Below are 42,804 nucleotides of genomic sequence, written 5' to 3' on the forward strand. Positions count from 1 at the left end.
TGCAGGATTTTGCTACAAGTTGTCGAATTAATATTAGATAGATATTTATTAGACCAAGTACATAATTATTACTACTGAATTTGGGAGGTGGCCAAGATGCCATTAACACCGTTAGATATTCATAATAAAGAATTCAGCAAAGGATTCCGAGGTTATGATGAAGATGAAGTAAATGAATTTCTTGACCAAGTGATTAAAGACTATGAAATTCTAATTAGAGAAAAGAAGGAATTAGAGGAAAGACTAAATGACCAAAACGAACGGATTGGCCATTTTACCACAATTGAAGAAACGTTAAATAAATCAATTATTGTAGCCCAAGAGGCTGCAGAAGAAGTAAGAAGAAACGCACAAAAGGAAGCAAAGCTTATCATTAAAGAGGCTGAGAAAAATGCGGACAGAATTGTCAATGAATCATTATCAAAGGCAAGAAAAATTGCCCTTGAAATTGAGGAATTAAAAAAGCAATCGAAGGTATTCCGAACTCGCTTTAAAATGCTAATCGAAGCTCAGCTTGATTTGTTAAATAACGATGACTGGGATCATTTACTGGAATATAAGCTTGACGCTACCGAATTAAAATCCGCTCAAGAAGAGGATTCATTAGCTTGACGAAAGCAGAATATATCGCATATAATCTTAAAAAGAATGTAAATTATGAACATTAACTATGAGAGGGACAGTACAAATTTCATAGCTTAGATCATTGCTTAGCAGGCATTGTCAGCGAACCAGGGAAGGTGAAAGCCTGGAGTAAGCGGAGATTTGGAAGATCACCCTTGAGTTCCTTTGTTGAACATCCTTTAAGGATCAGTAGATAAAGGCGAGTCATTCACGTTAAGAATTTTTAAAGCGGATAGAAGTTTATTTATTATTCTATCTACAAGGGTGGTACCGCGGGAAATAATACCTTCTCGTCCCTTTTTGGGATGAGGGGGTTTTTTTATTTTTAGAAGCTCTAGCCACATCAATAATTGGTTTAATGTTGTTAAAAATGGTAATCATGAAGCTAGTGAAAGCTACGGGAGGAAAAGGAAATGGAATACAAAGATACTTTATTAATGCCAAAAACAGAATTTCCTATGCGTGGAAATTTACCAAACCGTGAGCCCGAAATTCAGGCTAAATGGAAAGAAATGAATATTTATGAGAAAGTTCAAGAACGTACAAAAGGCCGTCCAATGTTTGTTTTGCATGATGGGCCTCCATATGCAAATGGTGATATTCACATTGGCCATGCTTTAAATAAAATCCTCAAAGATATGATTGTCCGCCATAAGTCAATGAGCGGTTACCATGCTCCATATGTTCCTGGCTGGGATACACATGGTCTTCCGATTGAGCAGGCACTGACGAATAAAGGGGTCAAGCGTAAGGAAATGACTGTTGCAGAATTCAGGAAGCTCTGCGAACAATATGCATATGAACAAATTGACAGCCAGCGTACTCAGTTCAAACGCTTAGGAGTAAGAGGGGATTGGGAAAATCCTTACATTACCTTAAAGCCTGAATATGAAGCACAGCAAATTAAAGTGTTTGGGGAAATGGCGAAAAAAGGCTATATTTACAAAGGCTTAAAGCCAGTATATTGGTCTCCATCTTCTGAATCAGCATTAGCAGAAGCAGAAATTGAATATAAAGATAAGCGCTCTCCATCCATCTATGTAGGCTTTAAAGTAGCTGATGGCAAGGGTGTATTAGATGAGGACACGCAAATCGTCATTTGGACAACAACACCTTGGACAATTCCTGCTAACCTAGGGATCGCTGTTCATCCTGAGCTTAACTATGTTGTTGTGGAAGAAAAAGGTCAAAAGTATGTTGTTGCAGCTGACCTTTTAGAAGCAGTTACGAAGGAAGTAGAATGGCAGGACCCTCAAGTAGTTAAAACAGTTCAAGGTTCAGAACTTGAAAATATTGTTGCTGTCCATCCATTATATGGACGGGATTCTCTTGTCATATTAGGAGAACACGTAACGATTGATGCCGGTACTGGATGTGTTCATACCGCACCTGGTCACGGGGAAGACGACTTCTATGTTGGTCAGAAATATGGACTTGATGTATTATGTCCAGTTGATGACCGCGGATATATGACGAAGGAAGCTGAGGGTTTTGAAGGGTTATTCTATGATGAAGCCAATAAATCAATTACCGAAAAACTTGATGAGGCTGGGGCGTTATTAAAGCTTTCATTCATTACCCACTCTTATCCACATGATTGGAGAACAAAAAAGCCAGTTATTTATCGTGCAACAGCACAATGGTTTGCTTCCATTAAAGATTTCCGTAAAGAGCTTTTGGATGCTATAAATGAAACAAAGTTTGTACCTGCATGGGGCGAGACTCGTTTATTTAATATGGTTCGTGATCGTGGAGATTGGTGTATTTCACGTCAGCGTGCTTGGGGTGTGCCTATTCCTGTATTTTATGCAGAAAATGGAGATCCGATTATTACGGATGAAACCATTAATCATGTTTCCAACCTATTCCGTGAGCATGGATCAAACATTTGGTTTGAAAAAGAAGCAAAAGATTTACTTCCAGAGGGCTTTACACATCCTGAAAGTCCAAATGGGGAATTTACGAAAGAAACAGACATTATGGATGTATGGTTCGATTCAGGCTCGTCACACCAGGCTGTATTATTGGAGCGAGATGACCTGCAAAGACCAGCTGATCTTTATTTAGAAGGATCTGACCAGTACCGAGGATGGTTTAACTCATCTCTATCCACAGCTGTTGCTGTTACTGGAAAGGCTCCTTACAAAGGGATTCTCAGCCATGGATTTGTTTTAGATGGTGAAGGAAGAAAGATGAGCAAGTCATTGGGCAATGTTGTCATTCCAGCCAAAGTAATGAATCAATTAGGCGCAGATATTTTAAGGCTTTGGGTGTCTTCAGTAGATTATCAGGCCGATGTTCGTGTTTCTGATGCGATTTTAAAGCAAGTTACTGAGGTATACCGCAAGATTAGAAATACTTTCCGTTTCTTACTAGGAAATCTTGCTGACTTTGATCCAAACACAAATGCTGTTTCCTTTGAAAACTTGCGAGAAGTAGACCAGTTTATGCTTGTAAAATTAAATAAATTAGTTAAGACTGTTCGAGAAGCCTATGAACATTACGAGTATGCCGGCATTTATCATGCTGTTAATAATTTCTGTACACTTGATTTGAGTGCGTTCTATCTCGATTTTGCAAAGGATATTCTCTATATTGAAGGGAAGGATCATCCTGATCGTCGTGCTATTCAAACCGTTCTGTATGAGTGCTTGATTTCCTTAACAAAATTAGTTGCACCTGTTCTTTCCCATACGGCAGATGAGGTTTGGAGCTTTATCCCTTCAGTTAAAGAAGAAAGTGTTCAGCTAACTGATATGCCAGAGTATAAAGAACTGCCTAACGCTAAGGGACTAGAAGAGAAATGGACATCATTTATGAAACTTCGTGATGATGTTTTGAAGGCTCTTGAAGAAGCGCGCAATGAAAAGGTAATTGGTAAATCACTTACAGCGAAAGTAACAATGTTTGTAGATGAAAAGGCGAAGAGCTTACTTGATTCCATTGATGAGAATGTTAAACAACTATTCATTGTTTCTGGTTTTGAGGTAGCAGGAAATTATGAGGATGCTCCTGAAGATGCTCTTAAGTTTGAAAATACAGCGATCGTTGTTTCTAAAGCTGAAGGAGAAACATGTGAACGCTGCTGGATTGTTACACCAGAAGTGGGTCTGGTTGAAGAATTTAATACATTATGCCCTAGATGTGCAGATGTTGTTAAAACGCAATACAGCCACTTAGCATAATATTTTTATGAGGAGGGTCAGACTCCGCAAGGTATATCTTGTGGAATCTGGCCCTTTGTTAATTGTTGTACTCACTGTAAAAACTTACACCGACTTTTAAATATGCAAGCGGATATAATAGGTAGAAATAAATAGAACGGAGGAGCATAAATGGATGCCAAAGCAGAACCACTTTATTCGGAACTCCGTAAAACACGAATGGAACTTATGGAAAGGTTAGAGGACAATAATTCTTCATCCCTTATTAAACCAATCATTAAAGCAGAACTATTAGATGTGGAAGATACATTAAATAAAATTGAATTAGGTCTTTTTGGCAGATGTGAAATTTCAGGTGAATTGATTCCTGAAGAGCTGCTAACTATGGTACCAACAATAAAATCCTTGGATGACTATGAAAAAATCGACTGTTACTTTAGAAAGGGGATATTTCATTAACAACAGGATTACTGTGTTTTTTATAAAGAATGTGCTAAAATGCAAAGGTAATACTATGAAAATGTGGGGGTTGCCTTTGTGTTTTATTACATAATTGCTTTACTAATTATTGCACTGGATCAGTTCACAAAATGGCTTATAGTCAAAAACTTCCAATTGGGAGAAAGTGTGGAAGTAATCAAAAATTTCCTCTATATAACCTCTCATCGAAACAAAGGTGCGGCTTGGGGAATTTTGCAAGGCCAAATGTGGTTTTTTTATGTAATAACGGTCATTGTTATCATCGGAATTATTTATTACATTCAAAAAGCTGCAAAAGGCAAACTGCTGCTAGGTGTATCTTTAGGCTTTATGCTAGGGGGAGCGATCGGTAATTTTATTGATCGTGTTTACCGGAAAGAAGTTGTTGATTTTATTAACACTTATATTTTTGGCTATGATTTCCCTGTCTTTAATGTTGCTGACTCCGCATTAGTAATCGGTGTTGCTTTGCTTATGATACAAATGCTGCTAGAAGAGAGAGCGTTGAAAAAGGAGAAATCTCATGGAGAAAATGGAACACATCATTCCTGAGGAACAGGCGGGTGAAAGAATCGATAAGGTTCTTACATCATTAAATAAGGAATGGTCTAGGACACAGGTTCAGCTGTGGATTAAGGATGAGCATGTTCTCGTCAACGGACAAAAAATAAAGACAAATTATAAATGCAGTCTGAATGATCAAATAGTGATTCAAATTCCTGAACCAGAGGAATTAGACGTTGTACCGGAAGAAATGGATTTAGATATTTATTATGAAGATCAGGATGTTTTAGTTGTCAATAAACCTAAAGGAATGGTTGTACATCCTGCACCTGGGCATTTAACAGGTACACTTGTTAATGGGCTTATGGCGCATTGTAAAGATTTGTCTGGGATCAATGGGGTCATGAGACCAGGGATTGTTCATCGAATTGATAAAGATACATCAGGTTTATTAATGGTGGCAAAAAATGATCTTGCCCATGAAAGTCTTGTGAATCAGCTAGTTGAAAAAACTGTAACTAGAAAATATAAGGCGATCGTTCATGGTGTAATCCCTCATGATTACGGAACAATTGATGCCCCTATTGCACGTGATCAGAAAGACCGGCAAAGTATGGCTGTTGTTGATAATGGAAAAAAAGCCGTTACACATTTTCATGTTCTCGATCGGTTTAACGATTATACGTTCATTGAATGCCAGCTGGAAACAGGCAGAACACATCAAATTAGGGTACATATGAAGTATATAGGCTACCCGCTTGTTGGAGATCCAAAATATGGCCCGAGAAAAACTCTTGATATAGGCGGACAGGCATTACATGCAGGTATTTTAGGCTTTGTCCATCCTAGATCAGGTGAATATATGGAATTTGAAGCCCCATTACCGGATTATTTCGAGCAATTAATGGAACAGCTCCAAAAATAATGATTGACATATGAGTGTATGTAAAATAAAATTACTATAGTTAAATAAGTCCTTTAATCACAGTCCCGTGAGGCTGAGAAGGAAGCGGATAAGATATCAAGTCATCTATTGTATGACTTGATCCTTAATGAACGCCTATATCCTCTCGCCATAGCGGCGAGAGTTTTTTTGTAAAGGGGTGGTTAACATTTCAGAGAAAGCAATCGTTCTTGATGAACAAGCAATAAGGAGAGCATTAACGAGGATTGCCCATGAGATCATAGAAAGAAACAAAGGTATTGAAGGCTGTGTTTTTGTCGGAATTCGAACTCGGGGAATATATCTTGCAACTCGGCTTGCTGAAAGAATCGAGCAAATTGAAGGAACAAAGATTGCTGTTGGGGAACTAGATATAACGCTATATAGAGATGATTTAACAAAAATTACAGCGAGTCAGGAACCACTAGTCAAAGGGTCGGATATACCTAAAGATATTAATGACCAGAAGGTTATACTGATTGATGATGTTCTTTATACAGGCAGGACAGTAAGAGCTGCTCTTGATGCATTGATGGATATCGGCAGACCTTCTACGATTCAACTAGCAGTCCTTGTTGATCGTGGACATAGGGAATTGCCAATCAGGGCAGATTTTGTTGGAAAAAACATTCCGACTTCAAGTTCAGAGAAAATTGTTGTGGCATTAAAGGAAGTCGATCAAGTCGATCAAGTAAGTATATATGAAAACTAAATAACCCTTTTTAAAAGCAGTCCTGTGAGACTGACAAAGGGGGAATTACACATACAGAATGTCCTTTTCTGTATACCTGTACCCTCTTTGCGCAAATTTGGCAAATGAGGGTTTTTTTATGGCTACTGGGAAAATCAAAAGAAATAGATATGAACATCAACTAGTAGGAGAGGTATATGATGAACAAACCAGTATTAGACATTAAAGATGTTCCATCACCAATGCAATGGTTAACATTAAGTTTACAGCATTTATTCGCCATGTTCGGCGCAACAGTATTAGTTCCGTATCTTGTTGATTTAGATCCTGCCATAGCCTTAATTTCAAGCGGCTTCGGCACACTGGCCTTTCTTATGATCACTAAATGGAAGGTTCCGGCCTATCTGGGCTCATCATTCGCCTATATCATTCCGCTGCAAATGGCAGGAAAAGCAGGCGGAATTGGGGCGATGATGATCGGAAGCTTTATGGTAGGTCTCTTGTATGGGGTTGTCGCTCTTATTATCAAAAAAGGCGGCTATCGTTGGCTAATGAATCTTCTGCCGCCAATAGTTGTCGGTCCAGTCATCATGGTTATCGGATTGGCTTTATCGGGAACAGCAGTAGGAATGGCGATGAATAACCCGGTAACAAGCGAATATAGTATGCTTCACTTCTCTGTAGCGCTTGTCACATTAGCTGTAACGATTATTTTCTCGGTTTACTTTAAAGGGATGCTAAGCATGATCCCAATCTTAGCTGGAATCATTATAGGGTATGTATATGCTCTTGCAGTAGGAATTGTTGATTTTACAGGTGTTCGGGAGGCAGACTGGATTGAAGTTCCTGATTTTGTTTTCCCATTCGCCGACTACAATATAAGCTTTACATTAGATCTCATGCTCTTAATGCTGCCTGTTGCAATCGTTACAATTTCTGAGCACATCGGACACCAGCTCGTCCTAGGAAAGGTAGTTAACAAAGATTATATTAAAGACCCTGGTCTACATCGTTCGCTTCTTGGAGATGGGACAGCAACGATGATCTCAGCGATCATGGGCGGACCGCCAAAGACTACGTATGGTGAAAACATCGGTGTACTCGCGATCACTAGAATATATAGTGTGTATGTATTAGGCGGTGCAGCCGTTTTAGCGATTATCTTCGGGTTTATCGGGAAAGTTTCAGCTCTCATCAGCTCTATTCCTACACCTGTTATGGGCGGAGTATCAATCCTTTTGTTTGGAATAATCGCCTCATCTGGATTGAGAATGTTAGTGGACAGCAAAGTAGACTTTGGTGACAAAAGAAATCTAGTGATTGCTTCGGTCATCCTAGTCATCGGCATTGGCGGAGCACATGTCGATATCGGACCATTGCAGATCCAGGGAATGGCTCTTGCAGCGATTTGCGGAGTGGTTTTAAACTTGATTTTACCTGGCCGAGAGCCGGTAAAGGATAATATGTTTGAAACAGAATTAGAATAAGGTTAATCAGTATAACGCCTTTTAAGTAAGTCCAGAGAGATTTGAAAGGGTGTTGAAGTGATTGGGTAAAAGGAAATCATTGCTTCCTTTTGCCAACTTGTCTCTTCAACTCTTCAGCACCCTGACAAAATGTCAGGGTGTTTTTTTTAGAAGATAAGGGAGGGTTTATGAATGAAACATTTACTAACGACAACTGAATTAACTATTAATGAAATTAACGAAATTCTTGAAGATGCTCAATACTTTTTAGATGGTGGTACATGGTCAGCTGGGAAAAATATGTTTGTAGCGAATTTATTCTATGAAAATAGCACGAGGACGAAATGCAGCTTTGAAGTTGCTGAAAGAAGATTAGGAATTAATACGATCCCATTTGAAGTGAGTACATCAAGTGTGCAAAAGGGTGAAACTCTTTATGATACGGTTAAAACGCTTGAAGCAATAGGAGCAAATGCAGTTATTATTCGCCATAGCGAAGATCGATATTTTGACAGTTTAGATGGAAAAACAGATGCTGCAATCATTAATGCTGGTGACGGATGTGGGCATCATCCTACACAATCGCTTCTAGATTTATTAACCATCAAACAGGAATTTGGCTGCTTTCATGGATTAAAGGTTGCGATTATCGGTGATATCAGACATAGCCGAGTAGCAAGGTCGAATGCTGATACTTTAGTAAGATTAGGTGCTGAAGTTGTTTTTTCAGGACCTGAAGAGTGGTTTGATGATGAAATTCTTGAAAATGGGGTCAATTTTGAAAATATTGATACAGCTGTAGCTACTTCCGATGTTGTCATGCTGTTAAGAATTCAGCATGAACGCCATGAAGTTAAAGGGGATCGAACAGCTGAAGAATACCATCAAGCCTACGGATTGACTGTGGAAAGGGAAAGAAAAATGAAGCCAGGAAGCATCATTATGCATCCAGCTCCTATCAATCGTGATGTTGAAATAGCTGATTGCTTAGTAGAATGTGAACGGTCAAGAATATTTAAGCAAATGACGAATGGTGTTTTTGTAAGAATGGCGGTATTAAAAAGAGCACTTGAACAATCTGAAAGGGGCGGTAAAGATGTCAACACTTATAAAGAATGGGCAGTTGCTAACTAATGAAGGGGAGTTCATTAGAAGAGATATCTTAATAGAATCTGGAAAGATTGTTGAAATAAAAGAAGGAATTTCAAAGGAAGCAAAAGAAACGATTGATGCTTCGGGTTTGCTTATTGCTCCTGGATTTATTGATCTGCATGTCCACCTTCGCGAGCCAGGAGGCGAGAAGAAGGAAACTATTGAGACTGGAACTAAGTCCGCTGCAAAGGGCGGATTTACAACGGTTGCGGCCATGCCAAACACTAGACCTGTTCCTGATTCTAAGGAACAATTGGAAAAGTTAAATAAACGTATTGAAGAAACGGCTTCTGTTCGAGTTCTTCCATATGCATCTATTACCATTCGTGAGATTGGTGAAGAGCTGACAGATTTCCAAGCACTTAAGGAAGCTGGGGCTTTTGCCTTTACGGATGATGGGGTTGGCGTTCAATCGGCTGCGATGATGCTTGCCGCTATGAAGCGTGCTGCTGAAATTAATATGCCAATTGTAGCCCATTGTGAAGAAAATACGCTTATAAATAAAGGCTCCGTTCATGAAGGAACTTTTTCAAAAGCAAATGGTTTGAATGGTATTCCTTCTGTATGTGAATCTGTCCATATAGCTAGGGATGTATTGCTCGCTGAGGCTGCTGATTGCCATTACCATGTTTGTCATATTAGTACAAAGGAATCCGTAAGGGTCGTACGCGATGCAAAAAAGGCAGGTATTAAAGTTACGGCTGAAGTAACGCCTCATCATCTTTTATTATGTGAGGAAGACATCCCTGGCCTTGATACGAATTATAAAATGAACCCTCCACTAAGAGGTTTAGCTGATAAAGAAGCACTAATTGAAGGAATTCTCGATGGAACAATTGACTTTATTGCTACTGATCATGCGCCACATTCAGCAGAGGATAAAGCAGAAGGCATGAAGCTGGCACCATTCGGGATTGTTGGATTGGAAACAGCGTTCCCACTCCTTTATACACATTTCGTGGAAAAAGGGATTTTCTCTTTAAAGCAATTAATTGATTATTTAACAATAAAACCTGCTCAAGCTTTTGGTTTATCTTTAGGGAAAATTGAAGTAGGAGCAGAAGCAGATATCGTCTTACTAGACTTAGAACATACAGAAAAAATTGATCCTGAACAATTTTTATCAAAGGGCAGAAATACACCTTTTGGAGGCTGGGAGTGCAAAGGCTGGCCTGTATTAACAATGGTTAATGGGCAAGTTGCATGGAGTAACAGAAAAGTAACAGTATGAATGAACAGCAAGAGGAATCCTGCTACAAGGGGTGTATATAAATGATAAAAAAAGAATTATGTCAAGTTGTATCACAACAAGAAATTGCTGAACGTATTTTTGAGCTCACCTTAAAAGGTGAGCTTGTTAACGAAATGAATGAGCCTGGCCAATTTGTCCATTTGAAGATTTCTGAACAATTTGACCCGCTTTTGAGAAGACCGATTAGTATTTCTGCCATAAACAAAGACGAGAAAGAGTTCACAATGATTTACCGTGCGGAGGGTAAAGGAACTATCATTCTATCAGAGAAGAAACCAGGTGATACTGTTGATGTTCTAGGCCCTCTAGGTCATGGCTTTCCATTAGAAGAGGCCAGTGCTGGAGAAACGGCACTTTTAGTTGGGGGAGGAATAGGTGTTCCGCCTCTATTTGAATTGTCTAAGCAGCTTGTAAAAAAAGGGGTCAAGGTTATTCATGTACTTGGCTTCCAATCATCAAATGTTGTTTTTTACGATGAGCAATTTACACAGCTCGGGGAAACATATGCTGCAACAGTTGATGGCAGCTATGGCAGGAAAGGATTTGTCACAAATGTGATCGAAGACGACAAAATTAACTTTGATATTCTCTATTCCTGCGGGCCTACTCCAATGCTAAAAGCATTAGAACAAGCATATAAACATAAGAAAGTTTACCTGTCCTTAGAGGAAAGAATGGGCTGTGGAATTGGAGCCTGCTTCGCTTGTGTATGTCATACTGGAGAAGATCCTACTGGATACACATATAAAAAGGTATGCAGTGATGGTCCGGTTTTCAAGGCAGGGGAGGTTGTATTATGAAAACTTTAGAAATAAGCCTGCCAGGATTACAATTGAAAAATCCGGTTATGCCGGCATCAGGCTGTTTTGGGTTTGGCAGAGAGTTTAGTCAGCTTTTTGATTTAAGCTTGCTCGGAGCAATTATGATAAAGGCTACAACATTTGAGCCTCGATTTGGAAATCCGACACCACGAGTAGCGGAAACCTCCGCTGGTATGCTGAATGCAATAGGATTGCAAAATCCGGGCTTAGAAAAAGTAATAAATGAAGAGCTGCGCTGGTTAGAGCAATTTGATGTTCCGATCATTGCTAATGTTGCTGGCTCCCAGGAAGAAGATTATATTGCTGTCGCTAAAGAGATTTCTAAAGCACCAAATGTCCATGCATTAGAATTGAATATATCCTGTCCAAATGTTAAGACAGGCGGCATTGCTTTTGGCACAATTCCTGAAGTGGCAAAGAACTTAACGAAAAAGGTTAAGGAAGTTTCTGAAGTACCTGTATACGTTAAATTATCACCAAATGTGACAAATATAGTTGATATGGCAAAAGCGATCGAAGACGGCGGTGCCGATGGTTTAACAATGATTAACACTTTAGTTGGCATGAGAATTAACTTGAAGACCGGAAAACCGATCTTAGCGAATCAAACAGGCGGATTATCGGGCCCAGCTATTAAACCAGTGGCAATCCGGATGATCCACGAGGTTAGCCAGCGAGTATCTATTCCAATCATCGGAATGGGCGGTATTCAATCAGCGGAAGATGTAATTGAATATTATTATGCTGGAGCAAGTGCTGTAGCTGTAGGAACAGCCAATTTCGTTGATCCATTTGTTTGCCCGACAATTATTGAAGAATTACCAGAACTATTACAAAGCCTAGGCTTCGAACATATTTCTGAGTGCACGGGAAGGAGCTGGAAATAAGCATGGATAAATCTATTATTATCGCTCTTGATTTTGCTGGTAAAAATGAAGTCTTCCGATTCCTCGAGAATTTTGGAGATGAGAAGTTATTTTTAAAGGTTGGAATGGAACTGTATTATCAAGAGGGGCCAGGCATCGTTCATGATTTGAAGGCACAAGGCCACGATGTTTTTCTAGATTTAAAGCTTCATGATATTCCAAATACAGTGAGAAGTGCGATGAAAGGACTTGCTAGGCTTGGGTGTGACCTCGTTAATGTACATGCTGCAGGCGGGAAAGAAATGATGGAAGCAGCTCTTGAAGGTTTAGATGCTGGAACCGGAACTGGACAGGCTAGACCTGCTTGTATTGCAGTTACTCAATTAACAAGCACATCAGAGGAGCAAATGAAGAAAGAACAGTTAATCAATGTTTCTTTAGAAGAGTCTGTTCTTCATTATGCATCACTTGCTAAGCAAGCGGGTATGGATGGTGTCGTATGTTCTACTTTCGAGGCTAGCCCGATTACTCAAGTATTAGGGAATTCATTTTTAACTGTGACACCTGGCATTCGTTTAAAGTCAGACGATGTAGAGGATCAAAAGCGGGTAGCCACTCCTGAATTTGCAAAATCAGAAGGTGTTTCGGCGATAGTTGTTGGCCGTTCAATTACTAAATCAGACAATCCGCTGGAGAAATATTTCATGTTCAAACAATCGTGGGAGGGTGTTCACCAATGCATCGCAAAATAGCAGAAAGCCTACTTGAAATTAAAGCTGTCGCATTAAAGCCAAACGATCCTTTTACATGGTCATCAGGTCTCCGTGCGCCAATTTACTGTGATAATCGCCTTACATTATCCTACCCTACCGTCCGTAAAGAAATTGCTAATGGGCTAAAGGAAACGGTTTTAGCGAAGTTTCCAGATGCAGAACTTATTGCAGGTACTGCTACAGCGGGTATTCCGCATGCTGCTTGGGTAAGTGATTTAATGGATCTTCCTATGTGTTATGTACGTTCAAAGCCGAAAGGCCATGGTCAGGGGAATCAGATTGAAGGTAAGGCTGAAGCGGGCCAAAAGGTCGTAGTCGTGGAAGATTTAATTTCTACAGGAGGCAGCGTCATTACCGCTGTTGAGGCACTTAGAAAGGCTGGCTGTATCGTGTTAGGGGTCGTAGCTATTTTCTCTTATCAGCTTCAAAAGGGTAGAGAGCTATTGGAAAATGCTGATATTACTGCTTATACGTTAACTGACTTTGAAACTTTGTCAGAAATTGCAAGAGAAAAAGGTTATATTCAGGAAGAAGATATGAAGAAGCTTTCGGAATGGAGAAATGACCCTGTAGAATGGGGAAAACAAGCATAAATTAATTCAAAAAGGCAAGCACAATTGGCTTGCCTTTTATTAATTTTTTAAAGCGAGAATTGTTTCCTCATCAGGGGTTACATAAATCGTTTGCTGATTATCATAGATGACGAACCCAGGCTTTGCACCGCTCGGCTTTTTGACATGCCTGATTTGTGTAAAATCTACAGGAACAGAGCTAGAATTTCGCGCTTTGCTGAAATAGGCTGCAAGGGATGCTGCCTCTAGAATTGTTTTCTCCATTGGTTCCTTGCTTCGTATGACTACATGGGAACCTGGAATATCTTTTGTGTGAAGCCAAATCTCATCTCTTCCTGCCAGCTTATTCGTTAAGTAGTCATTTTGTTTATTATTTTTTCCGACTAATATTTCTGTTCCGTCTGAAGACATATAGCGATCTAGTACAGGCTTTGCATTTTGGATTTTTTTATTTTTTCGCTTCTTTTTATCTTTTATATATTGACCTTCGATAAGTTCTTCGCGGATTTCCTCGATATCCTTCGGTGAAGCCGATTCAACTTGCTGCAGCAATGCTTCAAAATACGCTTGCTCTTTTCTTGCTATCTCAATCTGTTCTTTTACGATACTAATAGCATTTTTCGCTTTCTGGTATTTTGTAAAATACTTTTGAGCATTTTCCGATGGAGTTTTTTGCGGCTCTAACGGAATGGTCACGGTTGCCCCATGTTCATCATAGTAGTTGATGACTTTGATTTCCTTCATTCCTTTTTGAATGGCAAAAATATTAGCTGTAACTAATTCGCCATACAGCTGATGAATATCCGCATTTTCTGCTTCCTTTAAAGTAGCTAAAAGCTTATCAATTTTCTTCTCATTTTTTTCTTTTTCGTTCATGATAAAACGTTCAAGATCATGTGCTTGCTGTTTAACACGGTCACGTTCAGCCTTGCCAAAATAAAAGCGATCAAGCATTTCGCTTAGTGTTTGAAACTCCCTGGCCTTTCCTTGTAAATAAGTCAATGGAAAAAGATAATAGCTCTCTTTCTCACCACCCATTGTTATAGCGGGCTGTATTTGCTGTTTCTTCACTTTTTGCAAAATCGCTAAAAACGTCTTCGGCAAAGTTGCCCGATTAGCTAGTCCTGCCTGAAAGATGACTTCCTTTGCGAAAAGTGGAGATATTCCAGCAAAGCTTGAGACAAGCTGCTTATCAAGCTTCCCGCTATTAAAATCCAATTGCCTCAACACTTCAGTTTCGTCTGCTTCAAATGGATTTAATTTATTCTGACTTGGCGGCAATATGTATTCGTGTCCAGGCAATATGGCCCTATGTGAATTAACGGCAAATGAAACATGCTTAATACTATCTAGAATCATATTTCTCGTTTTATCGACTAATGTAATATTGCTATGCCGGCCCATAATTTCCACAATTAATTGTTTATAGGACGTATCCCCGATTTCGTTCCGCCCTTTTACTTCAAAAATCATAATCCGATCTAAATCCACCTGCTTAATATCTTCAAGAAAATACCCTTCTAAATGTTTTCTTAGGAGCATACAAAACATTGGAGGCTCAGCAGGGTTGTCATGAGTTTCATTTGTCAGCTGCACCCTTGCATAGCTTGGGTGAGCAGATAGGAGGAGTTTATGATTTTTTCCGTTGGCTCTTACTACTAAAATAATTTCATTTTTATAAGGCTGATGAATTTTATTAATTCTTCCGCCTTTTAATTCACGGGTCAATTCTTCAGTCATGGCCCTAGTAAATAAACCGTCAAATGACATAAGGGAACATCCTCTTCTTATTTAATATCTTCTTACACTTGCCGTAATAAGGTGGCAGCAATATTAGTGCTTAACGGACAACAGGACCGTTATTTGAGGAAAAGGGTGTTAATTTCTGATGTTTACGGACATACGTTCCGTTAATATGTAAAAAAGCATCGATTTCCTTGTGTTTTTTCAAAAATAGCGTCCTCTGTGTCCGTTTAGCCTTAAATTTAGATTATTTAATAGAAATAACGGATTCAATGTCCGTTTGTTTCTTCACCACATTTGTTTTTATCCTGCTCTCCTAAATATAATAGCATTTTTTTGGACGAGTCTGAATAAGCTTTCTTTAGACTAGACTGTTTTCGGGGTGATGTTTGCTAATTAAAAGGGGTGGTAGGTCCGAATGCTGTCACTTTAAAGGCATCTTTTCATAATAAAGGTCATAACTCTAGTTTGTACAAATATTTGCTTTTTTCTACAAGAAGCTAGAAAAGCGAGGCGACTGTTCAGCCCCGACAAGCATAAGGCAATCTTTCATGAAGGTTGTATTTTAACCTTTATGGAAGATTGACTTATGACCTCGAGGGGCTAGGAGCCGCAGCTAGACAATAAGGAGGAAGTGTGATGTTCGGATGAGATTTCATGAAATGAATGAAACAGAAGTTGAGCAGGCCCTTAATTCTGATAAGAAAGCCGGTTTAACTAAAGACGATGTAAAAAACCGAAGAAAACAATTTGGCTATAATGAACTGGAAGAAGGAGAAAAACAGTCTGCCCTACTTTTGTTTTTTAGTCAATTTAAGGATTTCATGGTCCTTGTTTTACTAGCAGCGACACTTGTTTCGGGACTCCTTGGTGAATACATAGATGCTGTCGCCATTATTGCTATCGTAATAATAAATGGTTTGCTTGGATTTTTTCAAGAAAGAAAAGCGGAAAAATCATTAGCCGCATTAAAAGAGCTTTCGGCGCCTCAGGTGAGTGTTTTAAGAGATGGGGAATGGATGAAGATTCCCACAAAGGAAATTGTCGTTGGAGATATTATTAAGTTTTCAAGTGGAGATCGAATCGGGGCAGATGTAAGATTAATAGAATCCAATAGCCTTGAAGTGGAAGAATCTGCACTCACTGGCGAATCGTTGCCGGTTTCGAAAACAATAGGCTCTATTAAAGCAGCAAATCTTGGAATTGGCGACATGGAAAACATGGCGTTTATGGGCACATTAGTTACACGCGGAAGCGGAGTAGGGCTAGTCGTTGCAATCGGGATGAAAACAGCTATGGGGCAAATTGCTGATTTGCTGCAAAAGGCTGAAACAATGACTACTCCATTGCAGCGCAGGCTTGAGCAGCTTGGGAAAATTCTCATCACGGTGGCCCTATTACTAACTGTTCTTGTAGTAGTTGTCGGGGTTTTACAAGGGCATGATCTTTATACGATGTTCCTTGCTGGAGTTTCATTGGCTGTTGCGGCAATTCCAGAAGGGCTTCCAGCCATTGTAACGGTTGCCTTATCCCTCGGTGTCCAAAGAATGATTAAGCAGAAGGCTATCGTAAGGAAGCTTCCAGCAGTTGAAACGCTAGGTTGTGCTTCGGTAATCTGTTCAGATAAAACAGGAACAATGACGCAAAACAAAATGACCGTTACTCATCTTTGGAGCGGCGGCAACGTATGGGGTGTTGATGGCGTTGGCTATGAACCTCAAGGGAAGTTCTATCGAAATGACAAGCAAATAGAAATAAAGAATGAAAAGTCACTTCAGCAATTGCTTATGTTCGGTATGCTCTGCAATCATGCAGAAATTAAACAAAAAGGTAATGAATATGTTATCGATGGAGATCCAACAGAAGGTGCTTTGCTCGTTGCGGCTATGAAGGCAGGTTACAGCCGTAACACTTTATTAAGCCAATATCAAATAATGAAGGAATTCCCGTTTGATTCTTCCAGAAAAATGATGAGCATCATCGTAAAGGATCATAAGGGCAGGCAATTTATTGTCACAAAAGGTGCACCCGATGTGTTAGCTGGAATATCCAGAAGTGTACTTTGGGACGGAAAACGCCAGCTTATGTCTCGTGAAGTTTCTAATAAAATTCAAGAAGCAATTGAAAGCTTAGCCTCTCAAGCCTTAAGAACAATTGCGATTGGATTTAAAGAAATTCCTGAAAATACAATTATTTTACATGAAAAAGAGGCAGAAAGAGATCTTACTTTTATAGGGCTTCATGGCATGATTGACCCTCCAAGACCAGAAGTAAAGGATGCTGTTAAGGAGTGCAGGGACGCAGGCATTAAAACCGTCATGATTACCGGTGATCATGTAATTACCGCAAAAGCAATAGCAAGTCAGCTTGGTATTTTTACAAACAACTCAAAGGTTTTAGATGGTAATGCGCTTTCAGAAATGGATGTTCATGAATTAGAAGAAGTAGTAGATGATGTTTCTGTTTTTGCCAGAGTTTCGCCAGAGCATAAATTGAAAATTGTCAAGGCTCTGCAGAACAGAGGACATATTGTGGCCATGACAGGTGATGGCGTTAATGATGCACCGGCCATTAAAGCTGCGGATATTGGGGTAGCAATGGGGATAACAGGGACAGACGTGGCCAAGGAAGCATCCGCGTTAGTTCTGCTTGATGATAATTTTGCTACGATAAAAGCAGCTATAAAAGAAGGCAGAAATATTTACGAGAATATTAGAAAGTTTATCCGATATTTGCTAGCTTCCAATGTTGGTGAAATTCTTGTTATGCTTTTTGCTATGCTGCTAGGTTACCCCCTTCCTTTAGTGCCTATTCAAATTCTTTGGGTAAATCTTGTAACGGACGGCTTACCTGCAATGGCTTTAGGTTTAGATCAGCCTGAAGATGATGTGATGAAACGGAAGCCAAGAAATCCTAGAGAGGGAGTATTTGCTAGGGGACTTGGCTGGAAAGTAGTATCACGAGGCTTTTTGATTGGGGTTGTAACTTTAATTGCCTTCATCATCGTATACAATAAAAATCCAGATGAACTCGCATACGCACAAACGATTGCCTTTTCCACCCTAGTAATGGCTCAGTTAATTCACGTATTTGATTGCCGCAGTGAGAAATCTGTTTTTGCAAGAAATCCGTTTGGCAACAAATATTTAGTTTGGGCAGTTATTTCATCCTTGGCTTTATTGTTCGTTGTCATTTACTATCCGCCTTTACAGCCAATTTTCCATACAGTTCCAGTAGTAATGAAGGATTGGTTTATGATTACTGGGCTTGCTGCTTTACCAACATTTTTATTAGCTGGTTCTTTTTTGGCAAGAAAAAGAAAATAAGATATGGTATAATCCAAAAGGTAATAGAGCATTTACTATTGCCTTTTTTGCTTGTATTCAAATTTTTAAATACATTTTTCTTTCCTTATGGTAAAATACGAACTAAATGTTTAATTATTTTTGTAATCCATAGATCAGGGCGTGTTTAATTATGGTTATAAGTATGACTGGTTTTGGCAGAGGGAAGAAGGTTGAGGGTTCTTTTACTGCCATAGTTGAAGTTAAAACGGTAAATCATCGATTTGCTGAATACCAAATTAGAATGCCGAAACAGCTTCTTTATCTGGAAGATAAAATTAAGAAAAAAATTAGTGAATATGTCCAAAGAGGCAGAATTGAAGTTTATATTACGATTGAGGGACAGAGCCTTTCAAGTCGGCATGTTCAAATAGATTGGGCATTATTAGACGAATATGTTAAATACATAACGGATATTAAAAACAAATATTCAATTGAAACTGAAATTACGCTTCAAGATGTAACGAGGGAAGAGCTTATTTTAATTGTAGATAAAGAAACGAATAATGAAAATGTAGAATGTTTGTTGCTTGCGGCTGTTGAAGAGGCGTGTCAACAATTATGGCAAATGCGTAAATTAGAGGGTGTAGAGCTCGAAAAGGATCTAAACTTTAATCTTAGTAAATTAAATGAGCGGCTTTCTGAACTAAAGGAGCAAGCCCCGAAAGTAATACAGCAATATCAAGAGAAACTAGCCAAGCGGATGTCTGATTTTTTGAATGGGCAAGTGGATGAAACACGACTGTTAACGGAAGTAGCTGTTTTCGCCGATAAGTCAGATATTAACGAGGAAGTCACTCGTCTTTATAGTCATATCAATCAGTTTTTGCAAACTTTGCAAGCGAATGAACCGATTGGAAGAAAATTAGATTTCATCCTTCAGGAGATGAACCGTGAAGTTAATACAATCGGTTCGAAAGGAAATGATTCTTCTATTGCTTTTTTTGTAGTAGAGATGAAAAGCCTGCTGGAGAAAATGAAGGAACAGGTCCAAAATATTGAATGACTGTTTAGAAAAAGGCTCGCGGGGCCAAAATATATAACTGATACTTGGAGGAACCTGATGGCGATTAAATTAATTAATATTGGCTTTGGCAATATTGTTTCAGCCAATCGTATTATCTCTATAGTAAGTCCCGAATCTGCACCGATAAAAAGAATCATACAAGATGCTCGTGATCGCGGTTCTTTAATAGATGCAACCTATGGCAGGCGGACGAGGGCAGTTATTGTTATGGATAGTGACCACGTCATTCTCTCAGCAGTTCAGCCAGAAACTGTCGCCCACCGCTTAGATGACAGAGATGATACTATTGATGAAGGGTAGGATTGAATAATGAAGGAAAAAGGTTTATTGATTGTTTTGTCCGGCCCTTCCGGTGTAGGGAAGGGCACTGTTCGGAAAGAGATCTTTTCGCAGCCGGATACCGCTTTTGAATACTCCATTTCAATGACAACAAGGTCTCCTAGAGAAGGCGAGATTGATGGAATTGACTATTTCTTCAAATCCCGTGAAGAATTTGAAGCCTTAATTGAACAAGAAAAACTTCTTGAGTATGCTGAATTCGTTGGGAATTATTATGGTACGCCTGTAGATTATGTGCAAGAGACATTGGAAAAGGGAAAGGATGTTTTCCTAGAAATTGAAGTACAGGGTGCTCGCCAAGTGCGGAAAAAATTCCCAGATGGCTTATTCATTTTTCTTGTTCCGCCAAGCCTATCGGAATTAAAAAACAGAATTGTCACAAGAGGAACAGAAACTGAAGATATTATTAACAACCGGATGACGGTTGCAAAAGAAGAAATTGAAATGATGAACTTGTATGATTATGTCGTTGAAAATGACCAAATTGAGCTTGCATGTGAAAGAATTAAAGCAATTGTAGTTGCTGAACATTGCCGAAGAGAACGTGTTGAGCCACGATATATTAAAATGCTGGAGGTTGAATAATATATGCTATATCCTTCTATTGATTCATTAATGACAAAAATTGATTCTAAATATTCACTTGTATCTGTAGCTGCAAAGCGTGCCCGCATGATGCAAGTAAATGCAAAGCCGCAGCTTGATAAATATGTATCACACAAAAATGTTGGCAAAGCATTAGAGGAAATCAATGCGGATCAGCTTCACTACCGTCTTGCAAAAAAGCAAAAGGATGAAGCTTACGAATAGTACCTGATAAAAATAACAACCGTAACTGGTTGTTATTTTTATTTCTTAACTAAATTGTATAGGTAAAAAGTAAGGTAAAACTTGATTAAAAGATGAAAAAAAAAGGCACTTCTTGCATAATAAAGGTAGAACTTGTTGGTGGATGGAGGTCCAATTATGCTCATCGGAAAAAAAATTCTTTTATGCGTTACAGGTGGCATTGCCGTTTATAAGGCTGCTGCCCTGACTAGTAAACTAACTCAGGCTGGTGCGGATGTAAAGGTTGTTCTAAGTAAATCAGCTGAAAAATTTGTAACCCCCTTAACATTTCAAGCTTTATCTCGAAATGATGTTTATACAGATACATTTGATGAAAAGAATTCTGAAGTAATTGCCCATATCGATCTAGCTGATTGGGCTGATTTAATATTAATTGCACCTGCTACAGCAAATATAATTGGAAAGCTGGCAAACGGGATTGCAGATGATATGATTACGACTACACTGCTTGCTGCTACTGCTCCTGTTTGGGTTGCCCCTGCTATGAATGTCCATATGTACAATCACCCAGCAGTTCAGAAAAACATTAACACGCTTCACAGCTTCGGTTATAGGTTTATCGAGCCGGGAGAAGGATACCTTGCGTGCGGATATGTAGGGAAAGGGAGATTGGAGGAGCCAGAGAAAATAACAGAACTGATTGGGGACCATTTTCGAACAAACCATATAAATCTATCAGGATCAAAGCTTGTCATTACAGCTGGTCCTACTAGGGAAAAAATTGACCCGGTCAGATATATTACCAATCATTCATCAGGAAAAATGGGATATGCGATTGCTGAGGAGGCTGCTAAGACTGGCGCAAATGTTGTGCTCATCTCAGGTCCTGTTTCACTCCAGGCACCAGCGGGTGTAAATGTAATAAAGGTAGAGAGCGCTGAAGAAATGTATGAAGCAGTAATATCCCAATACGAAAATGCAGATATCGTAATAAAAACTGCTGCAGTTGCAGACTATCGTCCGAAAATAACGTATGATCATAAGGTGAAAAAACAGCCAGGAGAACAAAGCATAGAGCTTGAGAGAACTAAGGATATTCTTTTTGAACTTGGCAAAGCAAAAAAACATCAAATTTTGATTGGGTTTGCTGCAGAAACAGATCATGTAGCAGAGTACGCCCGTGAAAAGCTCAAGAAAAAAAATGCAGATATGATTGTCGGAAATAATGTAAAAACCGAAGGAGCAGGCTTTGGAACAGACACGAATATTGTGACGTTATTTAAACGGGATGGCACGTTAGAAGAGCTCCCTCTTATGTCAAAGCATGAGGTTGCAGCAAAAATACTCCATGAAGCTTCTTTATTATTAAGGAATGAACATAAATGAACATTGCCAGTGTAATCGTTGATGTACCGGCAAGACAAACGGACAGGGCTTTTGATTATTTAATCCCGGATCATTTAATAGATGTTATACAAATTGGGATGAGGGTGATTGTTCCTTTTGGGCCGAGGAAAATTCAAGGCTTTGTGACAGACATAAAAGCTGAATCTGTTTTCAAGCAACTAAAAAGGCTAATAGAACCAATGGATTTAACTCCAGTATTGAATCAGGAACTCCTAACTCTTGGCGATTGGTTAACGGAAACAACACTCTGTTATAAGATTTCAGCCTACCAAGTCATGCTGCCTGCAGCTTTAAAAGCTAAATATGAAAAAAAACTTAAACTAATAGAAGCTGACAATCCGGTTGAATTGCCTACTCAAGTTATGGAAGTTTTTTCGAGTCGGGACATAATTTCTTGGCAGGAAGCAGTTGAGAAGGGCTATTTATCTATGCTGCAGAAAGAGGTAACGAAAGGGACAGTTGAAATTTTATACGAAGTAAAGGAACGAGTAAGAAAGAAAAAGCTTAAGGCGATTTATACAAATTTAAGTAAGGAAGAGCTATATGCTGAAATAGAAAGCTTGCCGTCTCAAGCCACTAAACAAAAGCAAGTGCTGGACTTTTTTTTACACACTGAGGAGAAAATCATTGAACTTCGTGAGCTTCTCGTGAAGCTTCGGATTACCTCTTCTGTTGTAAATGGATTAATCCACAAAGGGATATTACGGCAAAAGGAATTAGAAGTATACAGAGATCCTTATGGGGAACGAACTTTTGCAAGAACGGAACCACTGCCATTATCATCGGACCAAGAAAATGCGATTAAGCCAATCTTATCAACTATTGAAATAGAAAGCCACGAAACTTTTTTATTATATGGTGTAACCGGGAGCGGCAAAACGGAAGTTTATCTTCAATCCATTCAAACGGTACTTGAGAAGGGAAAAGAAGCCATAGTCCTTGTTCCAGAAATTTCACTAACCCCGCAAATGGTCAAAAGATTTAAGGGGAGATTTGGGGACCAAGTAGCAGTTCTTCACAGCGGTCTTTCAACCGGAGAAAAGTATGATGAATGGCGAAAAATTCAAAGACAGGAAGTAAAAGTTGTAGTCGGTGCCAGATCAGCCATTTTCGCTCCTTTTCAAAATCTCGGAATTATCATAATTGATGAGGAGCATGAGACAAGCTATAAACAAGAGGAAAACCCAAGGTATCATGCTCGCGATGTGGCGATCCATAGAGCAGCTACCCATAAATGTCCTGTTGTTCTAGGAAGTGCGACCCCTTCACTCGAGTCATTTGCTAGGGCGCAAAAAGGAGTTTACAAGCTTTTATCGATGCCGAAGAGAATGAATAATCAAGCTTTGCCTGAAGTAGCCATCATCGATATGAGGGAAGAATTGAGAGCTGGAAACCGCTCGATGTTTTCTCAAATGCTTCTTGAAAAAATAAAAGATCGATTAGAAAAAAAAGAACAAATTGTTTTATTTTTAAATAAAAGAGGCCACTCCTCTTTTGTCATGTGCAGAGATTGCGGGTTTGTTGTTAACTGCCCAAATTGCGATATATCACTAACCTATCATCGATTTAATCAGCATATGAAATGTCATTATTGCGGATACGAAGCAACAGTGCCAAATAACTGCCCTGAATGCCAGAGTGAGCATATTCGTTATTTTGGAACTGGAACGCAGAAAGTCGAGGAGGAACTGGCGAAGATTCTTCCTGAAGCGACCGTCATTCGTATGGATGTTGATACAACAAGTAAAAAGGGTGCCCATGAAAAACTGTTGGATCAATTCCAGGCCGGGCATGCTGATATCCTTCTTGGAACACAAATGATTGCAAAAGGATTGGATTTTCCAAACATAACATTAGTTGGGGTATTATCCGCTGATACTATGCTCCATCTCCCGGATTTCAGATCGTCAGAGAAAACCTTTCAGCTGCTGACTCAAGTTAGTGGACGTGCAGGAAGACATGAGCTTGAAGGAGAGGTTGTCATTCAGACGTATACCCCAGAGCATTATAGCGTCGAATTAGCAGGTGAACAGGATTATGCTCGTTTTTATGATAAAGAAATGATGATAAGGAAAATCCATAAATATCCGCCGTTCTACTATATATCCTTAGTTACAGTTAGTCATGAGGAATTACTGAAGGCAGTGTCGGTTACAGAAAAAATCACAGCCTTTATTCGCTCCAAGCTATCCAATGAAGCAATATGTCTTGGCCCTGTTGCTTCTCCAATTCCTAGGATTAATAATAGATATAGGTACCAATGTTTGATAAAATACAAGCGGGAACCAGCTCTAGGCGAGTCTCTCAAAAAAATGCTTGATCACTATCAACAGGAGATTCATTCGGGCGGACTGCAAATTTCCGTAGATCTAAATCCATATATATTAATGTAGTAAAATTGGCGAAAAGATTTAGATAAATTTAGTTATGAATCATGTAAAAATAGTTGAAAATAGGTAAATAAGAAGACATTGGAGGAACTAGATTGTCAGTCAGAAAAATCGTCACTTATCCTTCTGAAATATTAGAGGTACAGTGTAAACCAGTTAAGTTTTTTGATAAAAAACTCGTAAAAATATTAAATGACATGTATGATACGATGATTGAATTTGACGGAGTTGGACTAGCTGCCCCACAAATTGGTCTTGATCAGCAAATTGCGATTGTTGATATTGATGATGATAGCGGCACAATCGAAATGATCAATCCGGAAATACTAGAAATAAAAGGAGAACAGATTGGGCCAGAAGGCTGCTTGAGTTTTCCAGGGTTATATGGAGAAGTAAATAGACCTGCCTATGTGAAAATCAAAGCACAAGATCGGAAAGGGAAATTTTATACACTTGAAGCAGAAGATTTCTTGGCGAGAGCGATTTTACACGAAATTGATCATCTTCAAGGAATTTTATTTACTTCCAAAGTAATTAGATACCTTGAAGAATCTGAGCTGGAAGGAGCGGAGTAATATGACAAAAATTGTTTTTATGGGAACACCAGATTTCTCTGTTCCTGTCCTGCAGCAAATTATAAAAGACGGGTTTGAGGTTATAGGAGTTGTTACACAGCCTGACCGTCCTGTAGGGAGAAAAAGGGTATTAACACCCCCACCAGTAAAGGTAGAGGCAGAAAAACATGGAATCCCTGTTTATCAGCCGGAAAAAATCAGAGAAAAAGCTGAGCTAGACAAAATCTTAGCATTGAATCCTGATTTAATTGTAACTGCCGCTTTTGGGCAAATTTTACCTAAGGAGTTATTAGACGCTCCTAAATTCGGATGTATTAATGTTCATGCATCTTTGCTTCCAGAATTAAGAGGAGGTGCACCTATCCACTATTCTATTATTCAAGGGAAGAAAAAGACAGGCATTACAATAATGTATATGGCCGAAAAGCTTGATGCCGGGGATATATTAACCCAGGTAGAGGTGCCAATTACGGATACTGATACAGTTGGTACGCTGCACGATAAGCTTAGTGTGGCAGGTTCTGATCTTTTATCCGACACTTTGCCTAAGCTGATCAAAGGGGAATTACAGCCTATCCATCAAAATGACGCTAATGCTACCTTCGCTTCAAATATAAAAAGAGAGCAGGAAAAAATTGATTGGACAAAAACAGGTGAGGAAATTTATAACCATATACGCGGGTTAAATCCTTGGCCTGTTGCTTACACCACATTAAACGATGCTGTCATAAAAGTTTGGTGGGCTGAAAAGGTTCATGGGGATTCAAATCAGCCACCAGGGACCATTATAAGATATAAGGATCATGATCTAGTTATTGCAACTGGTAATGAGACCGCCATTAAAATTATCGAACTTCAGCCAGCAGGAAAGAAAAAAATGACTGCGGAGCAATTTTTACGAGGTGCTGGGTCACAAGTCACGACTGGGGATCGTTTAGGAGTTGAACAATGAAAAAGAAAAACGTCCGCGAAACCGCAATGGACTTGTTAGAGACTATTGAAAAAAATCAGTCTTACAGCAATTTGCTTCTAAATAATTTTATTAACAAGAACCAAATTAGCTCAAAGGATATTGGCTTGCTAACCGAATTAACCTACGGAACTTTGCAGAGAAGATTGAGTCTTGATTTCTTTTTAAAGCCCTTTCTTAAAGGGAATAAAAAGGTTGAGAGCTGGGTCGTTCAATTACTACGACTTACTCTATACCAAATGATTTATTTAGATAAGATTCCGGACCGGGCAGCGATCTTTGAAGCAGTTGAAATTGCAAAAAATCGTGGCCATAAAGGAATTTCTGGAATGGTTAATGGAATTCTTCGCAATATTCAAAGGTCGGGCTTGCCTTCCTTAGAAACAATCGAGGATCCGATTGAAAGACTTTCTATCGAAACAAGTCACCCATATTGGCTTGTGAATAGATGGGTAGATCAGCTAGGTTATGAAAAGACAAAAGAAATGTGTGAACTTAATTTAACAGCTCCATTACAAACGGCAAGGGTCAATCTAACTAGAACGACAGTAGAAGATTGCATCAAGCTACTAGAACAAGAAGGGTATCAGATTGAACAAAGCCCTGTAATTCCTGAAGCTATCAAATGTTACCGCGGTAACATTGCCCATTCACAAATCTTTAAGGATGGGCTGATCACGATTCAAGATGAAAGTTCGATGCTTGCTGCATATGCATTAGGTATTTCTGAAAATGAACGGATATTGGATGCGTGTGCGGCTCCCGGAGGAAAATCTACTCATATAGCAGAGAGGCTTTCTAACACTGGTCAAGTTATTTCTCTTGATTTACATGATCATAAAGTAAGATTAATTCAGGAAAATGCAACAAGACTTAAATTAACCAATATAACGGCAACTTCCCTTGACAGCAGAAAGGTTCAAGGTCATTTTGAACAAGCATCTTTTGATCAAATATTATTAGATGCTCCTTGCTCAGGTCTAGGGGTGATGAGAAGAAAGCCCGATATGAAATATACCAAAAAAGAAGAAGATATTTTCCAATTGGCAGCCGTGCAAAAAAACTTATTAGCTGCCGTTTCTCCTTTATTGAAAAAAGGTGGTAATCTAGTTTATAGTACTTGTACGGTTGATCTTGAAGAGAATGAGAAAGTTGTTGAAGCTTTTTTAAATGAAAACGAAGAATTTGAAGGTGATCTATCGATGAAGGAACGGATGCCTGAGGCCATACGACCATTTGTAAATGGGTATCAGCTTCAAATTTTACCGCAACATATTGGATCTGATGGCTTTTATATAGCCTGTCTAAGAAAGAAGGTATAATGAATGGAACAAGCAACTGAGAAAAAAGTAACAACTGAACAAAAACCGTCCATTTATTCTTTACAGCTGCATGAGTTAAAAGCCTGGCTAGCAGAAATGAATGAAAAGACGTTTCGTGCCGATCAAATTTTTGATTGGCTCTATACGAAAAGAATTTTAAGCTTTGAGGATATGTCCAATTTATCTAAAGGATTACGGGATAAGCTATCTAATTCCTTTACATTAACGACTTTGAAAACCATTATTCAACAGCAATCCTCAGACGGGACGATTAAATTTTTATTTGAACTTCATGATGGGTATTCGATTGAGACCGTTCTTATGAGGCATGAATACGGCAATTCTGTTTGTGTAACAACCCAGGTAGGCTGCAGAATTGGCTGTACATTCTGTGCATCCACTCTAGGGGGATTAAAGCGGAACCTAGAAGCAGGAGAAATCGTTGCTCAAGTCGTAAAAGTACAGCAGGCATTAGATGAAACAGAGGAAAGAGTTAGTTCAATCGTTATAATGGGGATTGGCGAGCCCTTTGATAATTATGATCAAATGCTCTCCTTCTTAAAAATTGTTAATCATGATAAAGGGCTAAATATCGGGGCCCGCCATATTACTGTATCAACAAGTGGAATCATTCCGAAGATTTATCAATTTGCCGACGAAAATCTGCAAATCAATTTCGCACTATCTCTCCATGCACCAAACTCAGAACTTAGAAGCCGACTAATGCCTATTAATCGTGCATATAAGTTGCCAGATTTAATGGAAGCCATCCGTTATTATGTAAATAAAACCGGAAGACGTGTCAGCTTTGAGTACGGTTTATTCGGTGGAGTAAATGACCAGGTGGAGCATGCAGAGGAATTAGCAAGATTAGTAAAAGGAATTAAATGCCATATTAACTTAATTCCAGTTAATTATGTTCCTGAACGGGATTATGTCAGAACACCGAAGGAACAAATTTTTAAATTTGAAAAGACATTAAAAAATCATGGTGTAAATGTAACGATTCGCAGAGAGCAAGGTCATGATATTGATGCAGCATGTGGACAACTTCGTGCGAAGGAGCGAAAAGAGGAGACGAGGTGACAAGATGAAAGCTGTTTTTAAGACAGACCGAGGCAGAATTCGTCAGCATAATGAGGATAATGGTGGAATATTTTTAAACCGCAGCGGCCAGCGCCTTGCCATTGTAGCAGATGGCATGGGCGGTCATCGTGCGGGAGATGTTGCAAGTGAAATGGCTTTAACGAATTTGCAGAAGCTATGGGGAGAAACAGAATCGATCAGGACAGCAGATGAAGCGGAAGAATGGTTAAGGATCAGTATTGAAAAGGGCAATACTGTCCTCTTCGAACATTCAAGAAATACTAAAGAATGTGAAGGGATGGGGACAACGCTTGTTGCCGCCATTTGTACAAAACATTTTGCTACCATTGCTAATATTGGGGATAGCCGTTGCTATATTCTAAATGAAAATGGTTTTCAGCAGCTAACAGACGACCATTCACTCGTAAATGAATTAGTCCGTTCTGGACAAATTTCAAAAGAGGATGCAGAGCATCACCCGATGAAAAATGTTGTATTAAGAGCGCTTGGAACAGAAGAAACTGTAGATATGGATTTTAAGACAATCATTTTTGAGGAGGATGACCTTTTGCTTTTATGCTCAGACGGTCTCTCCAATAAGGTGACGGAGAAAGAAATGATTCATATACTTACGGATAGTCAAGGATTGGAAGAAAAGGCTGCTGCTCTTATTGATTTAGCTAATAATCATGGCGGCGAGGATAATATTACATTGGCCATTGTTGAATTTTTTGATAATGAGTCTGGTGAACGTCTATGATGATTGGAAAAAGAATTAGCGGAAGGTATAAGATTCTTGAGGTCATCGGCGGAGGCGGTATGGCTAATGTATATTTAGCTCATGATATGATTCTTGACCGTGATGTGGCAGTTAAGATGCTTCGCCTTGATTTTGCTAATGATGAGGAGTTCATTCGTCGTTTTCACCGAGAAGCTCAATCGGCAACAAGTCTTGCTCACCCTAATATCGTTAGTATTTTCGATGTCGGTGAAGAGGATTCTCTTTATTATATTGTCATGGAATATGTCGATGGACAAACATTGAAACAATACATACTGCAAAACAGTCCTGTCCGTGTTGAAAAAGTAATTGAGATTATGAAGCAGCTGACCTCTGCCATTGCTCATGCTCATCAAAATCATATTATACATCGAGATATTAAACCTCATAATATATTAATAGACCAGTACGGAAATGTAAAAATTACAGATTTCGGCATCGCTATGGCTTTAAGTGCGACAAGCATAACCCAGACGAATTCAGTTCTTGGGTCTGTTCATTATTTATCGCCCGAACAAGCAAGAGGCGGGATGGCAAACCAGAAGTCTGATATTTATTCTCTTGGAATTGTGATGTTTGAGTTGCTGACGGGAAGGCTGCCATTTTCGGGTGAGTCAGCTGTTTCCATTGCTTTAAAGCATTTGCAATCTGAAACACCTTCATTAAGGAGATGGAATCCATCCATACCGCAAAGCCTTGAAAACATTGTATTAAAAGCAACGGCAAAAGATCCATTTCATCGCTATGAAAGTGCGGAAGAAATGGAGGACGATTTAAGCTCAAGCCTTGATCCGGATCGAATAGATGAGGCAATTTTTATGATCCCGGTCGATAATGATGCAACAAAGGCTATTCCTATTATTACAGATGAGCATTCTTTTCCGGCTAGAGATGAGACAGTTGTTCACGGGAAAGCCGTTCACCATGCTGATGATACTAAACCGCAAAAGGAAAAGAAAAAGAAAAAGGAAAAGAAAAAGGAAAAGAAAAAGGAAAAGAAAAAGAAATGGCCAGCAATATTAGTTTCTACTTTTATTGGCCTAATTATTTTAGGAATTTTAGTAGTTTTTGTTCTTCCCGGTTTATTTTCACCAAAGGAAGTGGAAGTTCCAGACTTAACTGGCGATGAAATTGATAAAGCAATTGCTGAGCTGGAAGCGGCAGGATTTCACGTAAATGAACCAATTCGGATAAACGATGAGGAATGGGATGAAGGCCTAGTCATTAGGACTGAACCTAAAGCAGGAAAGACTGTTAAAGAAGGTTCAGATATTGATATTTATGAAAGCTTGGGCAAGGAAAAGTTTGAAATGGCAGATTATACCGATCACTCTTATGATGATGTGTTTAGGTTATTAGGAGTAGAAGATTTTAAATTTATTGATAAAAAGGAAGTATATGATGAGGTCATTCCTTCAGGGAAAATAATCGACCAAAACATCGAAAAAGGTGAATCAGTCATTCCTGAGGAAACGGTACTAGAATTTATCGTAAGTAAGGGACCTACTCCAATAACATTAAAAGATTTAAAAGGGTACAATAAAAAAGGGCTCCAAGAGTATGAGGCAGATTATGGGATAATAATTGAAATAACAGAGGCGTACTCAAATGATGTACAGGAAGGAAATGTTATTTCGCAAGATCCTCCTTCAGGCACGGAGTTATCAAAAGGGAAAAAAGTGAAGGTCGTTATTTCTAAAGGGAAAGAGGAAATACCGCCAAAAATAGTTCGTAAAGATATCATTGTTCCATATGCGCCTTCTGAGGATGGCCATCCACAGGAAGTTCAAATTTATATTGATGACATGGTAAGTGATTTGAATGAACCCGCTTTAACGGAGTACATTACAGAGACTAGGACATTTACACTCGAATTTACGATTGCTGCTGGACAACAAGCAGTTTACCAAGTAAGAAGAGACAATGAGTTAATTGATCAGCAATACGTGCCATTTTCGGAATAATGTTAAAGGTGCTCCTCAAACGAATGTTAAATAAACTTAAGAGTAAGGAGTGTTGCTATGCCTGAGGGCAAAATTATTAAGGCATTAAGCGGTTTTTATTATGTAATAAGTGATAATGAAACTGTCCAATGCCGTGGACGGGGAGTATTTCGGAAGAATAATGTGACTCCTCTTGTCGGTGATGAAGTCGTTTTTCAAGCTGAAAATAATAAAGAAGGCTATATATTAGAAGTAAAAGAGCGGAAAAATGAGCTTGTCAGGCCGCCTATCGCTAATGTAGATCAAGCAATTCTTGTATTTTCAGCAGTTGAACCAAGCTTTAGTACGTCACTGCTAGACCGGTTTCTTGTATTGGTAGAATTTAATCATATTAAACCGATTATTTGTATTACAAAAATGGATTTAACAAATGATGAACAAAACGAGGAAATCCAAACCTATGCGAATGAGTATCGAAAAGCTGGTTATCAAGTTTTATTAACTTCTTCTGAAACAGAGGAAGGGATTAAAGAATTGTCACCATTTTTGGATGGCGAAATCTCTGTTTTTGCCGGACAATCAGGAGTAGGAAAATCCTCCTTGCTAAATGCTTTAAGGCCAGATCTTGAATTAAAGACAAATGATATTTCCTCTCATTTAGGCAGGGGGAAACATACTACTAGACATGTTGAATTAATAAGTGTTGGCAACGGTCTAGTTGCCGACACTCCAGGGTTTAGTTCATTGGAGTTTATCGATATTGAGTTGGAAGATTTAAATTTCTGTTTTCCCGAATTTCAGCAGCATAGTGAGGATTGTAAATTCAGAGGATGTCTTCATTTAGCAGAACCAAAATGCGCAGTGAAAATAGCGGTAGATAATCATGAAATTCCACTTTATCGATATGAACACTACAAAACATTTTTGCAGGAAATTAAAGATAGAAAGCCGAGGTACTAATTATGGTGAAAGTTGCACCATCGATATTATCAGCTGATTTTGCCAAACTTGGGGAAGAAATAAAAGATGTAGAAAAAGGGGGAGCAGATTATATCCATGTGGATGTAATGGATGGACACTTTGTTCCAAATATTACGATTGGTCCGCTTATCGTTGAAGCGATAAGACCGGTTACAAAGCTGCCTTTAGACGTCCATTTGATGATTGAAAATCCTGATCAATATATTGAGGCATTTGCGAAAGCGGGAGCGGATTATATTACCGTCCATGTGGAAGCATGCCGACATCTCCATCGGACTATACATTTTATTAAGTCCTTGGGAGTAAAGGCTGGTGTTGTATTAAATCCAGCAACACCGGTAAATACGATTGAGCACATCATCGAGGATGTTGATATGGTCTTGCTTATGACAGTTAACCCTGGCTTTGGCGGTCAAAAATTCATTTCATCTGTTCTTCCAAAAATTACAGAAGTCAAAAGGATGGCAGACGAAAAAGGATTAAACATTGAAATTGAAGTAGATGGCGGAGTAAATGAAGAAACGGCAAAGCTATGTATTGAGGCAGGTGCTAATGTTTTAGTTGCAGGTTCCGCTGTATACAGTCAAAAGGATCGAGCCAAAGCAATTGCAGCAATAAAAGGCAATATGATTCACTAAATTTTCAAGGCTGACTCGAGGGAACAACTCCATTATGGGGTTTTCCCCATAATATGAGTCAGCCTTTTTTCCAATAGCGAGAAAGTGTAAGTTTACACGACTTTGAGAACAGTCTAGCTCCAGCGCCTACCCTCGACGTACAGGACGTACTAGTGTCGACAATGCGACAGGATAAGGAAGTCTTCGACAGCAATATATCGCACGACCAAAAGTAGAGCTTTTGGGAGGACGCCGCGTTTTTGTTGACCTCAAGGTCACAAGCCAATCCTGAAAGGCAGAGCTCACCTTTCCGTGAGGCTCGTCTTGTGCTTGTCGGGGGTGACCGAGGCGCTTGCGCTTTTTATAATGGAGATGGTAAAAGTGATTATTAATATACTTGCGGGTGGTCCGGTAACCCTGCTGCCAAATTTGAGTATTTACAAGCAAGAAGGGGATATTTGGGTAGGAGTTGATAGAGGCGTCTTACCCCTTCTCTCATTCGAGATACATCCATCGATCGCTTTTGGGGATTTTGATTCGGTTTCAGATGAGGAAATGGCCATGATTGAGGAGCATATTGCAGACTTGAAACGGTACATGCCTGAGAAAGATGAAACGGATATGGAATTAGCATTAAACTGGGCAATCAAACAGAAGCCCGAATTAATTCGCATATTTGGGGCAACGGGCGGAAGATTAGACCACTTTTTAGCTAATATACAGCTTCTTGTTAAACCATTACTTCAAGATGAAGATACTCAAATCGAAATTATTGACCAAAGTAATATCATCTATATTAGAGGACCGGGAAATCATGAAATCAGGAGAAACCTTCAGTTTAAATATGTTTCTTTTATCCCTCTAACTATGGAAATTACCGGTCTGACCTTAAAAGGATTTAAGTATCCATTAAAGGATCAGCATGTTCCTATGGGGTCCACGCTATGTATTAGTAATGAACTTATTAACGATATTGGGAATTTTTTATTTTCAAAAGGCATAATAATGGTTGTAAGAAGTAAAGATTAAGTTCCCAAATTATTAGTACTTATCATATTTATTTGAATAAGATGATAATGGCGAAGGATAAGATGGATGTGTGAGATCGTGAGGAGGGACACGTGATATGAGATTTTATACAATTAAACTGCCTAGATTTTTAGGCGGTATCGTACGCGCAATGTTAGGAACCTTTAAGAAAAATTGAAGCGAGTCGAGCAAGAAAACGAAGCACCTGTCAAGGGTGCTTTATTTATTGCATTTAAAAAAGACATCCAAATGGATGTCTTTTCATATTATACGCGTTCTACTTTACCAGATTTAAGCGCTCTTGTAGATACCCAAACACGCTTTGGTTTACCGTCTACAAGGATACGTACTTTTTGAAGGTTTGCACCCCAAGTACGCTTGTTAGCGTTCATTGCATGGGAACGTGCATTACCTGTTGTTGTTTTTCTACCAGTGACTACACATTTACGTGGCATATTATTTCCCTCCTTACACATAAGCTGAAGCTATTTTTCATGCTTTCATTGCTATGTTAGATGACCATTTTGATTTAATGTCTCGAAATTAATAAATTTGTAGACATTAAAAGATACTTTAATAATTTATCATACAACCCTTCATATTGCAATAGGTGTCTTTCAAGAAAAAATCCTTGACATACACTATAGAGCGGTAAGTTATAATAAGGAGGCTAGAGTCTAGCTTTCAAAATGACAAAGTATATAGTAAAATGATTTTAGCCAAGGAGTATTTTCCAAAGGGGGAAGTAAGATGTCCATCGAACTTAATACGAAATTCGGTCAAATTGATATTTCGAATGAAGTAATTGCAACAATTGCAGGTGGGGCTGCAGTTGATTGTTATGGAATTGTAGGAATGGCCTCCAAAAATCAGCTAAAGGACGGACTAACTGATATTTTGCGTAAAGAAAATTTTACACGTGGAGTTATTGTTAGACAGGATGAAGACGAAGTACATATTGATATGTATATTATAGTAAGTTATGGAACGAAAATTTCCGAGATTGCTCACAACGTGCAATCAAAGGTCAAATACATCCTAGATAAAACAGTTGGACTTAGCACGGACTCGGTTAATATTTACGTTCAAGGAGTTCGCGTGACGAACTCGTAGTGAGGAGGAAAGACTTGTGTCAATTAAAGCACTAGATGGAAAACGATTCGCAGATATGGTCATAACGGGAGCCAAACACTTATCCGCAAATGCCCAATATGTTGATTCACTTAACGTTTTCCCAGTTCCTGATGGTGATACTGGAACAAATATGAATTTGTCCTTAACATCAGGAGCGAAAGAAGTAAAGAATAATATTCAAGACCATATTGGTAAGGTTGGTTCAGCACTTTCTAAAGGATTGCTTATGGGTGCACGCGGGAACTCAGGGGTTATTCTATCCCAGCTTTTCCGAGGATTTTCTAAAGCCATTGAGCATAAGGCTGAAATTAATAGCAAAGAATTTGCTGATGCACTTCTAAGTGGAGTAGAAACGGCATATAAAGCAGTTATGAAGCCTGTTGAAGGAACCATTTTGACAGTAGCAAAAGACTCAGCAAAAAAAGCAGTGCAAGCAGCCAAAAACGAAAATGACCTTATTGCCTTAATGGAAGAAGTCATCAAAGAGGCAAAGGCATCTCTCAGCCGCACTCCAGACTTGCTGCCCGTCTTGAAAGAGGTAGGGGTAGTTGATAGCGGAGGTCAAGGGCTTGTCTTTGTTTATGAAGGATTCCTGGCTCAATTAAAGGGTGAAGAACTTCCTGACAGTCCGTCAGCATTTCCAAGAATGGAAGATTTGGTTAGCGCAGAGCATCACAAAAACATACATAGCTTTATGAATACAGAAGATATTGAATTTGGTTATTGCACCGAATTTATGGTCAGATTTGAATCAGAGAGGCTTACGAAAAGTCCATTCTCGGAAGAAGTGTTTAGAACGGACTTAAGTAAATTTGGAGATTCTTTATTAGTTATAGCAGATGATGAGCTTGTTAAGGTTCATATTCACTCAGAACAGCCTGGTGAATGTTTATCCTATGGGCAGCGTTATGGAAGCCTTATCAATATGAAAATCGAAAATATGCGCCAGCAACATACCAACTTAGTTGAAGGGGCTCAAACTCAAGCAAGCTCTGCACCTGTATCGAAAGAATTAAAGGAATACGGAATTGTTACTGTCTCAATGGGAAAGGGCATTGCTGACCTATTCCGCAGTATTGGCGCCCATGCAGTTATAGAAGGCGGCCAGACGATGAACCCGAGTACAGAAGACATTGTGAAGGCGATTGAAGAGGTCCATGCCAAAAAGGTCATTATCCTTCCTAATAATAAAAATATTATTATGGCGGCTGAGCAGGCTGCGGAAGTCGCAGAACAAGAGGTTATTGTCATTCCGACAAAGACAGTTCCACAAGGGATGTCAGCATTGCTTGCTTTCAATCCAAGCGCTGATTTAGTCCGAAATAAGGACGGAATGACAGAAGCACTTCAACATGTAAAAACGGGACAGATTACATTTGCTGTAAGAGACACAAGCATTGAAGGTCTTGAAATTGAAAAGGATGACTTCATGGGCATCGCCGAAGGGAAAATCCTAGTCAAAAATAAAGATAAAGTCCAGGCAGCAAAAGATCTACTTACTAGCATGCTTGATGAGGATTCGGAGATCTTAACAATCCTTAAAGGTGAGGATGCTTCTGATGAAGATGTGGAAGCCATCGTCAGTTTTGTAGAAGAAGAGTTTGAAGAGGTTGAAATTGAAATACATGATGGAAAACAGCCGCTATATGCATTTATTTTTGCAATTGAATAATGAGAAATGATAACGAAAGCGCCTTCTTTGTAATTGAAGGAGTTATCTGTTGATCTTACACACAGAAAAGAAGGGGCCTCCCCTTCTTTTTTGGCTAAATAAAGTTAGGGATGACTCATTTATTGATGAAATAGAATCGGAAGCTGGAGGTGAGATCTTTGTCTAATCATCATAAAGTATTGAAGCCAAATATGACTCTTCCAGTTACGGCCGTTAAAGGGATTGGAGAAGAAACCGCAGCAGCATTAGGAGAAATGAATATAAAAACCGTAAAGGATTTACTAGAGTACTTTCCATACCGCTATGAAGATTACCGTCAGAAGGATTTGGCAGAGGTTAAGCATGAAGATAGAGTGACTGTGATCGGCAAGGTACATAGCGAGCCCTCTCTTGTCTATTATGGAAGAAAGCGTTCAAGATTAACGTTAAGAATATTAATAGGAAACTATCTAATACAGACAGTTTTATTTAATCAGCCATATGTGAAAAACAAAATCTCCATTAATGATACAGTCACGGTTACGGGAAAATGGGACCAGCATCGTCAAACGATTACAGCAAGTGAATTGCATGTTGGTTCTGTCATAAAAAGTAAAGATTTTGAGCCTGTTTACGCTGTAAAGGGGAAAGTAACGGTTAAAGGGTTAAGACGATTTATCAGTATTGCTTTTTCTCAATTTGGAACAGATATCGAAGAAACATTACCTGAAATATATTTAGTTAAATACAAGCTAATGAATAGAAGAACTGCGCTAAACATGATGCATTTTCCTGCTGATCAAAATGATTTAAAGCAGGCAAGAAGAAGATTTGTTTATGAAGAGTTTTTTTATTTTCAATTAAAAATGCAGGCATTAAGAAAAATTGATAGAGAAAAGTCAAACGGCATCAGTCAACTTTATCAACTTGAAAATCTTAAGTCATTTATTCAATCATTGCCATTTTCCCTTACAAACGCACAAAAAAGAGTTGTCAATGAAATTCTTTCTGATATGAAGTCGTCATTTAGAATGAACCGGTTGTTGCAGGGAGATGTGGGCTCTGGAAAGACAGCGGTTGCGGCGATTGCTCTTTATGCGTCTAGAACGGCGGGCTTTCAAGGTGCGTTAATGGTCCCAACAGAAATATTGGCGGAACAGCATGCTGAATCACTAAAACAAATGCTTGATCCATTTCAGATAAAGTGTGAGCTGCTGACAAGCTCGGTAAAGGGAAAGAGACGCCGTGAAATACTGCAGCTTCTTAAGGAAGGGGCCATTGATGTTCTGATAGGGACGCATGCTTTAATACAAGATGAGGTTGAATTTCAAAAACTAGGCCTTGTTATAACAGATGAACAGCATCGATTTGGTGTTGAACAGCGAAGAGTATTGAGGGAGAAGGGGGAGAACCCAGATGTTTTATTTATGACAGCGACCCCTATTCCTCGAACATTAGCCATTACTGTTTTTGGAGAAATGGATGTATCCATTATTGATGAAATGCCGGCAGGGAGAAAAGTGATAGAAACGTATTGGGCAAAGCCTTCTATGCTTGAGAGAGTATTGGGCTTTGTTGAAAAGGAGCTTCATGCTGGCCATCAGGCATATGTAATTTGTCCGCTAATCGAGGAATCTGATAAGCTGGACGTTCAGAATGCAATCGATGTACATGCGCAATTAACACACTTTTTTAATGGGCGCTATCAAGTTGGATTAATGCATGGCAGATTACACTCAGATGAAAAAGAAGCAGTAATGAAGGAATTTAGCAATAATGAAGTTCAAGTCCTCGTTTCGACTACGGTAGTTGAAGTTGGCGTGAATGTCCCTAATGCAACGATGATGGTCATTTATGATGCGGAACGATTTGGTTTGTCCCAGCTGCATCAGTTAAGAGGAAGGGTCGGGCGTGGCAGCGATCAATCTTTTTGTATTCTTCTGGCCGATCCGAAGTCAGAAACAGGGAAAGAACGAATGAAAATAATGACTGAAACGAATGACGGCTTTCTTCTAAGCGAAAAGGACCTGGAACTAAGAGGGCCTGGTGATTTCTTTGGAAAAAAACAAAGCGGACTCCCTGAATTTAAGGTTGCCGATATGGTGCATGATTACCGAGCTTTAGAGACAGCTAGAGATGATACGGCACAATTAATTCAATCAAATGAATTCTGGACAATGCCAGAGTTTCAATATTTAAGAGCATACTTAAGAGAATCAGGGGTTTTAGAAGGTGAAAAACTTGATTAATAATTGCTTCAAGAAATAAAGTGGTTTCAATAAGCTCTGGTGTGACAGAGCTTATTTCTGCTTGCAATATACTATTCGTGATTATATACTACTATTAGTACCTAGTCTTAATATCTGGGACGGAGTGTAAAAGATGCGAAGAAATAAAAAAGAGCGGCAGGCTTTATTAACGGAAACGATAAAGGAAAATCCTTTTATAACTGACGAAGAACTTGCTGAAAAGTTTTCTGTCAGTGTTCAGACAATCCGGCTGGACAGGCTGGAATTATCCATTCCTGAGCTGCGTGAACGAATAAAGCATGTAGCAGAAAAAAGGTTTGATGATGAAGTCCGATCCTTGCCCATTGAAGAAATTATTGGAGAAATTATTGATATTGAATTAGATAAAACGGCTATTTCAATTTTAGATATTAAAGAAGAACATGTTTTTAGGCGGAACAAAATTGCCCGCGGGCATCATTTATTTGCTCAGGCCAATTCATTGGCAGTAGCAATGATAAATGACGAGCTTGCATTAACGGCTAAAGCAAACATTCAATTTACCCGTTCCGTGAAGCTTAAGGAAAGAGTCATTGCAAAGGCCAAAGTTGTGAGCATCGATTCTGAAAATGGCAGGACAATCGTGGAAGTTGCGAGCTATGTGAATAATGAGTTAGTTTTTAAAGGGGAATTCGATATGTATCGTTCTCACAAAAAAACAAAAAAGGATGAACAACAGCATGAAAATAGCGATTGATGCAATGGGGGGCGATCATGCTCCTAAAGAAATCGTGCTTGGAGCCATGAAAGCTGCTGCTGAATATAAGGATATTGAAATCACCCTTGTTGGGGACGAAACGAAAATTAAAGAATATTTAACGAATCCGGATCGAATTGAAATTTTACATACAAATGAAGTCATCTTAGCAACAGATGAGCCTGTTAGGGCCGTACGCAGAAAAAAGAATGCCTCGATGGTTCTAGCAGCACAGCTCGTTTCTGATGGTAAAGCTGATGCTTGTATCTCAGCTGGAAACACAGGTGCCTTAATGGCGGCAGGACTTTTTGTAGTTGGTCGAATAGAGGGGATAGAAAGACCAGCATTATCCCCAACCTTGCCAACGATTGGCGGAGAGGGATTTTTACTTCTTGATGTAGGAGCTAATGTGGATGCAAAGCCTGAACATCTTTTGCAGTATGCCATAATGGGATCCATCTATTCAGAAAAAGTTCGTGGGATTTCCAATCCAAGAGTTGGCCTCCTTAACATTGGTACAGAAGAAAAAAAGGGAAATGAGCTCACAAAGCATACATATGAATTGCTGCAGAATGCTAATTTGAATTTTATCGGTAATGTGGAGTCGCGGGATTTACTTGAAGGTGCTGCAGACGTTGTAGTAACAGATGGATTTACTGGCAATATGGTACTGAAGACTATTGAAGGAACAGCCCTTTCCGTTTTTAAAATGTTGAAGTCCGCATTGACAAGCAGTTTTAAAAGCAAGCTGGCTGCTGCCGTTCTAAAGCCGGATTTAGTCCAATTGAAATCTAAAATGGACTACTCTGAATACGGCGGTGCGGGTCTATTTGGTTTAAAGGCTCCAGTCATTAAAGCACATGGATCATCAGATGCAAATGCACTATACAATGCTGTGAGACAGACGCGGGAAATGGTTGCACATCATGTATCAGAAACAATCAAGGAAGTTGTCGAAAAGCATAACTCAAAATAATTTTAATAAAGAATAGGAGTGTCTCAATGGGGAAAATTGCATTTCTTTTTCCAGGCCAAGGATCCCAAACTGTAGGAATGGGAAAAACTCTAGCGGATGCTGATCAAACAGTAAAATCATATTTCGATAAAGCAGATGAAAAGTTAAACTTTTCGCTCTCAAAGCTTATTTTTGAAGGGCCGCAGGAAGAGCTGACTTTAACAACAAATGCGCAGCCTGCATTACTTACAACAAGTATAGCTGTCCTGAATTATTTTAAACAATCTGGGATCAAACCGGATTTTGTTGCTGGCCACAGTCTAGGTGAGTATACAGCACTTGTTGCTGCGGGAGCGATTTCTTTTGAGGACGGGGTGTACGCAGTTCGAAAAAGAGGGGAATATATGGAAGAGGCAGTTCCTAATGGTGAAGGCACGATGGCTGCAGTTTTAGGCTTAGACCGAGAAACTCTTCGCACAGTAACAGAGAAGATTACCGATGAAGGTGATTCAGTGCAGCTGGCAAATTTGAACTGTCCTGGACAAATTGTTATTTCCGGATCAAGAAAAGGTGTTGAAATCGCATCAGTGAAGGCAAAGGAAGCCGGTGCAAAACGTGTGATGCCGCTAGTAGTAAGTGGCCCATTCCACTCGGATTTAATGAAGCCAGCTGCAGAAAAGTTTAAAAAAATTCTAGATGAAATAGAAGTAAAGAATGCAGAAATCCCAGTAATAGCAAATGTGACAGCTGATGAAATAACATCTGAAGAGGAAATTAAGGAAAAATTAATAGCTCAGCTTTATTCACCTGTTCTATGGGAGGATTCAGTTCAAAAGATGATTTCATTAGGTGTAGATACTTTCATTGAAATTGGCCCAGGCAAAGTTTTATCTGGTCTAGTAAAGAAAATCGATAAAAGTGTTCGGATTTTTGCCGTTTCCGATCAAGAGACATGTACAGCAGTTATAGAGTCCTTAAAGGAGGAAATACAATGAAGCTTGAAGGAAAAATAGCTCTAGTAACAGGTGCTTCCCGAGGAATTGGCCGAGAAATAGCTTTGGAATTGGCTAGACAAGGTGCAGATATTGCGGTTAATTACTCAGGCAGTGAAGAAAGAGCTAATCAGGTAGTTGCTGAAATTAAGGAAATGGGCAGAAGTGCTATAGCGGTTCAATGTGATGTTTCCAATAGTGAGTCGGTTGCGAATATGGTAAAGGAAACAATTGACGCTTTTGGAAAACTTGATATTCTTGTTAATAATGCTGGGATTACAAAGGATAATCTTTTGATGAGAATGAAGGAAGACGAGTGGGATGATGTAATTAATATTAATCTTAAAGGTGTCTTCCTATGTACAAAAGCTGTAACAAGACAAATGATGAAGCAAAGAAGCGGGCGAATTATTAATATTTCATCAATTGTCGGAGTCAGCGGCAATCCTGGTCAAGCAAACTATGTTGCTGCTAAATCCGGTGTAATCGGACTTACAAAAACATCCGCTAAGGAACTCTCTTCTCGTGGTATAACCGTTAATGCTGTTGCCCCTGGATTTATTACAACTGACATGACGGATAAGCTTCAAGACGAAGTAAAGGAAGCGATGTTAAAGCAAATTCCGTTAGCTCGGTTTGGAGAGCCTTCAGATATTGCTAATGTTGTTGTTTTCCTCGCTTCAGAAGATAGCCGATACATGACAGGTCAGACACTTCATGTTGATGGCGGCATGGTTATGTAGCAACGCGCGTACACGGATACATTTTTTTAAGTAAACTATTTAAAATAATAATAAAGTACATTTATTATTTACTTAAAATACACTATAATATCTTGAGGGGAGGTGAACAAGCATGGCAGAAGTATTAGAAAGAGTAACAAAGATTATCGTTGACCGTTTAGGTGTTGAAGAGTCTGAAGTAAAATTAGAAGCTTCATTCAAAGATGATCTTGGCGCTGATTCCCTTGATGTAGTTGAATTAGTAATGGAATTAGAAGATGAGTTCGATATGGAAATCTCTGATGATGACGCTGAAAAAATTGCTACAGTCGGTGACGCTGTAAGTTACATAAGTGCAAAGCAATAAATCATCAGTTTACAAGTAAGCAATACTTTTTCAGTGGGGGTATCTACCCTCACTGTATATCATTTTGTCGTATTTTTTGTCCATTATTACTTGACATTAGATTAGGTAATGGCGGACAGAAAATACGTTTGTCTTTTAAAGCTCCGTTCAATAACGGGGCTTTCTTATGCTTTTTTGCATATTTCATTGTTTTTCAGTAAACTCGTTATTAGTATTGTTTAAATTTATCGCAGATTAACGGGCAGTAAGACTCCCACCTCAAAACTTTAGATGAATCAAAGAAGTTTAAGTGGGATGTCAACTGCCCGTAAAGGCCCGAATATAGGAACACAGACTAAGAACGCCAC

At 39.1% G+C, this 42,804-nt stretch carries 40 protein-coding genes and 1 other annotated feature; of the genes, 38 read left to right on the plus strand and 2 right to left on the minus strand.

The genetic code is table 11. The annotated features are described in order from the left end of the window. Positions 1-96: 96 nt before the first annotated feature. The 13 genes from V7164_RS02500 (at position 97) to pyrE (ending at position 13,329) form a co-directional block, all read left to right on the plus strand. Complete coding sequence (locus V7164_RS02500; protein WP_066289301.1) at positions 97-612, plus strand: DivIVA domain-containing protein; 516 nt, start codon at positions 97-99, stop codon at positions 610-612. A 49-nt stretch (positions 613-661) separates the two neighbouring features. Next, positions 662-925 (plus strand) — a binding site (T-box leader). 112 nt (positions 926-1,037) lie between these two features. Continuing rightward, positions 1,038-3,809 carry an isoleucine--tRNA ligase gene (gene ileS / locus V7164_RS02505; protein ID WP_335346320.1) on the plus strand — a complete coding sequence of 924 codons (2,772 nt, stop codon included), beginning with the start codon at positions 1,038-1,040 and terminating at the stop codon, positions 3,807-3,809. A 150-nt stretch (positions 3,810-3,959) separates the two neighbouring features. Then, positions 3,960-4,247: a hypothetical protein gene (locus V7164_RS02510; protein WP_335346319.1), complete on the plus strand. Its 288-nt coding sequence runs from the start codon at positions 3,960-3,962 to the stop codon at positions 4,245-4,247. A gap of 78 nt (positions 4,248-4,325) precedes the next feature. After that, entirely contained in the window at positions 4,326-4,820 is a 495-nt protein-coding gene (lspA, locus tag V7164_RS02515) for a signal peptidase II (RefSeq protein WP_335346318.1), read from the plus strand. Continuing rightward, positions 4,792-5,697, plus strand: a complete 906-nt coding sequence (locus V7164_RS02520) for an RluA family pseudouridine synthase (RefSeq protein ID WP_335353339.1) — start codon at positions 4,792-4,794, stop codon at positions 5,695-5,697. Before lspA ends, V7164_RS02520 begins: the two co-directional genes overlap by 29 nt. A gap of 187 nt (positions 5,698-5,884) precedes the next feature. Then, the gene (pyrR, locus tag V7164_RS02525; RefSeq protein ID WP_335353348.1) at positions 5,885-6,427 is read left to right on the plus strand and encodes a bifunctional pyr operon transcriptional regulator/uracil phosphoribosyltransferase PyrR; all 543 of its coding nucleotides are present in this window, start codon (positions 5,885-5,887) and stop codon (positions 6,425-6,427) included. A 179-nt stretch (positions 6,428-6,606) separates the two neighbouring features. After that, complete coding sequence (locus tag V7164_RS02530) at positions 6,607-7,893, plus strand: solute carrier family 23 protein (RefSeq protein WP_335346325.1); 1,287 nt, start codon at positions 6,607-6,609, stop codon at positions 7,891-7,893. A 171-nt stretch (positions 7,894-8,064) separates the two neighbouring features. Further along, positions 8,065-9,006 carry an aspartate carbamoyltransferase catalytic subunit gene (locus tag V7164_RS02535; protein ID WP_335353340.1) on the plus strand — a complete coding sequence of 314 codons (942 nt, stop codon included), beginning with the start codon at positions 8,065-8,067 and terminating at the stop codon, positions 9,004-9,006. Further along, positions 8,969-10,255: a dihydroorotase gene (locus V7164_RS02540; protein WP_335344152.1), complete on the plus strand. Its 1,287-nt coding sequence runs from the start codon at positions 8,969-8,971 to the stop codon at positions 10,253-10,255. The genes V7164_RS02535 and V7164_RS02540 overlap by 38 nt, the downstream gene beginning before the upstream one ends. 41 nt (positions 10,256-10,296) lie before the next feature. After that, positions 10,297-11,076, plus strand: a complete 780-nt coding sequence (locus V7164_RS02545; protein ID WP_438823975.1) for a dihydroorotate dehydrogenase electron transfer subunit — start codon at positions 10,297-10,299, stop codon at positions 11,074-11,076. Continuing rightward, positions 11,073-11,984 carry a dihydroorotate dehydrogenase gene (locus tag V7164_RS02550; RefSeq protein ID WP_335344151.1) on the plus strand — a complete coding sequence of 304 codons (912 nt, stop codon included), beginning with the start codon at positions 11,073-11,075 and terminating at the stop codon, positions 11,982-11,984. Before V7164_RS02545 ends, V7164_RS02550 begins: the two co-directional genes overlap by 4 nt. 2 nt (positions 11,985-11,986) lie before the next feature. After that, the gene (pyrF, locus tag V7164_RS02555) at positions 11,987-12,715 is read left to right on the plus strand and encodes an orotidine-5'-phosphate decarboxylase (RefSeq protein WP_335344150.1); all 729 of its coding nucleotides are present in this window, start codon (positions 11,987-11,989) and stop codon (positions 12,713-12,715) included. Continuing rightward, positions 12,700-13,329: an orotate phosphoribosyltransferase gene (pyrE, locus tag V7164_RS02560; protein WP_335344149.1), complete on the plus strand. Its 630-nt coding sequence runs from the start codon at positions 12,700-12,702 to the stop codon at positions 13,327-13,329. Before pyrF ends, pyrE begins: the two co-directional genes overlap by 16 nt. A 39-nt stretch (positions 13,330-13,368) precedes the next feature. Here the strand turns inward: pyrE and V7164_RS02565 are convergent, their stop codons facing one another. Continuing rightward, positions 13,369-15,078, minus strand: coding sequence for an Rqc2 family fibronectin-binding protein (locus V7164_RS02565; protein ID WP_335353341.1), 1,710 nt, complete (start codon positions 15,076-15,078; stop codon positions 13,369-13,371). A gap of 620 nt (positions 15,079-15,698) precedes the next feature. Here V7164_RS02565 and V7164_RS02570 point away from each other — a divergent pair. From V7164_RS02570 to spoVM, 17 genes are all read left to right on the plus strand, one after another. Beyond that, positions 15,699-18,377 carry a calcium-translocating P-type ATPase, SERCA-type gene (locus V7164_RS02570; protein ID WP_335344147.1) on the plus strand — a complete coding sequence of 893 codons (2,679 nt, stop codon included), beginning with the start codon at positions 15,699-15,701 and terminating at the stop codon, positions 18,375-18,377. Positions 18,378-18,528: 151 nt separating this feature from the next. Beyond that, a complete protein-coding gene (locus V7164_RS02575; RefSeq protein ID WP_335353342.1) occupies positions 18,529-19,401 on the plus strand; it encodes a YicC/YloC family endoribonuclease in 873 nt (290 codons plus the stop codon). A 57-nt stretch (positions 19,402-19,458) separates the two neighbouring features. Continuing rightward, on the plus strand, positions 19,459-19,722 hold the full coding sequence (remA, locus tag V7164_RS02580) for an extracellular matrix/biofilm regulator RemA (protein ID WP_315668487.1): 264 nt from the start codon (positions 19,459-19,461) through the stop codon (positions 19,720-19,722). Positions 19,723-19,731: 9 nt separating this feature from the next. Beyond that, the gene (gmk, locus tag V7164_RS02585; RefSeq protein WP_335348177.1) at positions 19,732-20,346 is read left to right on the plus strand and encodes a guanylate kinase; all 615 of its coding nucleotides are present in this window, start codon (positions 19,732-19,734) and stop codon (positions 20,344-20,346) included. Between the two features lie 3 nt (positions 20,347-20,349). Further along, on the plus strand, positions 20,350-20,571 hold the full coding sequence (rpoZ, locus tag V7164_RS02590) for a DNA-directed RNA polymerase subunit omega (RefSeq protein WP_066289256.1): 222 nt from the start codon (positions 20,350-20,352) through the stop codon (positions 20,569-20,571). A 156-nt stretch (positions 20,572-20,727) separates the two neighbouring features. Next, positions 20,728-21,936, plus strand: coding sequence for a bifunctional phosphopantothenoylcysteine decarboxylase/phosphopantothenate--cysteine ligase CoaBC (coaBC, locus tag V7164_RS02595; protein WP_335348178.1), 1,209 nt, complete (start codon positions 20,728-20,730; stop codon positions 21,934-21,936). Continuing rightward, positions 21,933-24,350 carry a primosomal protein N' gene (gene priA / locus V7164_RS02600; RefSeq protein WP_335348179.1) on the plus strand — a complete coding sequence of 806 codons (2,418 nt, stop codon included), beginning with the start codon at positions 21,933-21,935 and terminating at the stop codon, positions 24,348-24,350. The genes coaBC and priA overlap by 4 nt, the downstream gene beginning before the upstream one ends. 92 nt (positions 24,351-24,442) lie before the next feature. Next, entirely contained in the window at positions 24,443-24,922 is a 480-nt protein-coding gene (gene def, locus V7164_RS02605) for a peptide deformylase (protein ID WP_335348366.1), read from the plus strand. Between the two features lies 1 nt (position 24,923). Continuing rightward, positions 24,924-25,874, plus strand: a complete 951-nt coding sequence (fmt, locus tag V7164_RS02610; RefSeq protein WP_335353343.1) for a methionyl-tRNA formyltransferase — start codon at positions 24,924-24,926, stop codon at positions 25,872-25,874. Then, a complete protein-coding gene (gene rsmB / locus V7164_RS02615) occupies positions 25,871-27,214 on the plus strand; it encodes a 16S rRNA (cytosine(967)-C(5))-methyltransferase RsmB (protein WP_335353344.1) in 1,344 nt (447 codons plus the stop codon). The genes fmt and rsmB overlap by 4 nt, the downstream gene beginning before the upstream one ends. A gap of 3 nt (positions 27,215-27,217) precedes the next feature. After that, on the plus strand, positions 27,218-28,300 hold the full coding sequence (gene rlmN, locus V7164_RS02620) for a 23S rRNA (adenine(2503)-C(2))-methyltransferase RlmN (protein WP_335347904.1): 1,083 nt from the start codon (positions 27,218-27,220) through the stop codon (positions 28,298-28,300). Positions 28,301-28,304: 4 nt separating this feature from the next. Further along, complete coding sequence (locus V7164_RS02625; RefSeq protein WP_335347905.1) at positions 28,305-29,060, plus strand: Stp1/IreP family PP2C-type Ser/Thr phosphatase; 756 nt, start codon at positions 28,305-28,307, stop codon at positions 29,058-29,060. Further along, positions 29,057-31,045: a Stk1 family PASTA domain-containing Ser/Thr kinase gene (gene pknB / locus V7164_RS02630; RefSeq protein WP_335353345.1), complete on the plus strand. Its 1,989-nt coding sequence runs from the start codon at positions 29,057-29,059 to the stop codon at positions 31,043-31,045. Before V7164_RS02625 ends, pknB begins: the two co-directional genes overlap by 4 nt. A gap of 57 nt (positions 31,046-31,102) precedes the next feature. Further along, positions 31,103-31,984, plus strand: a complete 882-nt coding sequence (gene rsgA / locus V7164_RS02635; RefSeq protein WP_335347907.1) for a ribosome small subunit-dependent GTPase A — start codon at positions 31,103-31,105, stop codon at positions 31,982-31,984. A gap of 2 nt (positions 31,985-31,986) precedes the next feature. Beyond that, complete coding sequence (gene rpe / locus V7164_RS02640; protein WP_335347908.1) at positions 31,987-32,643, plus strand: ribulose-phosphate 3-epimerase; 657 nt, start codon at positions 31,987-31,989, stop codon at positions 32,641-32,643. Positions 32,644-33,003: 360 nt separating this feature from the next. Beyond that, positions 33,004-33,651 (plus strand): thiamine diphosphokinase, encoded by a 648-nt coding sequence (locus V7164_RS02645; protein ID WP_335353346.1) that lies wholly within the window; start codon positions 33,004-33,006, stop codon positions 33,649-33,651. Positions 33,652-33,748: 97 nt separating this feature from the next. Then, positions 33,749-33,829 (plus strand): stage V sporulation protein SpoVM, encoded by an 81-nt coding sequence (gene spoVM, locus V7164_RS02650; RefSeq protein WP_066289202.1) that lies wholly within the window; start codon positions 33,749-33,751, stop codon positions 33,827-33,829. An 88-nt stretch (positions 33,830-33,917) separates the two neighbouring features. Here the strand turns inward: spoVM and rpmB are convergent, their stop codons facing one another. Beyond that, the gene (gene rpmB, locus V7164_RS02655; protein WP_335347910.1) at positions 33,918-34,106 is read right to left on the minus strand and encodes a 50S ribosomal protein L28; all 189 of its coding nucleotides are present in this window, start codon (positions 34,104-34,106) and stop codon (positions 33,918-33,920) included. Between the two features lie 295 nt (positions 34,107-34,401). Between rpmB and V7164_RS02660 the strand changes: the two genes are divergently transcribed. The 8 genes from V7164_RS02660 to V7164_RS02695 all read left to right on the plus strand — a co-directional run bounded on the left by V7164_RS02660 (position 34,402) and on the right by V7164_RS02695 (position 42,457). Next, positions 34,402-34,764, plus strand: coding sequence for an Asp23/Gls24 family envelope stress response protein (locus V7164_RS02660; protein WP_335353347.1), 363 nt, complete (start codon positions 34,402-34,404; stop codon positions 34,762-34,764). 16 nt (positions 34,765-34,780) lie between these two features. Further along, entirely contained in the window at positions 34,781-36,457 is a 1,677-nt protein-coding gene (locus V7164_RS02665; protein ID WP_335344381.1) for a DAK2 domain-containing protein, read from the plus strand. Positions 36,458-36,636: 179 nt separating this feature from the next. Further along, complete coding sequence (gene recG / locus V7164_RS02670) at positions 36,637-38,685, plus strand: ATP-dependent DNA helicase RecG (protein ID WP_335344382.1); 2,049 nt, start codon at positions 36,637-36,639, stop codon at positions 38,683-38,685. A 133-nt stretch (positions 38,686-38,818) separates the two neighbouring features. Continuing rightward, a complete protein-coding gene (gene fapR / locus V7164_RS02675) occupies positions 38,819-39,421 on the plus strand; it encodes a transcription factor FapR (protein WP_335344380.1) in 603 nt (200 codons plus the stop codon). After that, positions 39,405-40,397, plus strand: coding sequence for a phosphate acyltransferase PlsX (gene plsX, locus V7164_RS02680; protein WP_335344379.1), 993 nt, complete (start codon positions 39,405-39,407; stop codon positions 40,395-40,397). The genes fapR and plsX overlap by 17 nt, the downstream gene beginning before the upstream one ends. Before the next feature lie 26 nt (positions 40,398-40,423). Next, complete coding sequence (gene fabD, locus V7164_RS02685; RefSeq protein WP_335344378.1) at positions 40,424-41,371, plus strand: ACP S-malonyltransferase; 948 nt, start codon at positions 40,424-40,426, stop codon at positions 41,369-41,371. Further along, positions 41,368-42,111, plus strand: a complete 744-nt coding sequence (fabG, locus tag V7164_RS02690) for a 3-oxoacyl-[acyl-carrier-protein] reductase (protein ID WP_335344377.1) — start codon at positions 41,368-41,370, stop codon at positions 42,109-42,111. The genes fabD and fabG overlap by 4 nt, the downstream gene beginning before the upstream one ends. Before the next feature lie 112 nt (positions 42,112-42,223). Next, positions 42,224-42,457 carry an acyl carrier protein gene (locus V7164_RS02695; protein WP_335344376.1) on the plus strand — a complete coding sequence of 78 codons (234 nt, stop codon included), beginning with the start codon at positions 42,224-42,226 and terminating at the stop codon, positions 42,455-42,457. The last annotated feature ends 347 nt before the right edge of the window (positions 42,458-42,804 follow it).

This window comes from Bacillus sp. JJ1474 (assembly GCF_036965225.1).
In the GTDB taxonomy this organism is placed as follows: domain Bacteria; phylum Bacillota; class Bacilli; order Bacillales; family Cytobacillaceae; genus Cytobacillus.

Bases quoted from the DNA above. Each gene is read 5' to 3' on its own strand.
- rsgA (WP_335347907.1), top strand. From the start codon at position 31,103: ATGCCTGAGGGCAAAATTATTAAGGCATTAAGCGGTTTTTATTATGTA.
- fabG (WP_335344377.1), top strand. From the start codon at position 41,368: ATGAAGCTTGAAGGAAAAATAGCTCTAGTAACAGGTGCTTCCCGAGGA.
- priA (WP_335348179.1), top strand. From the start codon at position 21,933: ATGAACATTGCCAGTGTAATCGTTGATGTACCGGCAAGACAAACGGAC.
- rlmN (WP_335347904.1), top strand. From the start codon at position 27,218: ATGGAACAAGCAACTGAGAAAAAAGTAACAACTGAACAAAAACCGTCC.
- V7164_RS02575 (WP_335353342.1), top strand. From the start codon at position 18,529: ATGGTTATAAGTATGACTGGTTTTGGCAGAGGGAAGAAGGTTGAGGGT.
- remA (WP_315668487.1), top strand. From the start codon at position 19,459: ATGGCGATTAAATTAATTAATATTGGCTTTGGCAATATTGTTTCAGCC.
- ileS (WP_335346320.1), top strand. From the start codon at position 1,038: ATGGAATACAAAGATACTTTATTAATGCCAAAAACAGAATTTCCTATG.
- fabD (WP_335344378.1), top strand. From the start codon at position 40,424: ATGGGGAAAATTGCATTTCTTTTTCCAGGCCAAGGATCCCAAACTGTA.
- plsX (WP_335344379.1), top strand. From the start codon at position 39,405: ATGAAAATAGCGATTGATGCAATGGGGGGCGATCATGCTCCTAAAGAA.
- gmk (WP_335348177.1), top strand. From the start codon at position 19,732: ATGAAGGAAAAAGGTTTATTGATTGTTTTGTCCGGCCCTTCCGGTGTA.
- V7164_RS02660 (WP_335353347.1), top strand. From the start codon at position 34,402: ATGTCCATCGAACTTAATACGAAATTCGGTCAAATTGATATTTCGAAT.
- pknB (WP_335353345.1), top strand. From the start codon at position 29,057: ATGATGATTGGAAAAAGAATTAGCGGAAGGTATAAGATTCTTGAGGTC.
- pyrF (WP_335344150.1), top strand. From the start codon at position 11,987: ATGGATAAATCTATTATTATCGCTCTTGATTTTGCTGGTAAAAATGAA.
- V7164_RS02550 (WP_335344151.1), top strand. From the start codon at position 11,073: ATGAAAACTTTAGAAATAAGCCTGCCAGGATTACAATTGAAAAATCCG.
- V7164_RS02545 (WP_438823975.1), top strand. From the start codon at position 10,297: ATGATAAAAAAAGAATTATGTCAAGTTGTATCACAACAAGAAATTGCT.
- V7164_RS02565 (WP_335353341.1), bottom strand. From the start codon at position 15,078: ATGTCATTTGACGGTTTATTTACTAGGGCCATGACTGAAGAATTGACC.
- rpe (WP_335347908.1), top strand. From the start codon at position 31,987: ATGGTGAAAGTTGCACCATCGATATTATCAGCTGATTTTGCCAAACTT.
- rpoZ (WP_066289256.1), top strand. From the start codon at position 20,350: ATGCTATATCCTTCTATTGATTCATTAATGACAAAAATTGATTCTAAA.
- V7164_RS02530 (WP_335346325.1), top strand. From the start codon at position 6,607: ATGAACAAACCAGTATTAGACATTAAAGATGTTCCATCACCAATGCAA.
- rpmB (WP_335347910.1), bottom strand. From the start codon at position 34,106: ATGCCACGTAAATGTGTAGTCACTGGTAGAAAAACAACAACAGGTAAT.
- V7164_RS02695 (WP_335344376.1), top strand. From the start codon at position 42,224: ATGGCAGAAGTATTAGAAAGAGTAACAAAGATTATCGTTGACCGTTTA.
- fapR (WP_335344380.1), top strand. From the start codon at position 38,819: ATGCGAAGAAATAAAAAAGAGCGGCAGGCTTTATTAACGGAAACGATA.
- V7164_RS02570 (WP_335344147.1), top strand. From the start codon at position 15,699: ATGAGATTTCATGAAATGAATGAAACAGAAGTTGAGCAGGCCCTTAAT.
- spoVM (WP_066289202.1), top strand. From the start codon at position 33,749: ATGAGATTTTATACAATTAAACTGCCTAGATTTTTAGGCGGTATCGTA.
- pyrE (WP_335344149.1), top strand. From the start codon at position 12,700: ATGCATCGCAAAATAGCAGAAAGCCTACTTGAAATTAAAGCTGTCGCA.
- V7164_RS02540 (WP_335344152.1), top strand. From the start codon at position 8,969: ATGTCAACACTTATAAAGAATGGGCAGTTGCTAACTAATGAAGGGGAG.
- V7164_RS02500 (WP_066289301.1), top strand. From the start codon at position 97: ATGCCATTAACACCGTTAGATATTCATAATAAAGAATTCAGCAAAGGA.
- V7164_RS02520 (WP_335353339.1), top strand. From the start codon at position 4,792: ATGGAGAAAATGGAACACATCATTCCTGAGGAACAGGCGGGTGAAAGA.
- V7164_RS02510 (WP_335346319.1), top strand. From the start codon at position 3,960: ATGGATGCCAAAGCAGAACCACTTTATTCGGAACTCCGTAAAACACGA.
- coaBC (WP_335348178.1), top strand. From the start codon at position 20,728: ATGCTCATCGGAAAAAAAATTCTTTTATGCGTTACAGGTGGCATTGCC.
- V7164_RS02625 (WP_335347905.1), top strand. From the start codon at position 28,305: ATGAAAGCTGTTTTTAAGACAGACCGAGGCAGAATTCGTCAGCATAAT.
- V7164_RS02535 (WP_335353340.1), top strand. From the start codon at position 8,065: ATGAAACATTTACTAACGACAACTGAATTAACTATTAATGAAATTAAC.
- rsmB (WP_335353344.1), top strand. From the start codon at position 25,871: ATGAAAAAGAAAAACGTCCGCGAAACCGCAATGGACTTGTTAGAGACT.
- fmt (WP_335353343.1), top strand. From the start codon at position 24,924: ATGACAAAAATTGTTTTTATGGGAACACCAGATTTCTCTGTTCCTGTC.